Here is a 53,032-nt window from a genome sequence, read left to right as displayed (position 1 = left end):
CCGATCAGAATCTCGCTGAAAAAGACATCACAACCAAGCGGAGATCGCCATCCAACCAGGTTTGCAGGTTCAGTTGCCCTGAAGGCTGGTGAAGGAATCAGGGCCCTCGCCGCAGGAGCGCCGCTCAGGCCGCCAGGAAGCCGAAGTGACGCGAGAGGAAGCCGCGCAGGCCGCTCTGGGCCTCGAGGTCGAGTTCGGCGGACCATTCCGCCTCGGCGATGTCGGCCTCACCCAGGCCCAGACCGTCCACCAGGCGCCGGTAGGCCACCTTCTCCAGGGGGTTGATGCTCGACTCGTCGCCGGGCCGCCGGCCGACACGGATCATCATGTAGCCCAGCTTCAGGGCCAGCTGCCGGTCTTCCTCGGAGCGGAGCCGGGGAATCAGCGTGTCGAGGGCCTCAGGCTGCAGGGACTGCTCGGCCAGCACCTCAGCTACCTCGGCGGGCAGCGGCACTCCACCATCCGTCACGATGTAACGCTCCACCAGGTCTTCCAGCAGCTCCCGCTCCTCCGCGGAGAACTCGCCATCCGACCAGGCCACACAGCAGAGGATGCGCAGCAGGTCGAGGTTGCCGGCGGGCGGGGTGTCGGTGCTGGGCGCCATGAAGGGGATCCGGTAGGCATCGCAACAGCCATTGTGACGGCTTGGTCCGGCAGCCCACCAACCGAGGGCAAGCGCCCTGACAGATTCCATGCGCGTGGCTACAGCGGAAGCAGAGGGGTCAACCCCGCTACGACGGAATGGAGAGCAGGCATCACAGCGATCCCTATCAACAGCGCCACAAGCCGTCCCAGCCCAGCACCTGTCCGGATTGCCAGGCCACCTTTCACCAGGGGCGCTGGACCTGCCTGTGCACGGATCAGGGATGGGGTTCCCGCAGGCGAGCTGCGGCTCTCGGGCCGTTTCCTGGCCCAGCATGCACTGGGTGAGGCCCTGGTGAATGCCTTCGGCGGAACGCTGGAGGCACCCTTCGCGGACGCCGGATCGCAGGCGCCATAGTGCCCGCACGCCCTGGCAGGACAGTGAAGGCCGTGCCGAGCCTGAAGTCCCTGACCCGCCGCCAGCGGGTCGCTGAAGTGATGGATCAGCCGGGCCTCGACCCCGGCGAGCACACCCTGGCCCTGGCGGGGCTACGGCGCATCAATGCCGTGAGCCGCTGCTCCGCCAGCCTGTTCACCCCGATCCGTGAGCTGGCGGCACGCCATCAGGGCACTCCCCTGCGGGTGCTGGATCTGGCCTGCGGCGGCGGTGACACCGCCATCGACCTGGCCCTGATGGCCCGGCGCAGCGCCATCCCGTTGATCCTCGAGGGCTGCGACATCAGCCCCGGTGCTGTGGCGATCGCCCGCGCCAATGCCGAGCGCCGCGGCGCCAAGGCGCGCTTCTTCAGGGCCGATGCCCTCACCGATCCGCTGCCCTCGGGTCCGGACGGGGCCGCCCCCGGTGGCTACGACGTGGTGCTCACCTCCCTGTTCCTTCACCACCTCGACGACCACGACGCCGAGATGCTGCTGGCCCTGATGGGCCGGCGGGCCCGTCAACTGGTGCTCGTGAACGACCTGATCCGCAGTCCCCTGGGCTATGGGCTGGCCTGGGCCGGCACCCGGCTGCTCAGCCGCTCCTGGATCGTGCACACCGATGGACCGCGCTCGGTGCAGGGGGCCTTCCAGCTTGCTGAGGTGGCCGCCATGGCGGAGCGGGCCGGGCTGCAGGGCGCCACGCTGCAACGCTGCTGGCCGGAGCGTTACCTGCTGAGCTGGTCCCGTGGTTGAGACCCTGCCCGGCCAGTCCTGGGATGTGGTGGTGATCGGAGCCGGTCCGGCCGGTGCCCTGGCCAGCCTCGATCTGGCACGCCGGGGCCTGCGGGTGCTGCTGGTGGAGAAGCGCCGCTTCCCGCGCTGGAAGGTGTGCGGCGCCTGCTTCAACGGCCAGGCCCAGGTGGCGCTCGCCTCCGTGGACCAGGGCCATCTGCTCGAGAGCCTGGGAGGGCTGCCGTTGCGGCGGCTGCGGCTGGGCCTGGGCGGCCGGCAGACGTGCTGTGCCCTGCCCCCGGGGTGGGCCGTCTCCCGCAGCCGCTTCGATCAGGCCCTGGTGGAGGCCGCCGTCAGCGCCGGAGCTGTGTTCCGCCCCGAAACCACAGCTCAGCTGGGTCCGGCCAGCGCCCAAACCCGCAGCGTCAGCCTGCGCCAGGGGCGGCAACAGCAGCAGGTGCAGGCGGCCGTGGTGCTGGTGGCGGCGGGACTGGCCCACCGCTGCCTCGAGAACGAGCCTGGCGCCCACACCCGCATCCAGCCCCGCTCGCGGCTGGGGGCCGGTTGTGTGCTGGCGGGTGCGGACCACCACTGGGAGGAGGGCAGCATCCACATGGCCGTGGGCCGCCGGGGCTACGTGGGTCTGGTGCGGGTGGACGGCGGCAGCCTCAATGTGGCCGCCGCCTTCGATCGCACCTTCCTGCAGGAGACCGGTAGCGCCGCTGCTGCCGCCGGGCGGGTGCTGGCGGAGGCCGGCTTCCCGGCCCTGCCCCAGCTGGATGAGGCCGACTGGCAGAGCACTCCAGCTCTCAGCCGCCGCAGCACCCCCCTGGCCGGCCATCGCTTCCTGGTGCTCGGGGATGCCGCCGGCTACGTGGAGCCTTTCACCGGAGAAGGCATGGGTTGGGCCCTCGCCGCCGCCGCCGCCGTCACGCCGCTGGTGCTGGAGGGGGCCGGGTCGTGGGAGCCGGCGCTCGAGCGCCGCTGGATCCAAACCCACCGGCAACGGATCGGCCGCCGTCAGCTGGTCTGCCGCAGCCTGGCCCTGGCGCTGCGCCATCCGAGCAGCGCCCGTGGCCTGTTCTGGGCCGCGTCGCGCCTGCCCTCCCTGCCGCAACGGCTGATGCCATGCCCCTGACGATCCTGGGCATCGGCACCGCGGTTCCCCGCCACCAGATCAGCCAGGGCGAATCCGCGGCCATGGCCGGGCGCATCTCCGCCTCCACGCCAGAGCGGGCAGCCCTGCTGGCGCGCATCCAGCGGCGCTCCGGGGTGAACGTGCGCCACAGCGTCCTGCTGGAATCGCTCGAGCATGAGGATGGCATCGGAGGCCGCCTGCCGTTCTATGGCGACAGCAGCCCATCCACGGGCGAGCGGATCAGACGTTTCGAGGTCCATGCCGAACCCTTGGCGCTGGAAGTGGCCCGCCTCGCCCTGGCGGATGCCGGGCTCGGCCCGGAGCGGATCACCCACCTGGTCACGGTGAGCTGTACGGGCTTCCAGGCGCCGGGCTTCGATCTCGCCCTGATGGCTCAGCTGCCCCTCAATCCCGATGTGGAGCGCACCCATGTGGGCTTCATGGGCTGCCACGGCGCGCTCAACGGCCTGCGGGTGGCACGGGCATTCGTGGAGGCCGATCCGGCCGCCTGCGTGCTGCTCTGCGCCGTGGAGCTGTGCAGCCTGCACATGCACTACGGCTGGGATCCGGAGAAGGTGGTGGCCAACTCCCTCTTCGCCGACGGCGCCGGCGCCCTGGTGGCCACGGGCTCTGCCGAAGCCAGCTGCCCAGCCGCCGATGCCCCCCCGCTGCAGGTGCTGGGCTCCGGCTCCACGCTCATCCCCGGAACCGCCGATCTGATGTCGTGGACCATCGCCGACCACGGCTTCGAGATGACGCTCTCGTCCAAGGTGCCAGGCATCATCGCCGCCAACCTGCGTCCCTGGCTGGAGCGCTGGCTGAGCGCCCGGGGCGAAAGCATTCCCTCGATCGGATCCTGGGCCCTGCACCCCGGCGGTCCACGCATCCTCGCGGCCGTTGCGGCCGCGGCGGAGCTGCACCCCAGCCAGGTCGAGCCCTCGGCGACCGTGCTGCGCCGGTTCGGCAACATGTCATCGGCCACGATCCTGTTCATCCTCGAGAGCCTGCGCAGCACGGCAGCTCCACGCCCCTTGGTGGCCCTGGCCTTCGGCCCAGGCCTCACCGTGGAGGCGAGCCTGCTGGGCTGAGGCTCAGGGCCTGCGGAACCGCCGCAGCTCCCAGGCCGTGAGCCGCTGCCGGGTGTCGTACGTCAGGCTCACCTGCTGGAAGTGGTCGGCATCGAGGCGGCAGCCCACCTGCAACACAAAGGCCCCCTCCGGCAGCTGCTCCGGCAGGGAACAGAGCAGGCCGTCGGCGAAGCCGGCGGTGAGGTCGTTGCCGCTGAACTGGCTGCCGCGGAAGGGCTCGCACGGCTGCGGCTCCGGATCCGCGGCGGGCCAGTGGTGGGGTTCCAGGCGCTCCAGCTCACCGGGCCAGCCCTCCTGCTGCGCCAGCAGGGCCCGCCAGTCGCTGGCCGCAGGGCGGGGTGGGTCGAGCTCGGGGGCCAGGCTGCAGCGGAAGGGAACCACCCCCAGGCTCTGCAGCCGCCAGCCAGGGGACACGCCCAGAGCTGCTGCCAGCGGTGCGTAGAGCAGCACCAGCATCGAGCGGGAGCGGCCCCGGAAGAGGTTCAGCTCATGGCCGAATCGGGGCTGCTGCCCGTCCACCGCCAGGCTCGACTGGCCGGCGGCGCCGCGGAATTGCCAGCACTGTCCGCCGCCGTTGTAAGTGGAGCGCGAGAGGGGCAGCTGGCGGCGGCCGTCCGGAGCGAAGCGCAGGCCGCTGCCGTCCCACAGACCCGTGTCGGGGTCAGAAAAGCTGATGGCGTAGCAGGTGCCCTCGATCACCGTGCTGGGGCTGGTGAGATCCAGCACACCGGCGGCGCTGCGCTCATACCAGCGGCTCGTGCCACACCAACGGCCCGCGAAGTTGAGCCTGTTGAGCTCCCACTGGCGGTCGTGGCCGGTCATGGCAACAGGGGCGGTGGTGGTGCGGTCAGTGTGGTGGCTTCACTGTGATCGCGGCGCCCTAGCTTTTCGTCAGCCAGCACAGTCTCGATGCGGATCACGATCGTTGGCTGCGGCTATGTGGGCTCTGCCCTGGCGAGCCACTGGCATCAGCAGGCCAGGCACTGGCTGCGTGTCACCACCACGCGCGAGGAGCGCCTGGGGGAGCTGGCCCCTCTGGCCGATGCGGTGCAGCTGCTGGATGCCGCCGACCCCGATCAGCTCCACAAGGCCCTGGAGAACACCGAGGCGGCCGTGTTCTGCCTGGCACCCGGCGGCAGCCGCCAGGTGGATGCCGACGGCTATGAGGCCACCTACCTGCGCACGATGGAGGCCGTGGCGGCCGTGGTGCCCCAGCTCCCCGAGCTCCAGCAGCTCGTGTACACCAGCAGCTGCTCGGTCTATGGCGAGGCCAAGGGCCTGGTGGAGGAAGACACACCCCCCCAGCCCCGGGAGCCTCACGCTCAGATCCTGCGCGACGCCGAAGCTCTGCTGCTCGCCTGCCGCGGCTCCCACCGCCGCGTCGCGATTGCGCGGCTGGGGGCGATCTATGGCCCCGGGCGCGAGCTGGAACCCCGCTTCCGCTCCCTCGCGGGCAGCCGCCGCGAAGGGGATGGGTCGTCCCTGATCAGCTGGATCCACCGCGACGATGTGGTGACGGCCCTGGCCTGGGCGGTGGAGCAGGGCTTCGATGGACTCATCAACCTGGTGGACGACGAACCCATCAGCGTGCGCGAGCTGATCGACCGCAGCTGCCACGCCGCCGGCCTCGAGCCGGTGATCTGGGACGGCGACAACGGCACCTCGGCCAACCCAGCCGCCGAACGGCGAATCTCGAACCGCCGCCTGCGGGAGCTGGGCCTGGGCCTGCAGCACCCCTGCCTGCCGATCCTCGCGGCCACGCCCGGTCCCGGGGCTGAGCAGAAGCCTGCGGCTTAGTCTTGCCGCGCCCATCCGCCGCGCCAGCGATGCGTTCCGTGCCGCTCCACCTCGAGCCCGGCAGCGACCTGCGCCAGGCGCTCGAGCAGTTGGCCGTGGAGCAGAACGCCTCCGGTTTCGTGCTCGGTGTGGTGGGCAACCTGGCCCAGGCCGCCTTCCAGTGCCCCGGCAAGATCGCCCCCACCGTGCTGCGCGGTGAGCTGGAAATCATCACCCTGCAGGGCACCCTCTCCCCCGAGGGCGTGCACCTGCACCTGAGCCTCTCCGATGGCGACTGCCGGGTCTGGGGCGGACACCTCGAGCCGGGCTCGCGGGTGCTCAAGGGCGCCGACCTGCTGGTGGGCCTGCTGGACACTGCGGCGCTGACACGGGAGCAGGCCTCCAGGCCGGCGACTGGCGCAGGCCAGACCAGGGCCGCAGGCGCCGCGCCTGCCGTCAGTGAGCCCAACGAGCCGCGGGTGACGATCGCCGTGCGCTCCGGTTGCCCGTTCTCCAGGCGTGCTCTGCGCATGCTGCGCACCCTCGGCATTCCCCACCGCCTGATCGAACCCAGCGCCGAGGGTCCCGTGCCCCAGGTGTTCGTCGATGGGGAGCTGATCGGCGGCTACACCGAGCTGGCCGAGAGCCACGGCAGGGGCGAGCTCGAGGTCCTGCGCCAGGGATGAGCGTGCCGCCAGCCGCCACGCTTCAGCTCAGCACTCTGGCCGGCTGCGGTCTGGCCATCGCCGGCTACCCCCGCTTCCGCTACGACGCCCGCGGCGGTGGCGGCAGCGCCCAGCTGGGGCAACCGTCCGGGGACGGGAGGCGGCCGCTGAGGTTCCAGCCGGACGGACTGAGCATTCCGCCGCTCGACTGGCGCAGCACCCGCGTGCTGGGGTTGCCCCTGCCGCCGGGGCTGAGCATCAGCATCGAACCGGAGCAGCTGGAGGGCGTTCTCGATCCCGCCACCGGCTCCCTGGCCCTGACATTCAGGGCGCGCTTTCTCTTTCGTGTGGGCTCGCTCTACTGCGCACCTCCCCTGTTGGTGGCCACGGAGCTGGTCACAGGCGAGGTGACAAGCCGGCGGCATCACCTGAGCGGCGAGCGACCCGATGGGGATGGAGCCGCCCTGCTGGTGGGGGTGGCCTCGATTCAGCCCAGTGGCGAGCCCTGGCTCGACCGTTTCCTGGGGCTGCCCGATGAGGCCCTGGCGCTGCTGCGCTGCCGCTTCACTCCAGAGCCCGGGGCCGGGTTCCCGTGGGAACCACCTGCAGGCCGATCGGCGCCAGGGCAATCAGCGCCAGCTTGACGTGCTGAATCCCGAAGGGGATGCCGATGATCGTCACGAAGCAGGCCAGGGCCGAGCTGAGGTGGCCGATCGCCAGCCACCAGCCCGCCAGCAGGAACCAGATCACGTTGCCCACCAGCCCCAGGGGGCCGGTGCCGAAATCATTGCGGCCGGTGAGCTCGCGGCGGCTGATCGCCTCCTGCCCGAACGGCCAGAAAGAGAAGTTGCCGATCACGAAACAGGCCCGCGCCCAGGGCAGACCCACGATCGTGATGGCGGCCACCAGGCCGGCCAGCCACCAGCCCAGGCCCATCACGAAGCCCCCGAGCACGAACCAGAGGACGTTAAGAACGAAGCGAAGCATCTCTCCAGATTGGCGTAGATCCGAAACTTGGAGGGTCGGCCCTTTCCGGTCGGCCCGGGCTCACCTAGGCGACGGACACGAAGCTGAATTTATTACCAGCTTCGCAGCCCATCGCCTAGAGTCTGTAAACCTCCTTAACAAAAGGGACCAACCACATATGTTCACGCTCGAGAAAGCCACCCAGATCTTCCCCGACACGCTGTCGGCGGACGTCGTTCCTGCCATCACCGCGCGCTACAAGCTGCTCAGCGCCGAAGACCAGCTTGCACTGATCTGGTACGCCTACCTCGAGATGGGCAAGACCATCACCATCGCCGCCCCCGGCGCCGCCCGCATGCAGTTCGCTGAAGGCGTGCTCAGCCAGATCAAGGGCATGAGCTTTGCCCAGCAGAGCCAGGTCATGTGCGACCTGGCCAACAGCACCGACACCTCCATCGGCCGCACGTATTCCGGTTGGTCGGTGAACATCAAGCTCGGCTTCTGGTATCAGCTCGGCGAGTGGATGGCCGCCGGCATCGTGGCTCCGATTCCCCAGGGCTACCAGCTCTCCGCCAACGCCGCCTCCGTGCTCAGCTCCCTCAAGAGCGTCGAGCAGGGCCAGCAGATCACTCTGCTGCGCAACTTCGTCGTCGACATGGGCTACGACCCCGCCAAAGGCGAGGCCCAGCGCGTCAGCGAGCCTGTGGTGGCTCCCACCCCTGAGTCCCAGCGTCAGAAGGTTTCGATCGCCGGAATCGACAACGCCACGGTGAGCGCCTACATGGATCAGCTCAATGCCAACGATTTCGACAACCTGATTGAGCTGTTCCTTCCGGACGGGGCGCTGCAGCCTCCCTTCCAGAAGCCGATCGTGGGCAAGGACGCCATCTTGCGCTTCTTCCGCGAAGACTGCCAGAACCTGAAGCTTCTGCCCGAATCCGGCATTGCCGAACCCGCCGACGGCGAATTCACCCAGATCAAGGTCACCGGCAAGGTCCAGACACCTTGGTTCGGAGCCGGTGTGGGCATGAACGTGGCCTGGCGCTTCCTGCTCAATCCCGACGGCAAGATCTACTTCGTGGCGATCGATCTGCTGGCCTCCCCCGCCGAGCTGCTCAAGTTCGCCCGTTGAGCCTCGCCACGGCCACGCCCCCTGCCACCGGCAAGGGACTGCTGCTGGCCACCGGCATCCTGCTGGCCTGGATCTTCAGCCTGGTGCTTCTGCTCCCGGCCGATCCAGGCCATCTGCCCCTGCCGCTGCTGCTGCTTGCCGTTGGCCTCCGCTCGGTGCTGCACACCGGCCTGTTCATCGTCGGCCACGACGCCATGCACGGCCTGCTCCTGCCAGGCCAACCCCGGCTCAACCACCAGCTGGGGCAGCTAGCTCTCGGGCTCTACGCCGGCCTCCCCTACGGCGCCTGCCGCGCCAACCACCTGCGCCACCATCAGGCCCCGGGAACCACCCGCGATCCCGACCACCAGCCCCCCCAAGGCGGCGGGGTGCTGCGCTGGTACATCCACTTCATGGCCAGCTATCTCTCCGCCGGCCAGATGCTGCGCCTGCTCAGCGGCTGGGCCCTGCTCGCCCTGGTGGCCGCACCCTCCGGCGCCATGGCCCCGCTGTCGGTGCTGCTGATCTGCACCCTTCCCCTGCTGATCAGTTCTCTGCAGTTGTTCGTCTTCGGGACGTACCTGCCCCACCGCCAGACAGAAGGCGACAGCCCTCGCCACCAGGCCCGCAGCCTGGAGCTGCCGGTATGGCTCTCCCTGCTGGCCTGTTTCCACTTCGGCTATCACTGGGAACACCACGAGTTCCCCACCAGGACCTGGTTCCAGCTGCCGGGGATGCGCCGGTTCCGCCCGTCCCGGCAAGCGCAATCCGTGCGGCTCGCGCCTCTGGCCCAGCCGCGATAAAGTCTTGTATCAAGGAAGACATCATGGTTGAATCGGCACTGATCACCTGGAGTGACGACGAGCAGGCCATCGCTGAAGAGGCCTTCAGTTGCGCTTACGCCCGTGCCGTCCAGACAGTGATCAGCACCGTGCGCCGCGAGGCCGATTCAATTAACAATGCCCAGTCCCTCTGGCGCTTGCACGATTATCTCAGCACCCAGCGCCACGTGATGGAAGGGCGCTTCGATTTCCGCCTCGAGGGCATTCTCTTCGTGTTCGCCAGCCTGGTGAAGGAAAACCTGCTGGACCTGCAGGAACTCGACGGCCTCGACGCCGACAAGCTCGCCAAGATCAAGGCGATGTCGCGCTTCTAGGGCCAGGCGGCCCATCGGCCAGACTGACCCCATACCTCACGAGGCATCCGCCCCCATGGTCGTCAGCGGGTCTGCAGCCTCCCCAGCGGGTGCCAGAGCGGCGGCCACCAGCTCCTTCCCCCTGGCGGCCATCACCGGCCACGGCACCCTCAAGCTGGCCCTGCTGCTGGCGGCGGTGGATCCGGGTCTGGGCGGGGTGGTGATCGCCGGCGGGCGCGGCACCGGCAAGTCGGTGCTGGCCCGGGGTCTGCATGCCCTGCTGCCGCCGATCGACGTGCTGGCGCTCGGTGAGGCCTGCCGCCGCCTCAACGTCGACCCCCAGCGGCCTGACGACTGGGACGCCACGATCCACGGCCGCATCACCCAGCTGGGCGGTGATCCCAGCGGATCCGACCCCACGGCGCTGCTGCCCACCACGGTGATCCCGGCCCCGTTCATCCAGGTGCCCCTCGGCGTCACCGAAGACCGACTGGTGGGCTCGGTGGATGTGGCCGCCTCCCTGGCTGCGGGGGCCCCGGTGTTCCAGCCAGGTTTGCTGGCGGAAGCCCACCGGGGCGTGCTCTACGTCGATGAGCTCAACCTGCTCGATGACAACATCACCAACCTGCTGCTGGCGGCGGTGGGCAGCGGCGAGAACCGGATCGAGCGCGAGGGGCTCAGCCTCTCCCATCCCTGCCGCACCCTGCTGATCGCCACTTACAACCCCGAGGAGGGGGCGGTGCGCGACCACCTGCTCGATCGCTTCGCCATAGCCCTCTCGGCCAACCAGCTGCTGGCGATCGAGCAGCGGGTGGCGATCACCAGCTCCGCCCTTGATCACGGCAGCTCCAGCGAAGCCTTCCGCGCCCGCTGGCAGGAGGAGACCGATGCCCTGGCCACCCAGTTGCTGCTGGCCCGCCAGTGGCTGCCCGATGTGTCGATCGCCCGCGAGCAGATCGCCTACCTGGTCAACGAGGCCCTGCGCGGCGGCGTGGAGGGGCACCGCTCTGAGCTCTACGCCGTGCGGGTGGCACGGGCCCATGCGGCCTTGAGCGGCCGCGACCAGGTTGACGCCGACGACCTGCAGGTGGCCGTGCGGCTGGTGATCGCCCCGAGGGCCCTGCAACTGCCGCCGCCCGATCCCGAGCAACCGCTGGAACCACCCCCGCCGCCACCGCCTCCCCAGGGGGAGCAGCCGCCCGAGCCCGACACCCCCGACGATCCTGAGCCCCCGGAGCAGGACCCCCCCGAGCAGGAGGAGGCCGACGAGGAGCGTGAGGACGACAGCCCCGAGGACCAGGCGCCGCCCCAGGTGCCTGAGGAGTTTCTGCTCGATCCCGAGGCGATCGCCATTGATCCCGATCTGCTGCTCTTCGCCGCAGCCAAGTCGCGCAGCGGTGGCAGCGGCAAGCGCTCTGTGGTGCTCTCCGACTCCCGCGGCCGCTACGTGAAGCCGATGCTGCCCCGCGGCCCCGTGCGCCGCATCGCCGTGGACGCCACCCTGCGGGCCGCCGCCCCCTACCAGAAAGCGCGCCGCGCTCGGGAGCCCCACCGCACCGTGATCGTGGAGGAGGGCGACCTGCGGGCCAAGCAGCTGCAACGCAAGGCCGGCTCCCTGGTGATCTTCCTGGTGGACGCCAGCGGCTCGATGGCCCTCAACCGCATGCAGAGCGCCAAGGGGGCCGTGATCCGCCTGCTCACCGAGGCCTATGAGAACCGCGACGAAGTCGCCCTGATCCCCTTCCGCGGCGAGCAGGCCGAGGTGCTGCTGCCCCCCACCCGCTCGATCACCGCCGCCCGTCGCCGGCTGGAGCAGATGCCCTGCGGCGGGGGCTCACCCCTGGCCCACGGGCTCACCCAGGCCGCGCGGGTGGCCGCCAACGCTCTGGCCACCGGGGATCTTGGCCAGGTGGTGGTGGTGGCGATCACCGATGGCCGCGGCAACGTGCCCCTCTCCCGCTCCCTGGGCCAGCCGCAGCTGGAGGGCGAAGAGCCCGTCGACCTCAAGGAGGAGGTGATCCAGGTGGCCGGCCGCTACCGGGCCCTGGGGATCAAGCTGCTGGTGATCGACACCGAGCGCAAGTTCATCGGCAGTGGCATGGGCAAGGACCTGGCCCAGGCGGCCGGCGGCAAGTACGTCCAGCTGCCCAAGGCCAGTGATCAGGCGATCGCCGCCATCGCCCTCGACGCCCTCAACGGGGCGGCTTAGGAGCCGCCTTCTTCTGGGCTTCTTTCTCCGCCTTGTCCTTGGCCAGGCCCGTCTGGGCGGGATAGAGCTCATCGAAGAGCTGGCCCAGGCCGATCGCCACGCTGCGCACACCGTCCATGAACTCGGCGTCGCTGGTGAGCTTGTTCACATCGCCACCGACGGCATCGATGCGGGCGGTGAGGCGCTCGGCATTGCCCACGGTGGTCTTGAGCTGAGCCAGCGTCTTGGGGTTGTCCAGCGAAGCCGTGACGTTGCGCACATGGCGGCTGGCCGCCGCCGCTTCGGCCGTGGCGGTGCTGAGGTTGGCCAGGATCGGATCGGCTTTGCCCACCGAGCGCTTCAGCTCAGCCACCAGCACCTGTGCCCGCTTCAGGAACTGGGTGGCCTCCTTGGAGGTGGCATCGAAGCTGCGGGTGGTGCGGGCCATCTCCTCCACGATCTGCTTCTCGTCCACCTGGGACAGCAGGCGCTGCATCAGCTCGGTCACGCTGTTGAGGCTGGCGGCCGTGACGCCCTTGAGCTCACTGCCGGCACAGACCATCACTGTGTTGTCGCAGTCCTTGGACCGGGGCAGGGGGGCACTCTCGGGAAGGGGGTTGCCAGTGCTGATCAGGGCCACCTGGGCATCACCACCCAGCAGGGAGCCGGTCTGCACCTGGGCCATGGTGGGGCGCGCCAGCTGCAGGGTGGGATCGCTGATCTCCAGTTCGGCCAACACCGCTGCGGAGGTGGTCTGGACCTTGCGCACACTGCCCACCTGCACGCCGCGGAAGATCACCGCCGAGCGGTCCGCCAGGCCAGCGGCGTCCTGGAAGCTCACCTTCAGGATCCAGTTGTTCTGGCTGAGGGAAATCCCCCTGAGCCAGATCCAGAAACCGGATCCCCCCACCACGGCCGCAAGCAGCGAAAATCCAACGATGGCCTCTCGCACACTGCGACGCATGGGGCTCTAAATCTCCGCCGGTTGCATCGGCCCGCTCAGGCTACCGGTTCGAAACTGCACCACATAAGGATTGTCGGTACGGACAAAGTCCTGCACGGAACCGAGCCACTGGAGATGACCCTCATAAAGCATCGCCACCCGCTCGGCTGATCGCACGATCGTGCTCATCACGTGGCTGACCACCACCGAGCAGCCCGCCGCCACCTTGGTGGTGGTCACGATCAGGTCCTCGATGCGGGTGCAGGCCACCGGGTCGAGCCCGGCCGTGGGTTCATCGAACAGGAGGATGGGATGGTGCCCGGCCGGCCGGCCAGGGTCTTCGATCAGGGCACGGGCAAAGCTCACCCGTTTCTGCATCCCGCCACTGAGCTCCCCAGGCAGGCGTTCCTCGATGCCCGAGAGCCCCACAGCCTCCAGGGCCCGGCCGACCCGATCGCGGATCTCGGGCTCCCGCAGCTTGCTGTGGCGGTAAAGCAGGAAGCCCACGTTCTCGCGCACAGTGAGGGAGCCCAGCAGGGCCGGGTTCTGAAACACCAGGCGCACATCCGGCGGACGGAGCTGATCGAGCCGGAGATAGTGCTGGGGGGCGCCATGCAGACGCAGCTCCCCCGCCGTTGGCAAGAGCAGCCCGGCGAGGATGCGCAGCACCGTCGATTTGCCCGTGCCCGAGGGTCCCACCACCGCCAGCCGCTCACCCTGCCCCAGGCTGAGGCTCAGGTCATTGAGCACGATGTTGCTGCCCCAGCGCATGCCCACGCCGTCCAGCTCCAGCACCGGCCCGTCAGGGGCGATTGGGGGGGAATGGTTCATCCCGGCATTTCATCCGTACAGTTCGTGTTGCTCCGTGCTGCGGCGTAACGCCCCAACGGCTTGACCTCCCAGCGCCCCTCCAAGCCCCGCCTCCGCCGGCAGGTCCGCCGACCGGGCTGGATGGGCCGCGGCGACCTCCGCCAGCAGGACCTGGTGAGCCGCTCGAAGCGGGCGGTGCGCTGGCTGCAACCAGGGCTGGTGGTGAAGCGGTGGATGCTCACATCTGGCCTCGGGCTGGTGCTGGCGCTGGTGGGCGCCGCCATCCTGGCGGATCTCAAGCCCATCTACTGGATCCTGGAGTCGCTCACCTGGCTGATCACGAACGTGGCGCGGGTGCTGCCGCGGGGCTTCACCGGTCCGCTGGTGCTCATCGCCGGGGCGGCCCTGGTGATCTGGGGCCAGAGCCGCAGCTTCGGCTCGATCCAGCAGGCCCTGGCACCCGAGAAGGACACGGTGCTGGTGGATGCCCTGCTGGCCCAGCGGCGGCTCAACCGTGGCCCCAACATCGTGGCGATCGGCGGAGGCACCGGTCTCTCCACCCTGCTCAGCGGCCTCAAGCGCTACAGCAGCAACATCACAGCCATCGTCACCGTCGCCGATGACGGCGGCAGCAGCGGTGTGCTCCGCCGCGAGCTGGGGGTGCAGCCGCCTGGCGACATCCGCAACTGTCTGGCGGCCCTGGCCCGGGAGGAACCGCTGCTCACCCGCCTGTTCCAGTACCGCTTCAAGGCGGGCACTGGGCTGGAGGGCCACAGCTTCGGCAATCTGTTCCTCACGGCCCTCACGGCCATCACCGGCAGCCTGGAGTCGGCGATCACCGCCAGCAGCAGGGTGCTGGCGGTGCAGGGCCAGGTGGTCCCGGCCACCAACGCCGACGTGCGCCTCTGGGCGGAGCTGGAGAACGGCGAGCGCATCGAGGGCGAATCGAAGATCGGCCACTCCCCCAGCCCGATCGTGCGCCTGGGCTGCATCCCCGAGCGGCCGCCGGCCCTGCCCCGGGCGATCGAGGCCATCGCCAATGCCGAACTGATCATCCTCGGGCCCGGCAGCCTCTACACCTCCCTGCTGCCCAACCTGCTGGTGCCGGAGCTGGTGCAGGCGATCATCCGCTCCAAGGCGCCGAAGCTCTACATCTGCAACCTGATGACCCAGCCCGGTGAAACCGACCGGCTGGATGTGGGCGGGCACCTGCGGGCGATCGAAGCCCAGCTGGCCAGCCTCGGGGTGCACAGGCGGCTGTTCCCGGCGGTGCTCGCCCAGGAACCGCTCCAGGACCTCGCCCTGCTGGAGCACTACCGCGCCAGGGGAGCGGAACCGGTGCTTTGCGACCAACGTCAGCTGCGCAGTGCCGGCTACGACGTGATGCTCGCCCACCTGCAGGGCTCACGCCCGGGCGACACCCTGCGCCATGACTCCCGCAGCCTCGCCCATGCCGTGATGCGCTTCTACCGCAAATCCAAGGGTCAGAAATCGAGCGGCGATCTCGACTGGCTCAGTAGCCGGGCTCAGTAAGCCAGGCGCAAGCAAGCCCAGCTCAGTGGGCGTCCTGCATTTCGTAGAAATCCGGCTGGACGTAGTCCTTGCGCAGGGGATAACCCTTCCAGTCTTCGGGCATCAGCAGGCGCTTGGGATGGGGATGGCCTGCGTAGGTGATGCCGAACATGTCGAAGGTTTCCCGTTCCTGCCAGTCGGCGCCACGGAAGAGGCCATAGAGGGTGGGGATGGTCAGGTCGCCGCTGCGCTCCAGGAAGACCTTCAGGCGCACCTCTTCGGGGGGTTGAGCGGGGGATGAGCCCTGCTCCAGCGCCGCCGCCAGCTTCACCAGGTGATAGAAGCTGACCAGGCGGCCGCCGGGGCCTTCGTCGTAGCCGCCCTGGCACTGCAGGTAATCGAAGCCCCAGGCCTTGAGGGCGGCGGCCACCACAGGCAGGAACATCGGCTCCACCCCGATGATCTCCACGCCGAGGTGGTCGGCGGTCAGGGGCTGGTGGTCGAAGCCCTGGGTCGTCAGCCACTGGCTGACGGCGCCGATCGGGGCGGGGCTGAGCTCGGTGGTGGGATCAGGCATCGCTGGAGGAGCGGGTGGCTTCGAGAGCTTCGGGTTCGGGGGTGGCCAGGGGCAGGCCGGCACCGGCGGCGAAGGCGGCCTTCTGGGTTTCCGCCCGCAGGTAGGCCCCGGTCACGATCGGCTCGACCGCCTTCATGGCGTGCTCGATCGTGAGGTAGCGGTGGGTGGGCTGGAGGTTGCCCCGCTCGGCGAGGGCCTCGTTGCCCACCTTCTTGCGCAGCTTGATCACCGCATCGAAAATGGCCTCCGGCCGCGGCGGGCAGCCAGGGATGTAGAGGTCCACCGGGATCAGCTTGTCGACGCCACGCACGGCCGTGGTGGAGTCGGCGGAGAACATGCCGCCGGTGATCGTGCAGGCGCCCATGGCGATCACGTACTTCGGCTCAGGCATCTGCTCATAGAGCCGCACCAGAGCCGGTGCCATCTTCATCGTCACCGTGCCGGCCGTGATCAGCAGATCCGCCTGGCGCGGGCTGGAGCGGGGCACCAGGCCGAAACGGTCGAAGTCGAAGCGGGAGCCGATCAGGGCCGCGAACTCGATGAAGCAGCAGGCCGTGCCGTAGAGCAGGGGCCAGAGGCTGCTGAGCCGGGCCCAGTTGTGCAGGTCATCGAGGCTGGTGAGGATCACATTCTCGGAGAGATCCGAGGTGACCGTGGGGGCACCCACCGGGTTGCAGGTGGAGGCACGCAGATCGCGCAGGGCCTCGATCGAGGGGGCCTCGCTGGTTCCTGGGCTTGACGGAGTAATGGTCATCGTTCGGCTGGTCGGGGTTCCGGATGGCTGGGGATCAGCTCCACTCGAGGGCACCCTTGCGCCAGGCGTAGGCGAGGGCCACCACGAGGATCGAGATGAAGATCAGGGCTTCGATGAAGGCCAGCAGGCCCAGGCGATGGAACGCCACGGCCCAGGGATAAAGGAAGACGGTCTCGACATCGAAGATGACGAAGACCAGGGCGAACATGTAATAACGGATGTTGAACTGGATCCAGGCACCGCCGATCGGCTCCATCCCCGATTCGTAGGTGAGGCGGCGTTCGCCATCCCTCGACTTGGGGGCCACCATCTTGTTGGTGACCAGAGCCAGCACGGGAACGGCCGCCGCGATCAGCAGAAAGCCCAGAAAGGCGTCGTAGCCGGGAAGCACGAACATGAAACGGCCCAACCTGGGGCGCAGTCTGGCATCCGTCGGCAGGGATCGCCTGGATAGAGTCCGATCTGACGGCAGTGGGGCCAGCGCCATGGTCAACGGGCACGACGGCGACGAGGAACGAGCTTCGGACAAGGCCAGCAACGAAGCTCCAGGCGCGCCTGCGGCCGTCGTGGAGAGCGATCCCGACAGCCACCGCTACGAGTGCCGCAGCTGCGGCTTCGTCTATGACCCCGAGGAGGGCATCCGCAAGCTGTCCATCGCCCCGGGCACCCCCTTCACGGAGCTCGATCCGATCGGCTTTCGCTGCCCGGTCTGCCGCAGCCGCGTGGGTGCCTTCCGTGACATCGGTCCACGCAGCAAGCCCAGTGGCTTCGAGGAGAACCTCAACTTCGGCCTCGGCGTGAACAAGCTCACCCCCGGCCAGAAGAACGTGCTGATCTTCGGGGGCTTCGCGCTGGCGTTCGCCTTCTTCCTCTCTCTCTATTCCCTCCGCTGAGTCCCGTGAAACGCCTGTTCTCTTCCCTTCTCGGCCTGGTGCTGGCCGCGGGCCTGGCCTTCGGCCTCGGCGGCTGCGTCACCACCGGTCTGCCCCTGGCCGCCAGCAGCCCCTGGCAGCCCGTCGCCCTCGACACCCGCTCCAATCCCCTTGACCTGGCGTTCACCGACGACAGGCACGGCTTCCTGGTGGGCAGCAACCGCCTGATCCTCGAAACCGAGGATGGCGGCGCCAGCTGGCAGGCCCGCGCCCTCGCCCTGCCTGAAGACGAGAATTTCCGTCTGCTCAGCATCGACTTCAACGGCAAGGAGGGCTGGATCGCCGGCCAGCCCGGCCTGTTGCTGCACAGCACCGATGGCGGCCAGAACTGGGAGCGCCTGCTGCTCGACACCAAGCTGCCCGGCGACCCTTACCTGATCACGGCACTGGACACCGGCAAGGCCGAGCTGGCCACCACCGTGGGCGCCATCTACCGCACCAGTGATGGCGGCGGCAGCTGGCAGGCCGAGGTGAGCGATGCCGCTGGTGCCGTGCGCGACCTGCGCCGCGCCCCCGATGGCCGCTACGTGAGCGTCTCGAGCCTGGGCAACTTCTTCGCCACCTGGGGGCCAGGCCAGGCCACCTGGGAGCCCCACCAGCGCATCAGCAGCCAACGGCTGCAGAGCATGGGCTTCCAGCCCGACGGCAACCTCTGGATGGTCACCCGCGGCGCCCAGCTGCGCTTCAACCCCGATGCCGCCGATGTGGAGGCCTGGAGCAAGCCGGTGATCCCGATCACCAACGGCTACGGCTACCTCGACATGGCCTGGGATCCCAACGGCGCCATCTGGGCCGGCGGCGGCAGCGGCACCCTGCTGGTGAGCGAGGACGGCGGCTCCAGCTGGAAGCGGGATCCCCTGGCGGGCTCCCAGCCCACCAACTTCACCCGGATCGTCTTCAACGGCGATGGCAAGGGCTTCCTGCTGGGGGAGCGGGGCAACCTGCTGCGCTGGGTGGGCTGAGGCCCCGACGGTCCCACTTGCATCCCTGTGTAACCAACCCGCTGGAGCGCACGCTCCGCCCCACCCCCAAGCCCTAAGATCAACCAGCTGAATTGCCCGCTGCTATGGCTGCCGGCTCCACCGGGGAACGTCCGTTCTTCGAGATTATTACGAGCATCCGTTACTGGGTGATCCACGCCGTCACCTTGCCGGCGATCTTTTTGGCGGGCTTCTTGTTCGTCTCCACCGGTCTGGCTTATGACGCCTTCGGTACGCCTCGTCCCGATGCCTACTTCCAGGCCCAGGAAGCCAAGGCACCCGTGGTGAGCAAGCGCTACGAAGGCAAGAGCCAGCTCGACCTGCGCTTGCAGTAAGCCATGACCCAGTCACCGAGCACCACACCGCGCAACTATCCGATCTTCACGGTTCGGTGGTTGTCGCTGCATGCGCTGGGGATTCCCACGGTTTTTTTCCTGGGTGCCCTGGCGGCCATGCAGTTCGTCCGTCGCTGAACACCGCTATGCAGCGCAATCCCAACCCGAACAACCTGCCGGTCGAACTGAACCGCACCAGCCTTTATCTGGGCCTGCTGTTCGTGTTCGTCATCGGCGTCTTGTTCACCAGCTATTTCTTCAACTGATCGGGAGACACAGCCATGAGCGGCAAGAAATCCGGTTTACCTGACGGTCGTTTACCTGACCGCCTTCCCGATGGCCGCCCCGCCGTGGCCTGGAAGAGCCGCTGGACCGAAGGGGTTCTGCCCCTCTGGCTCGTGGCCACCGCCGGCGGCATTGCCGTCATCTTTGTGGTGGGCCTGTTCTTTTACGGCTCCTACGTGGGTGTCGGTTCGGCCTGAATCCTCAGCAGAAACGATCAAGGGCCCCGATGGGGCCCTTTTTTGATTGCGATGAACTCAGACCCCGTAATAGTCGCGATACCAGCGGGCGAAATGGCCGATCCCCACCTCCAGCGGGGTGTGGGGCGCGAAGCCCACCCAGGCCTCCAGGGCTGAAGTATCAGCGGCAGTGGCGGCCACATCGCCGGGTTGCATCGGCTCGAACTGAGGAATGGCTTTCACACCGAGAGCGTCTTCGAGCACTTCGATGAAACGCAGCAGGGGAGTGGGCTGGCTGTTGCCGATGTTGAACAACCGGTGCGGAGCCGCCGCTGTGGCGGGGTTGGGATCCAGCGGATCGAAGGAAGGATCCGGGGTAGCGGGCTTGTCGAGGCAGCGGATCACCCCTTCGACGATGTCATCGATGTAGGTGAAGTCACGCTCCATGCGGCCATGGTTGAACACCCGGATCGGTTCTCCCGCGAGGATCGCCTTGGCGAACAGCATCGGCGCCATATCCGGACGACCCCAGGGGCCATAGACGGTGAAGAAGCGCAGACCCGTGGCCGGCAGCCCGTAGAGGTGGCTGTATGTGTGGGCCATCAGTTCATTGGCCTTCTTGGTGGCGGCGTACAGACTCACCGGATGGTTCACCGGATGCTGCTCCGAGAAGGGCATGCGCCGGTTGCCGCCATACACCGAACTGCTGGAGGCATACACCAGGTGCTCCACTCCGTGGTGGCGGCAGCCCTCGAGGATGTTCCCGAAACCCACCAGGTTGCTATGGATGTAAGCCGAAGGGTTCTCGATCGAATAGCGCACCCCCGCCTGGGCGGCAAGGTGGATCACGGCGCGGGGGCGTTCGCTCTCGAATAACTCCGCCATGGCGGAGCCATCCTCAAGATCAAGCTGCCGGAAGCGGAAACCGCCCCCCTGATCCGGGGCCGGCATGCATTGCAAGCGGCTGAGCCGGGCTCGCTTCAGAGCCGGATCGTAGTAGGCGTTGAGGTTGTCGAGACCAACCACGCGCTCGCCACGTCGCAGAAGCGCCTCGGTGACCGCAGCTCCGACAAAACCGGCTGCACCGGTCACCAGCACTGTCCTCAGGTCCGTCACCGTCATGTCATGGCTACTCGAGTCCTAGTACGGAGCGGAAATGGGCAATCGTGGGGCCCAGACCCTGCTCAAGCGTCACCTGCGGTTCCCAGCCCAGCTCAGCGCGGGCCAGATCGATCACAGGTTGGCGCTGAAGGGGGTCATCCTGGGGCAGGGGCAGATAGGTCAGCGGCAACTCAGGGTTGATGCGCTGCAGCACCTGCTCCGCCAGTTGGAGGATCGTGAATTCACCAGGGTTGCCGATGTTGATGGGGCCGGTGTGGTTGCCGTTCATCAGGCGAATCAAGCCTTCCACCAGATCATCCACATAACAGAAACTGCGGGTCTGGCTGCCATCGCCGTAGAGGGTCAAGGGCTGGCCGCGCAATGCCTGCACGATGAAATTGCTGACCACTCGCCCATCATCGGGAGCCATGCGCGGGCCATAGGTGTTGAAGATTCTGGCCACACGAATCTCCGTGCCATGCATGCGCATGTAATCGAAGCAGAGAGCTTCAGCGATGCGCTTGCCCTCGTCGTAGCAGGAGCGAATTCCGATGGGATTCACACTGCCGCGATAACTTTCAGGCTGGGGATGTACCTCCGGATCGCCATACACTTCACTGGTGCTGGCCAGCAACAGCCGTGCCCCAACCCGGCTGGCCAATCCGAGCATGTTGTAAGTGCCCAGAAAGCTCGTCTTCGCGGTCTTGATCGGGTTCGACTGGTAGTGCCGCGGTGAGGCCGGACAGGCCAGATGCCAGATCCGATCAACCTCCAGACGAATCGGCTCGGTGACGTCGTGGCGAATTAGCTCAAAGTGGGGATGGCCGATCCAGCGGGCCACGTTGGCCTTGCATCCGGTGAAGTAATTGTCGAGGCAGATCACCTCCTCGCCGGCCTCCATCAGCCGATCGACAAGGGTGGAGCCCACAAAGCCGGCGCCGCCGGTGACGAGATGACGCAGGGAGGGTGGAGCCATCGATTCAACCTTCTCCCACCAGCCAGACCCTAAGACCAGCCATCCGGGCCGCCTCAGCATCGGTCACCGCGCGCACGTCAAATAGCCAGGCGGGCCGGCGCATGCGTGCGGCGATCGCCGGCCAGTCGAGTTGCGCGAACTGGCCCCATTCCGTGAGCACGATCACCGCATCGGCACCCTCCACGGCCTCCAGCACGCCGGCCGCAGGCTGCCAGCTGCCTTCATCAGCCAGGCCCAGTCCGGGGTCACTGGCCCCCTGGCCCAGATCGCTGGTGATCTGATCGACTCCCACTTTCGGGTCATGAATCGCCAGATGCGCCCCTTCTTCGAGCAGATCTCGGCAGATGCTGATGGCCGGTGATTCGCGGGTGTCGTTGGTGTCGGCCTTGAAGGCGAACCCCAGCACCGCCAGCCGCTTACCGCTGACGGTGCCGAACAGCCGACTCACCACCAACCGGGCAATGCGACGCTGTTGCCAGCTGTTGAGTTCCACCACCTGCTCCCAGTACTGGGCCGCCGGCTCCAGGCCGTAGTGACGGCAGAGATAGACCAGGTTGAGGATGTCCTTGCGGAAGCAACTGCCGCCGAAACCAGGACCGGCCGAGAGAAATTTCGATCCGAGGCGGGAATCAGAGCCGATGGCCCGGGCCACCTCCTTGACATCAGCGCCGGTGGCCTCACAGAGGGCCCCGATAGCATTGATCGAGGATATTCTCTGGGCCAGGAAGGCATTGGCAGTGAGCTTGGACAGTTCACTGCTCCAGAGGTTGGTGCGCAGAATCCGCTCAGGATTGACCCAGTGGGAGTAGATCTCAGCCAGAGCATCGATGGAGCCCGGATCATCGCCGCCGATCAGGACACGGTCAGGATTCTCCAGATCGGAGATGGCCGTTCCCTCCGCCAGAAACTCAGGGTTGGAGAGCACCGAAAATGATTTCGCTTCGCCCTCAGTGCCTTCCTGGGCGGCAGAGAGAATGGCCTGAATCGTTTCAGCGGTGCGCACCGGCAGAGTGCTCTTCTCCACTACAATCGTGTGCCCCCTGGCCTGGGCGGCCACCTGGCGGGCGGAGGCCTCGATCCAGCGCAGGTCGGAGGCCTGCCCGGCCCCGAGGCCCCTTCTCTTCGTAGGAGTATTCACCGAGAGAAAAACCATGTCGGCCGCTGCAATCGCCCCATCCACCTCGGTGGTGAAGTGGAGATTGCGACCACGGCAGCGGGCTACCACATCCGCCAGTCCCGGCTCATAAACAGGGAGCCGGCCCAGATCGGCATCATTCCAGGCGGCAATCCTCTCAGCATTGAGATCAACGAGAGTGACCTGGATCTGCGGACAGCGGTCGGCGATCACCGCCATGGTGGGTCCACCCACATAGCCCGCGCCGATGCAGCAAATGGTCCGGACTGTCATCACGGGGCAGAACGTGGGGTGGAACTCGGACCAGAGGAGCATCTCATGCAGGTGGACCAAGCAGTCGCCTAAGAAGTTCAACTGGCCGCAACCGTTCCTCTTCAGGCGAATCAGCGCTGCGGCGCAGGTTCTTGAGCAGCACAACCCCCTGCTCCGCTTCCCCCTCGCCGATCACCACCGCCCAGGGGGCCCCGCTGCGATCGGCCCGCTTGAGCTGCTTGCCGAAGGCGGACCCGGTGAGATCAAGCTCCACCATCTGGCCGGCCTGCCGCAGCTGGCGGGAGAGCACCAGCGCCTGGCGTTCGGCCGCTTCGCCGCGGCTGACCACGTACACATCCGGCACCGGCACCGTAGGGAGCGCTCCCTCTGCCGCGTCCCGTTGGGCGCACAGCAACACCAGCCGCTCCAGGCCGATGGCCCAGCCGATCGCCGCCGTGGGAGCCCCGCCCAGTTGCTCGATCAGGCCGTCGTAACGACCGCCGCCGCAGACGGTGGCCTGGGCCCCGAGCTGGCTGCTGGTGATCTCGAAGGCCGTGTGGGTGTAGTAGTCGAGGCCCCGCACCAGGCGGGGGTTGAGCTGGTAAGGAATCTCCAGCGCCTCGAGGCAGCGGCGCACCGCCTCGAAGCGCTCGCGGCTGGGGTCGCTCAGGCTGTCGATCAGCAGCGGTGCCTCAGCCAGCACGGCCTGGGTCTCGGCGTTCTTGCTGTCGAGGATGCGCAGGGGATTGGTTGTGATCCGCTCCCTGGACTCCGCATCGAGCAGCTCGCGGCGCTCCTCCAGCCAGGCGACCAAGGCCGTGCGGTAGGCGGCACGGTCGGCGGGATCACCGAGGGAATTGAGCTCCAGCGCCAGTCCGCCGACCCCAAGCTCGCTGAGCAGGTCCCAGGCGATCGCGATCGCCTCCGCATCGCTGCGGGGGTCGGCAAATCCCAGACACTCGATCCCCGCCTGGTGGAACTGGCGCTGCCGCCCGGCCTGGGGACGCTCGTAGCGGAACATCGGCCCCGTGTACCAGAGGCGCTGGGGCCCCTGACTGAGCAAGCCATGCTGCAGGGCGGCGCGCACCACCGAGGCGGTGCCCTCGGGCCGCAGGGTGCAGCTGCGCTCACCCCGATCGAGGAAGGTGTACATCTCCTTGCCCACCACATCGGTGGCTTCGCCGATGCCGCGGGCAAACAGCTCGGTGACCTCCAGCAACGGCGTGCGGATCTCCCTCAGACCAGCCCGCCGGAACTGCGAGCGGGCCAGGGCTTCCACGTGCTGCCACAGCGGCATCTGCTCCGGAAGCAGATCGACCATGCCCCGAAGGCTCTGCAGCTTCTCCACACCCGCGCTTCTCACTGGCTCACAGTTTGCGGGATCACTGAGGCCGGCCTTCAGCGAACGCCCAGCCATTTGTGGCTCTGCAGGCTGAGGCGCCAGGCTGGATTGCGCCGCACGTGCTGGACCGCCAGTTCCTGACCCGCCGCGCTCCCCCAGCCGGGCTGGAGCAGCAGCTGGGGCAGCGCTCCCTTCACCGGGCAGGCGGAGCGCACGGCGGCAGCCATCGTCTCAGCGAAGGCCAGATCAGCGATCTCGTGGATCACCACCTTGAGCTCATGGCAGGCGGCCAGCAGCTCAGCAGTGGGCGGCCGGTGGCGCTTGGGCGAGAGGGTGATCCATTCAAAGCGGCCGCTGAGCGGGTCGACGCCGCTGGTTTCCAGGTGCAGGGGGAGCGGCGAGGGGCCGGCGCCGGATCCTTGCCGCAGGGCCTCACAGAGCGGATCGAGGTTGTGATGCAGGGGTTCACCACCGGTGATCACCACGAAGGCAGCACCCTCGGCTGCCGCCAAGGCGGCGCTCGCCGCCAGATCCTGGAAGCGACAGAGGGGATGGGCGTCCGCCGGCCAGGAGTGCTTGGTGTCACACCAGCTGCAGCCCACCGAGCAGCCGGCCAGCCGGATGAAGAAGGCGCTGCGACCAGCGTGCACTCCCTCACCCTGCAGGGAGTGGAAGGTTTCCACCACCGGGAGTCCGGCTGGGGGCACGGCCACGGCACGACAACGCATCACTTTAGGAAGCGGAGAGCGGACGCTCAGCGGCACAACGCAAGGCTGTACCGCCGACAGCAGCCTTGATCTGATCGAGACAGCAGCTCCGCTCAACCCCCGCTGCGGACGTCGGCCTGCAGGAGCTCCAGCTCGAGCCCCGCCCCGAGGAACTGCCGGAAATCCTGATCCAGCGTGACCATCCGGGTGGAGCCGGTGATCGCGAAAGCCGCCAGGTAGGCGTCCATCCACCTTTTTGGTGCGGCCTCAGCGAGCCCCGCCAACCGCCACCAGAGCGATTCGATTCCGATCGGCTCGTCCATCAGGTCCACCTGAGGCAGGGCCTGAAAAGACTGAAGGGCAGCCAGAGCATCCAGGTTCGTGATCGCCGCGCTCTTGTAGGCCGTGAAGATCGCTGGGGTGGACGCCAGCCGCAGAAAACTCTGCTGGGTGGCACGGCAGAGCAGGACTGGTGTAGCGGGCGTGGCCTCAAGCAGCACCGCCTGGGCGGTGCGATGGGCTGGATGGGCTTCGAAGGCCGCCGCCAGCCACACATTCACATCAAGCAGGGAGGCCGGCACGGCGGCGGTCCTCCTGCTCCAGGCAATCCTGCTCAAGTTGCAATGACGCTGCCAGATCGATCCCCGCTTTGCTGCCGGAGGGCTCAGAGCGGAACACCGGAAGTCCCATTCCATCCACTGTCACCCCATCGCTGGTGGGGGGCACAGACCCTGATGCGCCGCCGTGGAGCCCCTGACTGATGTAGTCAGCCACTAGCTCCTTGAGCGTGAGGCCCTGCTGCAGGGCCCGCTGCTTGGCCTGGCGCACAAGATGGTCCGGCAGATCCAAGGTCGTTTTCATCCTTCCTCCTTGCTTGCTGGCTACCCAGCTTACTGGGCAGCCAGCAAGCGGGTTGACCCTCACCAATCAGGCGGTTCACGCAGCGGTTACGCCCGCACGGGTATCTCCTGGGACACGGCTTCCACCTCCTGTCGCTGCGCCGCCGCGATCAGTCCGCGGAAGAGGGGATGAGGCTTACCTGGTCGCGACAGGAATTCCGGGTGGTACTGGCAGGCCGCGAAGAAGGGGTGATCCTCCCGCTCGATCAGCTCCACCAGCCGGCCATCGGGCGAGGTGCCGCTGATGGTGTAGCCGCCCGCCTGGAAGAGGTTGCGGTAGGCATTGTTGAACTCATAGCGGTGGCGGTGCCGCTCGTAGACCACCTCCTCCCCATACAGGCTGGCGGCCATGGTGCCCGCCGTCAGCCGGCAGGGATAGACCCCCAGGCGCATGGTGCCGCCCAGGTCGATCACGTCCTGCTGCTCCGGCAGCAGGTTGATCACCGGGTGGGGGCTGTCGGGGTCCAGTTCAGCGCTGGTGGCGCCCGCCAGACCGGCCAGGTTGCGCGCCCACTCGATCACGGCGCACTGCATGCCCAGGCAGAGCCCGAGGAAGGGCACACGCTCCTCCCGGGCCCAGCGGATCGCCGCCACCTTCCCGTCCACGCCCCGGTGACCGAAGCCGCCCGGCACCACCACCGCGTCCATGCCACGCAGCAGAGACTCGGCGCCCTGGGTCTCGATCTGCTCGGCGGAGATCCAGTGCAGGTCGAGGCTGGCATCCCGGTCGATGCAGGCGTGGCGCAGGGCCTCCACCACCGAGAGGTAGGCGTCGTTGAGCTGCACGTACTTGCCCACCAGCGCCACCTTCACCGCCGCACCGGGGTTGCGCAGTTTCTGCACCAGGGCCTCCCAGCGCTCCATGTCACTGTCGCGATCCTCCAGGCCCAGCACATCCAGCACCTGACGGCAGAGCCCCTCCCGCTCCAGGGCAATCGGCACCGCGTAGATGCTGTCGGCATCGCGGGCCGCGATCACCGCTTCGCGCTGGACGCCGCAGAAGCCGCCGATCTTGGCCTTGAGCTCCTCGCTGATCGGCCGGTCGCAGCGGCAGACCAGCAGATCGGGCTGGATGCCGATCGAGCGCAGCTCCTTGACCGAGTGCTGGGTGGGCTTGGTCTTGATCTCCCCGGAGGTGCCGATGTAGGGCAGCAGGGTGACGTGGACGTAGGCCAAATCGTGGCGGCCCACATCCCCGCGGAACTCACGGATGGCCTCCAGGAACGGCAGCGATTCGATGTCACCCACGGTGCCGCCGATCTCGGTGATGACCACATCCACGCCGCTGTCGGCGGCCACCCGGTGGATGCGCTCGCGGATCTCACCGGTGATGTGGGGGATCACCTGCACCGTGCCGCCGTTGTAGTCGCCGCGGCGTTCCTTGTTGATCACCGCCTGGTAGATCGAGCCGGTGGTCACGCTGTTGAGGCGTGACATGGCGGTGTCGGTGAAGCGCTCGTAGTGGCCCAGGTCGAGGTCGGTCTCGGCGCCGTCCTGGGTGACGAACACCTCGCCGTGCTGATACGGGCTCATCGTGCCCGGATCCACATTCAGATAGGGATCGAGCTTGAGGATCGAAACGCTGTAGCCCCGGGATTTGAGCAGCCGCCCCAGGCTCGCCGCCACAATCCCTTTGCCGATGCTCGAGACCACACCGCCGGTGACGAAGACGAATTTCGCCATGGGCGGAGGGCGGGCATGGGCGGACACATCAATCTATCGAGCCTGCCCGCTCAGGCGTCGAGCAGGCTGCGCAGCATCCAGGCGGTCTTCTCGTGGATCTGCAGCCGCTGGGTGAGCAGGTCGGCGGTGGGCTCATCACCGGCTTCCGCCACCAGGGGGAAGAGGCTGCGTGCGGTGCGGGCCACGGCTTCATGGCCCATCACCAGCTCTCGCACCATCTCCAGAGCCGGTGGCTGACCCTGGGTTTCAGGAATCGAGGACAGGGCCGCGAAGCGGGCGCCGCCGAAGGGGGCCGGACAGCCCAGGGCCCGGATCCGCTCGGCGATCACATCGAGGGCCATCCAGAGCTCGGTGTACTGCTCCATGAACATCAGGTGGAGCGTGTTGAACATCGGCCCGGTCACGTTCCAGTGGAAGCCGTGGGTCTTGCCGTAGAGCACGTAGCTGTCGGCCAGCACCCGGCCAAGACCGGCCGCGATCTGCTGGCGCTGATCATCGGAGATGCCGATGTCGATCGGAGGGGCGGTGATGGCGGGGACGTTGCTCACAGAACCAAGGCGGAATGAATTCGGTTTAGCCCAACGCCGGGACTGGCGTCCAGGGGGGCTTCCCGAATGGCCTGCGCAGGGGTGGCCTCAGCCGTCGAGGCCGGCGAGGTAGTCGTGCACGCGGCAGCGCCGGGCCGGCTGGCGCAGCTTGTGCAGGGCACGGGTTTCGATCTGGCGCACCCGCTCCCGTGAGAGCTGCATCCCCTCGCCGATCTGGGCCAGGGTGCGGGGAGTGTCGTCAGCCAGGCCGAAGCGCAGGCGAATCACCTCGGCCTCCCGCTCGCTGAGTTCATCGAGCAGGGCGTCGAGGTCACTGTGCAGCTGCTGGCGGGTGAGGCTCTGCTCGGGGGTGTCGCTGGTGGCCTCCAGCAGGTCCCCCAGGGGGGTGTCCTGATCGCGACCCACCTTGGCCTCCAGGGAGATCGAGCGGGGCACCCGCAGCAGGGTGAGACGCACGGCCTCCTCGCTCCACTGCAGGGCCTCGGCCAGCTCGGCGAGGCTGGCGGTGCGGCCATGGTCGCTGGCGAACTGGCGCTGGGCCTTCTTGATGCGGTTGAGCTTCTCGGTGACGTGCACCGGCAGGCGGATCGTGCGGCTCTGGGTGGCGATCGCCCGGGTGACGCCCTGGCGAATCCACCAGTAGGCGTAGGTGCTGAAGCGGAAGCCGCGGGTGGGGTCGTACTTCTCCACCGCCCGCTCCAGGCCCAGGGTGCCCTCCTGAACCAGATCGAGCAGTTCCACGCCCCGCTTCTGATACTTCTTGGCCACCGCCACCACCAGGCGCAGGTTGGCCTGGATCATGCGGTCGCGGGCCCGGCGGCCGCGCAGCAGCCGTTGCTGGAGGTCGCTGAGGCTGAGATCCAGGCAAGCGGCCCAGGTTCTGTGGCCCTCCTGAAGGAGGCGGCGCAGCTCGGCCACGGGCAGGTCGCAGGCTTCCGCCCACTGGCCATGGGAGGGCTGGTGGGTGAGGCGGCTGGCCAGCCGCTGGCGCACCACTTCCAGATCGACCATGGCCTGCAGGATCGGCAGCTCAGTGGCCTGCTCCAGCCGCTGACTCAGCAGCGCCTCACGGGCCTGCACCTGACGGGCCAGGAGCAGCTCCTCCTCCTGGTTGAGCATGTCCACCCGGCCGATGTCCTGGAGGTAGAGCCGGACCAGATCGGCACTGACGCGGCTGGGCAGGGGGGAGCGGCCCCGGACGGCCCGGCCGGAGGACGCCGTGACGCTGTCGGGACCGGCATCGAGATCAACCTCTACCTCGGGTTCTGGGCTGCCTTGAAGCACTGGTGTTGACCCTGAGGACACGAACCTTGATCTGAAGTTCCTTCACCATCGGGTTGCCACATAAAAGCAGCGCGAAACAGAAGGTTTCTCTTCAGGATCAGCCGTGTCTCGTGTCGCTCATTCCGGCTCCACCCAGGTGCTGGCCACGTGCAGATCCTCCAGTTGCTGGGGGGCCACGCCGGCGGGGGCCTGGGTGAGCAGGCAGCGGGCCTGCTGGGTTTTCGGGAAGGCGATCGTGTCTCGGATCGACTCCTCGCCGGCCAGCAGCATCACCATGCGATCGACCCCGAAGGCCAGGCCGCCGTGGGGAGGGGCACCCAGGTCGAGGGCCTCCATCAGGAAGCCGAACTGGCGCTCGGCCTCCTCCAGGGGCAGGCCGATGGTCTGCAGCACCTGGCGCTGCAGGGCCGAGTCATGGATGCGCAGGGAGCCGCCACCCAGCTCCAGGCCGTTCAGCACCAGGTCGTAGGCCTGGGCGCGGGCTGTGGGCAGGGTCTCGGCCCACTGGGCGGGATCGTTGCCCAGATCGTCTGGGTTGGGGGCGCAGAAGGGATGGTGCAGCGCCTCGAGGCGGTTCTCGCCGGCGTTGAACTCGAACATCGGGAAGTCCACCACCCAGAGGAAGTTCCAGGTGTCGTTGTCGCGATCAGCCGGCACCAGGCCCAGCTCGCGGGCGAGGTACTGGCGCACCCGGTCGAGGGCCTTGTTCACAGTGGCGGTGTCGCCGGCGCCGAACAGCAGCAGGGTGCCGGGCACCGCGCCGGTGCGCGCCAGCAGCTCCGCCTTGGTGTCGGCGGAGAGGTTGTCCTTGATGGCGCCGATCGTGTCGATCTCACCGCCCTCGCGCACGCGGATGAAGGCCAGGCCGCCGGCGCCGGCCGCCTGGGCCTCGCTGAACACGTCACCACCGGGCTTGATGCGCACGTTGCTGAGCGCCTCGTTGCCCCCCGGTACGGCAATGCACTTCACAGAACCGCCGGCGGCCACGGCGCCGGAGAACACCTTGAAGCCCATGCCGGCCACCAGGTCGCTCACGTTGGTGAGCTCCATGCCGTAGCGGGTGTCGGGCCGGTCGGTGCCGTAGCGCTCCATCGCTTCGTGCCAGCTGAGGCGGGGGAAGGGCCTGGGCAGCTCCACGCCCTTCACGGCCTTCCAGATGGAGGCGATCAGCGCTTCGTTGAGCTCGAGGATCTCCTCCTGGCCCATGAAGCTCATCTCGATGTCGAGCTGGGTGAACTCCGGCTGGCGGTCGGCGCGCAGGTCTTCGTCGCGGAAGCAGCGGGCCACCTGGTAGTAGCGCTCCAGGCCGCCCACCATCAGCAGCTGCTTGAACAGCTGGGGCGACTGGGGCAGGGCGAACCATTCGCCGCCGCAGACCCGGCTCGGCACCAGATAGTCGCGGGCGCCCTCGGGCGTGGAGCGGGTGAGCACCGGCGTTTCCACCTCGATGAAGCCCTGGTCTTCGAGGAAGCGGCGGGCGGCCTGGATCGTGCGGGCCCGCAGGCGCAGGTTGCCGTTCATGCGCTCGCGGCGCAGATCCAGGTAGCGGTGGCGCAGCCGCAGCTCCTCACGGGTGTTCTCCTCGTCGTGCACCGACACGGGGAAGGGCAGGGGCTTGCGCACGGCATTGAGCACCGTGAGCTGGCTGGCGAGCACCTCCACCTCACCAGTGGCCAGGCGGGTGTTGAGCGACTCCTGGGGCCGCAGGCGCACCCGGCCCTGCACCTGTACCACCGTTTCATTGCGCAGGTGTTCCGCCACCGCGAAGGCCTCGGGCCCCAGGTCGGGATCGACGGTGATCTGGACGGTGCCGCTGCGGTCGCGCAGATCCACGAAGATCACGCCGCCGTGGTCGCGGCGGCGGTCGACCCAACCGCTCAGCTCAACGACCTGATCGACGCTGCTGCTGCGCAGATCGCCGCACCCGTGGCTGCGCATGGGGAAAGGAACTCAATCCGCGAGTGTCCCATGGCGCCCGCCGGGCCAGAGCCCTCAGGCGCGCCGGTAAAAGGGCCGCTTCACCACCACGGCTGGCTCCGCCTTTCCGCGGATCTCCACCGCCAGTTCGGTGCCCACCCGGGTGGCGTCGGCCGGCACGTAGGCCAGGGCGATCGCCTCCCCCAGGGTGGGCGACCAGGTGCCGCTGGTGACCTCCCCCACCACCTGGCCAGCGCGCAGCACCGGATAGCCATGGCGCGCAATCGCCCGGCCCTGCAGCTTCAGCCCCACCAGGCGCCGGCTCACCCCCTCGGCGCTCTGGCGCTCCAGCACCTCCCGGCCGATGAACGCCGCCGGCATCTCCAGGTGCACCAGCCAGCCCAGGGAGGCCTCCAGAGGAGTGGTGGTGCTGTTCATGTCGCTGCCATAGAGGTGCATGGCCGCCTCCAGGCGCAGGGTGTCGCGGGCACCGAGGCCGCAGGGGGTCACCCCCTCCGCCAGCAGCTGGGCCCAGAGGGCCACGCCGGCGGCGCGATCCAGCAGCAGCTCCACGCCGTCTTCGCCGGTGTAGCCGGTGCGGGCCACGAAGGCGGTGGCGCCGGCGGCTTCCGCCGCCGCGGTGCCGGCCAGCTGGATGCTGCGGTGCCCGAAGCGGGGCAGGCCGCCCAGATCGGTTGCGGCCAGAGCCTCCAGCCGGGCGATCGCCTCGGGGCCCTGCAGGGCCAGCAGCACCCCATCGGCCTTGCGGTCGGTGATCACCAGACCAGAGGGCTCCAGCTGGCTGCGCAGCCAGGCGGTGTCGGCCTCGGCGCAGCCGGCGTTGATGATCAGCAGCACTTCATCGGCTGGGCCTTCGTCGTCTTCAGGCCGGCCGAGGTCGTAGACGATCAGATCGTCGCGGATGCCGCCGGCCTCGTTGAGCAGCACGGTGTAGGTGGCCTCACCCGGGCCAATCCGGAACAGATCGCTGGGCACCAGAGCCTGCAGGGCGTCCTTGGCGCCATCACCCCGCAGGCGCAGCACACCCATGTGGGAGATGTCGAAGACGCCGCAGGCCTGACGCACGGCCTTGTGTTCCTGCACCAGGCCCTGGAACTGCACGGGCATCTCCCAGCCCTCGAAGGGCACCAGGCGGGCGCCGGCGTCGCGGCAGGCCCCATGCAGAGGCGTTCGCTTCAGGGAGTCCGCCATGGGATGGGCTGTCGCGTCTGCTGGCGGGGATCCTATGGACGCCAGGCAATACCGAAGACTTCCGGCAGGTTCGGTTTTTCCCCTGGCCTGATCAAGGGAAGGTCTTTACCTTGAGTGCCCTGAATGGGTCGTGCCCATGGGCCAGCGCCCGAACTGTCGTAGCTGCAACCACTGCCACGCTCCCGAGGAGTCCTTCGGCGCGGAGCAAAGCTGGTGCCAGATGCGACGGCTGGCGATCCACCCCGAACTGGCCGCGGATCTCTGGTGCCACCACTGGACCCCTCGTCCGCCCCGCTTGCCCAGCGTCGACCACTCCCAGGTGGCGATACCGATACCTGCCAACCGCCAGCTCGCTCTCACCGACCTGCTGGTGGCCGCCAGCTGAGCTTCAGCCGGGCATGGATTGATTTGGCTGCATTTTCGCCGCATCGTGTCATCCACATAGCCAACTGAACAGCGCAGCGCACGCCATGCTGAGCTCTCTGATCCCTTAATGGAGGTAGTTGATTGGTTGCACTCGCACCCGCAACGCCGGTTGAACTGATGGCGTCCCAGGTGGACGGAGAGACCCTCACCCTGCCCACGGGCTCCCATATCTTTCACCCAGGTGATCTCGCCCGCGCCATCTACGGAGTCCGCAAGGGCATCGTCGAACTGATCGACGCCTCCAGAAATCGCCTCTGCTACCGCCACGGCGAGCTGTTCAGCTACGAAGACATCGCCTGGCGCGGCGGCTACTTCCGCAACGAGGCCATCGCCCGCACCCCGGTGGAACTGGTGAAGCTGGAGCGATTGAACTTCCTCAACCTGCTGCACAACCACCCCACACTGGCGGTGGTGCTGATCGGGCAGCAGCACGAACGGCTGCGGGAGCAACGGTCCAGCGGCTCCTACTCCTACTGAGCCTGGCCCAGCAGCAGCAGCAGGCTGCGGGTCACCTTCGCCGCCAGCACCGCGCTCACGCCAGTGGGATCCAGGCCGGGGGCGAGTTCGACCACATCGGCGGCCACCAGCTGGTGGTGGCGCAGTTCCTCCAGCAGCCCCGCGAAGTGGCCCCAGTGGTAGCCCCCGGGCTCGGGGGTGCCGGTGCCGGGCAGCACGGCTGGATCGAACCAGTCGAGGTCGACGGTGAGGTAGATCGGCCGGCCCCGCAGGGGCGCGAGGGCTGCAGCGAGCTCCGCCTGCAGCCGCTCGGGCTGCAGCGACAGGCCCGGGCCCTGCCCCACCAGCCGGCCACTGCGGCGCAGCTCCTCGAACTCCTCGCGGGTGCCGCTGCGGATCGCCACCTGGAGCAGATCGCCGGAGGGGAGCACCTCCAGGCAGCGGCGCATCGCACAGGCGTGGCTGTGTCGTGCCCCCAGCCAGCTCTGGCGCAGATCGGCGTGGGCATCGAGCTGCACCAGGACCAGGTCGGGATGGCGGGCGGCCACGGCGGCTACCGCGCCACTGCTGATCGAGTGCTCACCGCCGAGCATCAGCGGCCGCAGCCCCAGCTCCAGCACCGCACTGGTGGCCTCTCCGACAGCGGCCACCACCGGCTCGGGCGCACCGAAGGGAATGGCCACCGCCCCCAGATCCGCGAAGGCGAGGTCGTCGAGATCGAGATCCAGCTGGGGGTCGTAGGTTTCCAGCCCGCTGCTCACCTCCCGGATCGCCGCCGGCCCGAAGCGGGTGCCCGGCCTGAAGGAGGTGGTGCCGTCGTAGGGCACCCCGAAGAGGGCCACCCGGCAACCCTCGGGGTCGCGCCGCGATCCCATGAAGATGGCGCCATCGCGATCGAACAGGTCGGACTCGAGACGATCCAGTGCAGCGGAAACAGCCATCGGCTCAGGCCTGGGGGTGGTCAAGGGCCCGCTCGATGCCGGCCGGAATGGCCTCGAAGGCACCGCGCTGCCAGCGGGGCGACCAGATCTCACAGCCGGCCGCCACCGCCTCGGCCCGCTCGGGCCTGGGCTCCAGATAGCGGGGGCCGTCGACGGCCGCGAAGGTCCAGCTCCACCAGCCGCTGGGGTACATCGGCACCCAGCCATAGAGCGGATCGGCGTGGCCGAACACCTCCCGCAGCAGCCGCACGGTGGCCAGGTGCACCTCGCGGAAGGCCTCGGGGGATTCGCTCTGGGTGGCGAACACCCCTCCGGGCCGCAGCAGGCGGCGGCACTGCTGGAAGAAGGCCCGATTGAACAGGCCCTCAGCGGGGCCTGCGGGGTCAGAGCCGTCGACGATCACCACGTCGTAGCTGGCGGCGGCAGCCGCCGACACCCAGGCGATGCCATCCCCCACCGTGAGCTGAAAGCGGGGGTCGTCCCAGCAGCCGCCACCGAGGGAGGGCAGGTAACGCTGGGCGCACTCCACCACCAGCCCGTCGATCTCCACCAGATCGAGGTGGCGCACGCCTGGGTGGCGCAGGCACTCCCGCGCCGTGCCACCGTCGCCACCGCCGATCACGAGCACCCGCTCGAGGCTGGCGGCGGCACAGAGGGCCGGATGCACCAGCGGCTCGTGATAGTGACGCTCCTGGCGCTCGGCCGTCATCCAGCAGCCATCGAGCAGCAGCCCCTTGCCATAGCGCCGGCTCTCGATGATCGTGACCCTCTGGTAAGGGCTGGACTGCTCCAGCAGCACCTCGGCTTCGAGGCCGTAGCGGACACCCTGGTGAATTTCATCAACCCAGCCAGCGGTTGGATCCATGGCTGCTGACTCCCGGAGCCGCCCTAGCTAAGCCTCCAGAGGAGCACCCTGTCACCCAGACGTCCCTGGGCCCGCACCATCGAGGAACCTGAGCCGATGACGCTTTCCAGACGGGAATGGCTGCAGCGCGCGGGCCTGGCAGCCGGAGCCCTGGCCCTGCCGGAGCTGAGTCCAGCCCGGGCGGAGGCCGGCCCGCTCACCCCTGAGCTTGAGCACAGCCTCACGGCATGCTCGCCCCACGACGATCCGCTCGGCAGCCTGCTGCGCCGCAATGGTCAGTTCAGCCGCGCCTGGCAGGCCGCCGCCAGGGCCGGCAGCCCCCAGGAGCGCACCGCGCTGATGAATACCCTCTGGCAGAGCAGTTGTCAGGTGGACCCCAGCGCCATGGCCAGCGGCCAGCGGCCCTGGGCGGCCCTGCTGAGCTGCGCTGATTCCCGGGTGTCTCCGGAGTGGATCTTCGTGTCGGGATCCGGGGAACTGTTCGATGTGCGCTGCGCGGGCAACACCGCCTTCGACGACGGCGTCGCCTCGCTGGAGTACGCGGTGGCGGAGCTGGCGGTGCCCCTGATCCTGGTGATGGGCCACAGCGGCTGCGGCGCCGTCACCGCCGCCCTGGCCGAGGCACCGCTCACCCCGCTGCTGGAGCACCTGGTCACGCCGATCCGGGCGGCGCTGGTGCCGGGCGACGACCTCAGCCTGGCGATCCGCCACAACGCCTGCCACTCCGCCCAGGAGCTGAGCCGGCGCAGCGCCCTCCTGCGGGAAGCGGTGAGCGCCGGGCGGCTGAAGATCCAGCCCGCCTGCTTCGACATCGCCAGCGGCGCGGTCTCGCTGCTGTGAGTCACCCAGGGGCGATCGATGCCTGACCTGCCTCTGAACGAGCAGCTGGTGATCCCGGCGGCCGAGCTGAGCTGGCGCTTCTCCCGCTCCTCGGGGCCGGGCGGCCAGGGGGTGAACACCACCGATTCACGGGTGGAGCTGGTGTTCGATCTGGCGGCCACCACGGCGCTGCCGCCCCTGCTCAAGGCTCGGGCCCTGCGGCGGCTGGAGGGGCGCCTGCTGGATGGCGCGCTGCTGCTCACGGCGTCGGAGCACCGCTCCCAGTGGCAGAACCGCCAGGCCGCCCTGCGGCGGCTGGCGGAGCTGCTGCGCTCCGCCATCGAACCTCCACCACCGCCCCGCCGGCGCACCAAGCCCACCCGGGGGTCGGTGGAACGGCGCCTGAGTGCCAAGAAGCAACGGGGGGCGATCAAGGGCCAGCGCCGCTCGCGGCCCCCGCTGCCCGACGACTGAACCGCTGGAGCGGGCGGCTCAGGCCAAGGCGTTCCGGCCTTCGGTCTCGACGCGGATCTGGGCCTTGGCCTGCTGCCAGAGGGCCTCCAGCTCAGCGAGGCTCTGGCCCTGAAGGGTCCCGCCAAGGGCCGCCTCCACGCGGGAGAAGCGATCCAGGAAGCGGCGGTTGGTGCCCGCCAGGCCGGCCTCCGGATCAAGGCCACACCAGCGGGCCACGTTCACCAGGGTGAAGAGCACATCCCCCAGCTCCTCCTGGGCGTGGACCTTGTCGCCGCTGGCCACAGCCTGCTTGAGCTCATCGAGCTCCTCGTGCACCTTCTCCCACACCCCTTCGATCGACTCCCACTCGAAACCGGCGGCGGCGGCCTTGCGCGAGATGGTCATGGCACCGGCCAGGGCGGGCTGGCCCCGCACCTTGCCGGCCAGGCGATCGCTGAGAGGGCTGCTGGACGGTTCGCCCTGGTCTGCGGAAGTGGTTCCGTCGGCGCTGGCTGTCTCCCTGGCGCTGGCTTCGCCGGCCTTGATGGCCTCCCAGCTGACCTTCACTGCGGCGCTGTCGCCGGCCAGCCCCCGGTTGGCGGTGGTGGCCGGCGCCGCAAACACATGGGGATGGCGGCGCACCAGCTTGTCGTGAAGGCCACGGCTGATCGCAGTGAGATCGAAGCGGCCCGCCTCGCTGGCGATCTGGGCATGCAGCAGCACCTGCAGCAGCAGATCACCCAGTTCCTCCGCCAGATGCGGGTCGTCGCCATGGCGAATGGCGTCGGCCACCTCATGGGCCTCCTCCAGCACATAGGGCACCAGGGAGGCATGGGTCTGCTCGAGGTCCCAGGGGCAGCCGGCTTGCGGATCGCGCAGCTGCGCCACCACGGCGATCAGCCCGGCGAGGGCCTCCAGGGTGGGTCCCGGGGCAGCGGAATCGAAGCGGGAATCGGGGCCGATCACGGGCCGCTGGGCCACAGGACCACCGTCCTAACGCCGTTTCCGCTTCCGCCGCAGCAACCGGGGCTGGCGCGGCAGCGGGTCACCGTCCTGGAGCAGATGCAGCCAGCTGCTGGCCTCCACCCCCACCAGCGCAGCCAGCAGCAGGGGCCGCTGCTGCTCCCAGAGCCCTCGCCCCGCCTGGAGCAACCGCCCGGGGCCCGGGACTCCCAGGGGCGACAGCAGCACACTCAGCGCCAGCACCAACACCGCCAGGTAAGCCAGCCGGAACGCAGAACCCAGCAGTGGACTATGGGAGAGCAAGGAGCGGTGGCGCAGCCCGCGGCGGTAGGGCCACCAGAGCAGAGCGAGCGGGCCCCAGCGCCGGCTGGGGTTGGAGCGGGTGTCGAGGTCGGGGGAGAGCCAGAGGCCACCCGCCAGGAAGCCGCCGGCTGCGCTGGCCACCCCCGCCAGCCCCAGCCACGGCCACCACAGCAGCCCGAAGGGCAGGCTCAGCAGCCAGGTGGCACGGTCATGGCTGCGGCCACTGGCCATGGCGGGGGCAGGCTGCTGGTGTGGGGGCAGAATGCCTGTAAGCGCGATTAGCTCAGCGGTAGAGCGCCTGCCTTACAAGCAGGATGTCGCTGGTTCGAACCCGGCATCGCGCATCCGCACCACATGGTGCAGTCCACCGTGGCTGAGCGTGGCCGCTGGAATGGATGCTTTCACCACCATCGCCATGGATGACACCAGCCTGCGGGCCCTGTTCACCAAGCCGTACGGCACTCCGCCCCCGGGAGAAGAACAGTGGCGCGCCGTCTATGCCGAAGACGTGCATTTTCAGGACCCCACCCAGGAGCGCCATGGGCTTGCGGCCTACATCGAGGCACAGGAGGGCCTGGTGAAACGCTGCGATGACGTGTCTCTGAAGCCGGGGGCGATCGCGATCGACGGCAGGACAGCCTTCATTGAGTGGGAGATGGGGCTGAAGATCAAGGGCATCGAGTTCATCTACCCCGGCACGACCCGATTGCTGATCAACGAAGCAGGCAAGATCGTCGACCACCGCGACTACTTCGACTTCGTGGGGCCGACCTTTTCACCGGTTCCTGTCGTGGGGGGGTTTGTGCGCTGGCTGTACAAGCGCTTCGTTGACTGAGGGAGAGCGAGCTGCAGGGACAATCCACCTGCCTGGGGGCGAATCTATGCAACAAACGCCATCCATCTCAGTCGGCCCAATCCTTGAATAACGACTTGCTACGTCTATTCCTTTCTGAAATGAAACTCTCGCAGGCAAAACATTCGACGCCCCAAGCATGACAAGGACTTGCTACGGATTTGGCATTCTGATTTCCCTGGCAACCTTGCAGCCAGCAGTTTGGTCCAAGCCATTCCAGCCTGATGCGGAATCTGATTTCTAGAAGCAGACGAGAGAGGGACTACTGACCACCGGAGAGTTGACGAAAACTCGATGGGTATTTGTGGAAGGGATGACCAGCTCAGAGCTTGACGCAGCCGAGTACCTGGCTGACTCGGTCCGCCAGGGTGAAACAGTTGGATTCCAGGCTGCAGTACTCGTTCACAGAGGAGGAGCGAAGAGTGGCTGGCGTGTGCGCGAGTTGCCGATGCGAGCGCTTTGCGCAGAGGGGCGGCTGGAACGGCAGGGCCTGGATGGCGGTTGGCAGCCATACCAGGGGCGCGGCCCCCAGGCCAGAACAATGGCGTGGATCTGTGGACTGCCCCCCAGGAAAGTTCAACCAAGGCCGTGCGGGCTGGCACGGCAGGAGCCGTTACGGCTCGATCACAGACGGATCAGCCGTGGGCTGGATCGAACGCCGCCAAACCAGGTAGGGAAGGATGGTGACCATCATCAGCACCCCGTAGACCGCCGAAGGAAGGCTATAGGCCGACAGCCCCCCTCCCGACCTGGAGGCCTGCACCAACAGGGCTCCCACCGCGATGCCCACCGTGCCGTTCTGGAAGCCGCTTTCGATGGCAACACAGCTCACCTGGCTGGCCGGAAGGCGAAAGATCTGGGCCACGGCTGTCCCGATGGCCAGCATCCCCACGTTGAGCACCAGCAACACTGGCCCAAGGGAAGTGAGGTTATCGATCAACGTCTGCCATTCACTGAGGATCGTGATCGCCAGAATGAGAAAGAACAGGGCCGTGGCCATCCGTTCGCAGGGACGCTCCCAGCGCTGGGCCAGCGCCTGCCTCCGCTGTCGCAGGTACACACCCACCAGCACAGGCAGAGTTGTCATCACGAACATCTTCAGGCCTAGTCCAGTGATGCTCACGGTTGGGAGGGCCGTCCCCATCAGGGCTCGCCCCCCCACAGTCAGGATCAGGGGCAGAGTGATGGTGGTGATCAGGCTTGCGAGGGCTGTGAAGGAGATTGAAAGTGCCACGTCACCTCGCGCCAGACGGGTCATCACGTTTGAAGTGATACCCCCTGGACAGCAGGCCAGCACAAGTACCCCCACGCCCAGTTCTCCTGGAAGGCTGAACAAACGGATCAGCAGAAAGGCAACCAGCGGCAGCAGCACGACCTGGCAAAGCACACCCGCCAGCAGAGGATGGGGCCGGCGCAGCGAAAAGCCGAAGTCGGCTGGAGTCAGGGAAATCCCCAGGGAAAGCATGATGAAGGCAAGCGCCAGGGGAAGGGCAACTGTGAACATGCCAGCGATCGACGTACTGGCATTCTGAGTTGACGGGGGAGTCCAATGAGTTGTCGGGTTGACGCCAGGCAGCCGCCCACCGGATCCGTGCAGCTGGCGGAATCCGCGCTGCGCCCCGTGACCTGCATCGTGGCTCCCGCTTCGCCGAGGCCCAAGGCGATCCCAAGGCCGATGCACCGGGTGGCCCCTGCCACCAGCTCATCGTCCCATCACCACGGTGACCTGGACATTGGACAGCGCCGTTGCCCGAGCCGAGCTCTGCCAGTACCGAGCTCTTCGACGTCACGGGCATTCCCACCTCTCCAGGACTCTCCCCAGCTCGGCTCAACACCCCCTCACCGCGTGATCAATGGGGTAGCCAACTCGGCTGTCTTCCCATTGAGCGCCACTGGCCACAGGATCCCTGGCCAGCTCTGCCCTGGGTTCGCCGCAACCTCAATGGATCGGGTTGCCCAGGCCGCGGGGGTGTCAAAGGCCACGATCAGCGGGCAGCAACGGTGGTTCGGCAGGCGACACCCTCCCGCCCGGCGCAGAGGGTGTCGAGATCGGGGCGACCGGTGATGCGCAGCCGTAGACGCGCCCAGAGTCGATAGACCACCTGGGCCAGGGAGCCGATCACGGGCCAGTCGATTGGGGCGTAGATCCAACCGAGCCCCACCTGGCGGTAGGCCTCCTGAAACACCGCCAGATCGCGCAGCACGCGGCCATCGGCGGTGATCCCATGAACGCGGCCCATCGCCTCGCGATAGCTGATCCCCTGGAAGGCGGCAGGGTCATAGAGGGGATCATCAATATCGACGAAGCGAATCGCTCCGCGGTCACCATCGCGGTGGCTGAGAATCTCCACCTCACGCCTGCAGAGTGGACAGGCTCCGTCGTAGAGAAGGGTGAGTTCTGGTGCGGTCATCCATTGACCTTAAGGCCGAAACTTGCCTGCGGCGGCTCGATTCTGGGCTCGTCCAACACCGGATTACCGCCCATCCCCCCAAGGCCGTTTTCACCGGATCTGGCCCATGACGACGCGAGACATTGACCTGACGCCGAAGGCCTGGGATGAGCGCCACCTGCAGGGTCGTGATGGATGAGACCTGGACCAGGCCGCTCCGCCTCTACAGCATTTTCTCCACGAGCATCCTCTGGCACCCCAGCCTCCGGGCCGGTTGCTGATGCCCGATTGCGGCCGCGGCCATGAAGCGCGGCTGTTGGCGGAGCGCGACTTCTCGATGACAGGGATCGACATCAGCACTGAAGCGCTGCGCGAGGCCCGCAAACTGGATCAGCCCGGCGCGGAGCCTATGCCAGGAGCATGGGGGAACTGGTGGCCCCGGGAGGCTGGTTTCTGGGACTGCTCTGGTGCCACTCCCGCAGCGGCGGTCCACCATTCGGCTCTCAACCTGAGCAGGTGAGCCAGCTGCTGGAGGGCGCCGGCTTTGAGGCCGAGGTGTGAGGGCCCGCTCAAGGCGGGCTGCCCAGCCGGGATAACGAATGGCTCGGTCTCTGGCGGCGGAGAGGCTGAGCGCACGGAGGAGAGGCCCTGCAGCCCTCGATTGAAGGCTGCAGTCCTCAGCGAACTGATGGCAGGGGCCAAACCCCTTCTGCGGCAAGGCGATGGCTCACCGCCGCGCTCAGCGGATCACTCGTCTTCGTCGTCGCCCCCGACAGGGACGAGGCGGATCTGCTTGCGGCCAAGCTTGATCTGGAACTCATCGCCGGGCTTGAGGTCGATCAGGGCGGTGTAGGCCTTGCCGATCAGCAGGTTGCCGTTGAACTGAACCTTGGTGACGTAGCTGAGCTTGCGGCCACTCTTGCCGGCACCGCCGCCACCGCCGACGCCGAGGCTGACACCCTTGGCCTCCAGGAGCGCTTCGTAGAAGGCGGTGAAGTTGAGCCGCTCACTGCCGTCTTTCTTGGAACTCACGTAGCCGCAGCTGCGCACCAGGTCGGATTTGGAGGCATCACCCATCTCCTTCACCTTGGCGAGCAGGTCAGGTCCGGTGAGCATGACGTTTGTTTCTTGGAACGATCGAATGATAGCAATCGAACAGATGCTCTGACCAGCAAACAGCCCCCAGTTCAGGCCAACAACCCCTGCAAACTGATGACCGAATGCAAGCCGCAAGCCGCTTGACGGAAGGCCACATCATCCCCATGGTTTTCCCGGGGCGGGCTCACCACCGCCATGGATCTTCAAGTCGGAGCGACTCACCAGCCCCTCAGCCATCTGCCTGGAGGCCATCACCAGCCCCAGACCTGAGCACAACGAATCGGTCAGGATGTCGGTGATCGGGCATCCCAGGGGTCGCCGCGTTGGTCGCCAGTCCTGTTTTCACGATCCGGCCGATGGCCGAATCACACCTGCCCCTGGTGACGGAATGGGCCCGGCAGGAGGGCTTCTGCCCCGGACTGGGCGATGCCGGTGTGTACCGCCAGACCGATGCCGCCGGTCTCTGGGTGGGGGTCCTGGGCGAGGAGCCGGTGGGATGTGTGGCGGGAATTCGTTACGACGAGCACTATGGATTCATCGGCCTGTTCCTTGTGCGACCGGCCTTCCGCGGACGGGGCTACGGGGTGGCGCTCTGGCGCCAGGCCCTCGCGCATCTCGATGGGGTGGCCTGCATCGGTCTGGAGGCGGCGCCCGAGCGACTGACCGACTACAGCCACTGGGGCTTCAAGGCGGCCTACGACACCCTGCGTTGGCGTCTTCCATCCGCCAGCCGCACCCGCTGCAGCGGAGGTCAGCTGCCACCGGGCTATGCCGTGTTGGCTGCGGCGCAGCTGGGCGCGGATGCCGGCAACAACGAGCTGGTGCTGACCTACGACGCCCGCCATGAAGCCACGCCGCGCCCCCACTTCCTGGGGGAATGGCTGCGGCAGGGCAGCGGCACCGTGGAGCTGGTGCGCGATGACCTGGGTTGCTGCCGCGGCTTCGGGCGGATCAGGCCCTGCCTGCTCCCCGATGACACCGGCGCCGTGGGCTGGCGGCTGGGCCCCCTGCTCGCGGATGCTCCGCTGCTCGCCGGCGCCTTGCTCGATCAGCTTTGTTCAGAGCGGAGCGGACCGGTGCTGATCGATGCCCCCGAAGCCAATCCCAGGGCCCATCGCCTGCTGGAGCAGCGCGGATTCCAGGTCGCCGGGCGCACCGTGCGCATGTACCGGGGAACCCCTCCTGAGCTGCCACTGCAGGACATCTACGGACTGGCCTGCCTGGAGCTGGGCTGAGACAACCCTGGTTAACCTGGACTCCACATGCTGGAGATGGTGGAGCGGATCCGACGCGAACTGCTCGCCTCCGTCCCCCTGACCCTGGTGCTGGCCGCCGCACTGGGCGTGGGTCTGATTCACCTGCTGGTCGACCTCCTCGACCAGCGCGCCGCCCTCAGCCTGGAAGCCTTGATGGTGGCGCTGGTCCATCTCGTGGCACCCCTCGCCGTCACCCTGCTGTGGATCTGCTGCTGCGCCCCCCTGCGGGTGGGCGAAGCATCCCGCCCCCACCCCCGTGGAGCCCACTGGGAGCTGGCCTCCGGCATGGCCACCGCTGCGGTCTGCACCACCCTGCTGATCCCCTATTTCCTGGGCGCCGCGATGCTGGCCGGTGCCCTGGCCACCTCGGTGCCCGACCCCCTGAGGCAACTGCCGCCCCTGCTGGCGCTGCTCACCCCCCAGGCGATGGTGAAGGCGACCCTGCACGGGGCCGGCCTGGCTGCGGTGAGCGCGTGGCTTTGCGCCCGGCAGGGCCGCCGCTGCCGCCAGCGGCCCGAAGAGTTGCCGCACCGCATTGCCGCCGCCACGGTGGAGGCCATCCTGGCGATCCTCGCTCTGGAGGCTCTGCTCGCGATCCTGATGCCCCCCAACCTTCCCCCGATCGGATGACTGAACACCCGACCGATCCCCCGGCCCTGGCGGCAGACAGCCGCTGGCGGCTAGGGCTCAGCGAAGGGCTCAGCTGGCTGGTGGTCCTCGGTGCCCTGGTCTTCGGCACCTGGATCGTGGCGGGGGCTCTGCGTCAGCAGGCCTGGCTTGGGTCGAGCTTCGCGCTGCGCTTCCGCACCGACAACGCCACCGGCATCTGGCCTGGCGTGCATGTGACGATCTCCGGCTACCGGGTTGGACGGGTGGAGTCGGTGCAGCTCGGTCCCGATGGCGGCGTGCTGGTCGACCTGCGAATCGCCGAGCGCTACCAGCCGCTGGTCGGCCCCGCCACCAGAGCCACCGTCTACCAGGAAGGATTGATCGGCAGCAGCCTGATCGCCCTGAGCGCCGATCCCGCCAGGGACGGTCAGACCCGACCCCGGACCGACAGGCTGATCCCCTTTGATGCGTCGCCCGACCTGGCCAAGCTGCTGGTGCAGCTGGGGGAGACCCGCCTGGTGCTGAACCGTGCGCTCCAGGGCACCGCCGCCATGGCGGAGCGGGACCTTCCCGGTGCCGTCGCCACCTTCAACGGCACGCTCCGGGATGTGAGCCAGCTCAGCCGGCAGATCGGGCGGGAATCGGGCGCCACCGCGGCCACCGCCAGGGAGACGCTTCAGGAGTTCACGCGCACCGGCCAGCGTCTGGAAACCACCAGCGTGGAAGCCCAGGCAGCCACTGAAGCCGCCCTCCGTCTGATTCGCGACACCCAGCCGGAGATACTCGGCACCCTCAAGGAGATCAGGACTCTGGCCGAGCGGGCCAATCACCTGCTGGGGGTGCCGTCTGCAACTAAGCGCTCTCCTGCCTCCCCGCCTCCAAAGCCATGAATCCCTTCCGTTCCCAGCGGACCCGATCGAGCCGCCTGCGCCCCGTGCGCCTGCTCAAGCTCGATGGCGTCTACCGCGCCGACAACATCGACAGCCTGATCAGCCAGTGGCGGGAGCCCTACCGGCTGATGCTCAAGGTGCCCTGGCCGGGCTTCCTGCTGCTGATCGCCCTGGCCTACCTGGGCACCAACATCGTCTTCGCCCTGCTCTATCTGCTGGATGCCCCCGGCATCGGCGGACTGCCCCAGGGCCAGGTGGCGGGCTTCAGCGACGCCTTCTTCTTCAGCGTTCAGACCCTGGGCTCGATCGGTTACGGCGTCCTCCACCCCGTTTCGCCGCTGGTGAACGGACTGGTCACCCTGCAGGCCTTCGTGAGCCTGGTGTTCACGGCCATGACCACCGGCCTGGTGTTCGCCCGCTTCTCCCGCAGCCGGGCGGAGATCCGCTTCAGCGAAGTGGCCACGGTCCAGCCCTGGGATGGGAGGCCCTGCCTCACCTTCCGCATCGCCAACGTGCACCACAACAATCTGGTCAGCGCGCAGGTGCAGGCCTATCTGGCTATCGATGAACGCAGCGCCGAAGGCGAAACGATGCGCCGCCTGCACCGGCTGGATCTGGTGCGCGGCCAGGCCTTCCTGTTCCAGCTGATGTGGACGGTGATGCACCCGATCGGTCCCGACAGCCCCCTGCATGGCCTGGGCCAGGCCCAGTTGCGTGCCGCCCACGGGGAAGTGCTGGTGGCGTTCGAGGGTGTCGATGAAACGGTGCGCAGCCCGGTGTACAAACGCGCCTCGTACAACAGCAGCCAGATCCGCTTCGACGAAACCTTCGTGGATATCGTCAGAGATGACCAGAGCGAGTTTCGCTGTCTTGATTTCAGCCGCTTCAACGACACCCGCCAGCGCTGAACCCGGCACCATCCAGCTGGTATTCGACGGCGGCTGTCCCTTCTGCAGCGCCTTTGCCGCCATGGGCGAACTGCGCGGGGGTCTGCCTCAGCTGCGGATCATCGATGGCCGCGCCGATCACGCCCTGCGACGGCAGCTCAAAGCACGGGGTTTCGATCTGGCCAGGGGAGCGGTGCTGATCGAGGGAGAGAACTGCTGGCATGGGGCCGAGGCTGTGCAGCGGCTCTGCGCCCAGTTGCGGCCGAGTTCCACCCTGCTGAGCCTGCTCACGGCAGTGTTTGGCGAAGAGGAGCGCAGCCGCAGGCTCTACCCCCTGCTGCTGGCCGCCCGCCGTGGCGCCCTGGCCCTGCGGGGGCTGCCGCTCGATCCGGATGACACCGCCCGGCTTAGCCTCTGACGTCAGCGATCGCGGCGCCATGAGCTATCTGCGCGAGATCATGATCCGGCTGCGGGAGCGCTCCGGAGCCAGCGAATCCGGCCACGAGCCGCTCGCCGTTCCCTACAGCCCCCTGAGCGAGCGGGTGCTCGAGGAGCATCTGCAGACCTACCGCGAGCGCCTGCAGGCCTGCAGCGACGCCATGCTCCCCTACGAATGGGCCTGGCTCGAGGACCATCTCGCCACCCTCCAGCTCTCCAGCGGCCAGGGGGCGATGCAGAAGGTGCTGGGGGGGCCTCAGCGGGTGGCGGATCTGCTGCGCGAGACCCGCTGCTTCCAGGCTGAAGTGCGCGGGGAACTGAGCCGGCGAGGGCTCGAGCACGGCAACCGCACCGCGCCACTGGCCGCTCAGGAGCACGCCTGGGAGCTGAGCAATCCGGCCATCCGCCTGGAGTGGGGCATCGAGCTGGCCGACCCCCTCCCCGGGTGAAGCGAGGCAGCAGCCCAGCGCGCGATGTCCGAGCAGGTGTTTGTCTACGGGAGCCTGAAGCGGGGGGAGCCCAACCACCCCTGGCTCGACGGCAGCCGCTTCCTCGGACGGCGGCGCCTCGTGGGAGCCCGGCTGCACGACCTCGGGCCCTACCCGATGGCGGTGGCCGCCGCCGCCGCTGAGCCGGAACCGGATGAGCCCCGGGCACCACCGGAACCCGCGCTGATCCATGGCGAGCTGTATGCCCTGGAGGCGAGCGGCCTGTCCCGGCTCGATCAGCTTGAAGACGTTCCCCGCGAGTACCGACGCCAGCGCTGGCGGCTGAGCGACGGCAGCCGGGCCTGGCTGTACCTGGGCCGCCACGAGCAGGTGATCGGCCTGCCGCTGGTGCCCTACGGCGACTGGGGGAGCACCCCGGTGTTCAGCTACGGCTCGAACCTCTGCCCCGCCCAGCTGGCGCGGCGCTGCCCCCGCTGGGATGGCAGCGGCCTGGTGGCGCGGCTGGAGGGCTGGCGCTGGGGGATCAACAAGCGGCGGCTGGGCCGCGCCCCGGGGGAAGGCGCCGCTGGGCTCGTGCGCCACAGCGGCGCCCACTGCTGGGGCGTGGTGCACCACCACAGCCCGGATGATCGGGCCGCCCTCGACCACTGCGAAGGTGTGGCGGCCGGTCACTACCGCCATCAGCGGGTCCAGGTGATCACCGGCGCTGGTGAGCGCCTCGACGCCCTCACCTACGTGCCCACTTCCGCCTGGCGCGCCCCGGGGCTGAGCGCCGGCGGCGACTACGCCGCGGCCATCCTGCGGGGAGCCCGCCACTGGGACCTGCCGGAGACCTGGCTGGGCCTGCTGGAGGCGGAGCTGCGCTAGGCCAGCCGCCGGCCGCTGCCGGCCTCAAAGCACAGTTCCCGCGCCACCGGCCAGCCCAACCCCATGGTTTCGCTCACCTCCACCCGGCCATCACAGACCATGCGCCAGCGGCCGTGGGGCGTGTCGAGCTGGAGCAGCTGGCTGGCCCCCTGCCACTCACGCAGCAGAACCCGGGCCGGCAGCCCCCCCTCCGCCACAGGCTCCAGGTGTTCCGGACGGACCGCCCGGATGCGGCCGGCTTCGGCGGGCAGCACATTGATGCGCGGGCGGCCGATGAAGCCGGCCACGAACAGGTTGGCGGGCTCGTCGTAGAGCTCGCGGGGGGTGCCGATCTGCTGCAGCCGTCCCTGGTGCAGCACGGCGATGCGGTCGGCCAGGCCCATGGCCTCCTGCTGATCGTGGGTCACATAAACCACCGGCTGGGGGCCGCCGCAGAGCAGCAGGCGCAGCTCTGCGCGCAGGTCTTCGCGCAACTGGGCATCGAGGTTGCTCATCGGCTCATCGAGCAGAAACAGCCGCGGCTTGCGCACCAGGGCCCGGGCCAGGGCCACCCGCTGGCGCTGGCCGCCTGAGAGCTCCGCCGGCCGGCGCCGGCGCTGGGGCTCCAGTTGCAACAGCTCCAGCACCGAGCTGATCTGCTCCGCGATCCGCCCTCGGGGGAGGCCGCGGAGCTCCATCCCCAGGGAGAGGTTCCGCTCCACCGTGAGGTGGGGGTAGAGGGCATAGCTCTGGAACACCATCCCCACCTCCCTGCGGCTGGGCGGCTGCCGGGTGATGTCGTCGCCATCGAGGCGGATGCGGCCGGCGCTGGGCTGATCGAGCCCGGCGATCAGGCGCAGGGTGGTGGTCTTGCCGCAGCCGCTGGGGCCCAGCAGCGCCAGGCATTCCCCAGGCGCCACGCTGAGGTTGAGGCCGTCGAGCACAAGGTTGCTGCCGACGCGACGCTCCAGCGCCTCAAGCACCAGGCCCTGAGGCCGCTGAACGCTGCTCATTTGACGGCCCCCTGGGTCAGACCCGCCACGATCGGTTTCTGGAAGACCACCACCAGGGCCAGCAGCGGCAGGCTGCCCAGCACGGTGGCCGCCGCGAAGGCGCCATAGGGAACGGTGTACACGGAGGAACCGGCGATGCGGGCGATGGCGATGGGCAGGGTGAGCAGCTCCTGGCGGCTGATCCAGGTGAGAGCGATCGGATATTCGTTCCAGCTGAACAGGAACACCAGCAGCCCGGTGCTGGCGCTGGCGGGGGCGATCAGCGGCAACAGCACCCAGCGCAGCCGCTGCCAGAGGTTGAGGCCCTCCAGCACGGCAGACTCCTCCAGCTCCGGCGGCAGATCCCGGAACGCCGCCCCCAGGAGCAGCACCGCCAGGGGAAGCGAGAGGCCGGCATAGGGCAGGCTCAACGCCAGCAGTTGGTTGGCCAGCCCAAAACGCCGGGCCAGCTCGAGCAGCGCCAGGAAGAGCAGCACATAGGGGAAGACCGCCGCAGCGAGCAGTACACCGCTCAGCACCGCCCGCGTCCTGGCCGGCTGCCGCTGCAATCCATAGGCGCAGGGGATGGCCAGCAGCAGGGTCAGGGCGGTGCTGGCCAGTCCCACCACCGTGCTGTTGAGCAGGAAGCGCCAGAAGGGTGGATCACCCGAGAGGATCTGGCTGTAGTTCTCCAGGGTCCAGCCCGCCAGGCCCGGCTGGGGAGTGATCAGGGCCGAACCCGTGCGCAGGGAGGTGTACAGCTGCCAGAGCAGGGGCAGCAGGCTCCAGAGCAGCACGAGCAGCACGGCCAGGCGACGGAACCGCATCAGGACCTCCCCCCCGCCAGCCAGCGCCGGCCCAGCAGCAGAGCGGCGGTGAGCCCCAGCAACAGCACGAACATCCCCAGCATCACGGTGGCGCTGTAGCCGAAATCGAGAAAACGCATGGCCGAGAGGTAGGAATAGAGAGCCAGGGTTTCGGTGCTCCCTGCCGGCCCTCCGCCGGTGAGGATCTGCACCAGATCGAACACCCCCAGGGCCTGGGCGAGGCGGAACAGCACGGCAAGGAAGGCATAGGGCAACAGCAGCGGCAGGGTGATCTGACGCAGGGCCTGAGCCGACGTGCCGCCCTCGAGGGCGAAGGCCTCGTAGAGGTCGGTGGGGATCGACTGCAGCCCGGCCAGCAACAACAGGGCCACGAAGGGCGTGGTCTTCCAGACATCCGCGAGCACCACCACGAGCCAGGTGCTGGCAGGGCTGCTCAGGAAGGGCAGCGCCGGCAGTCCCAGCGCCTGCACCAGGGCGTTGATCGGTCCGTAGGGATCGTTGAAGATCCAGCGCCAGCCCAAGGCCATCACTGCGGTGGGAAGGGCCCAGGGCAGCAGAGTGATCGTGCGCACCGCCGTGCGGCCACGCCAGCTCTGGTGCAGCAGCAAGGCCAGGGCCAGCCCCAGCAGCAGCTCCAGCGCCACCGACAGCCCAGCGAAACGCAGGGTCTGAACGGTGTCCTGCCAGAAGCGCTCGTCCTCGATCAGGCGCAGCCAGTTGGCGCCGCCGTTGGGCACCGGCTGCAGGCCGGTGATCACTGAGTCGGCGTGGAAGCTGAGCCAGCCGTAACGCAGCAGCGGCACGGCAAAGACCAGCGCCAGCAGCAGCAGGGCGGGCAGGGTGAGCAGCAGGGTCATGACCTCGCCTCCACGCCACTGGCCCCCACGCCGCTGGCCCGCAGCAGCTGGTTGCTGAGGCGCTGGGCCCGCTCCATGCCCTCGGCGGGCTCCCGCTCGCCGGTGATCACCTCGCTGAGCTGCCGCTGCAGGATGTCGCTGAGCTGGGCATAGAGCGGGCTGAGCGGACGCAGCACCGTGGCCTCCAGCGCCCGTCGCAGTTCCGGCAGCACCGGGTTCGCCGCCACCAGCTCCGGGTCCTCGAACAGGGCCGAGAGGGTGGGGGTGTAACCCAGCCGCCTTGCCAGGTCCTTCTGAACCCCCGGTGCCGTGAGGGCGGCGATCACCAGCGCAGCCTCGCGGGGATGGGGGCTCTGGCTCACCAAGGAGAAGCCCCAGCTGCCCTGGGTGGCGGCTGGGCTGCCCCCGGGAGCGGCCACCATCGTGGTCACGCCCACCTTCCCCCTGACCTGGCTGCCGGGTTTCTGCAGCTCGGCCCAGGCGTAGGGCCAGTTGCGCATCAGGGCGGCATCGCCGGCCTCGAAGCTCTGCAGAGCCTCCGGTTCGGCGAAATTGGCCACCGCCCGGGGGGTGATGCCCAGATCAATCAGCTGCCGCAGCCAGGAGGCCGCGGCCACCCCCGCCGGGCTGCCCAGCTCCACTCGATCAGCCGAGGCGGAAAGCCACTGCCCGCCGAAGCCACGCAGCACCTCCAGAAACACGCAGCTCAGTCCCTCGTACTGGCGGCCCTGCCAGACGTAGCCCCAGCGCACCCGGCCAGCCCGCTGCAGTGCGCCGGCGGTGGCCATCAGCTCGTCGGGGGTGCGCGGGGGCGCCGCCATCAGATCGGTGCGCCAGTAGAGCAGACCCATGTCGGCCACCAGTGGGATCCGCCAGAGGTGGCCATCGAAGCGGTTGCCCTCCCTGGCGCCCGGCACCACCCCGGCGAGGGCGTCCTCCCCCAGCAGCGGCTCCAGGGGCGCAAGCCAGCCCGCCGCGGCGTACTTCGGCGTCCAGGTGACATCCATCAGCAGCAGGTCATAGGGGCTGTCCCCCAGCAGCAGGCTGCTGATCGCCAGATCGGAGATGGCCTCGGTCTCGAAGGGCCCCCGGTTCACCCGCAACTCGATGCCCGGGTGGCGGCGGTTGAAGCGCTCCACGATCGGTGCTGTGGCCTCCGCAAACGGCGCCGGCATCAGCGCCGTGACGATCACGGGCTCCTGCCGTTGCGCCCGCAGCCCCCCGGAGACGATCAGACCCACCAGCAGGAGAGCCAGGGCGGCGTATCGCAGGGTGCTGCGCAGCCCCATGCCCATCCTCCGCTGACATCTGGTCGCCGGCAGCCTGATGGCGGTTCGGCGCGTCGGTACTGCCCTCTCAGGCAGGCCTGCGATCACCTTAACGACCAGGTCCCATGGGCCCCAGGCGCAGGCTCACCGGGCAGGCGACGATGGCGTGACACAGGGAAGGTCGGATCGATGTCCGGCTCGGATCTTCGGATCCTGGCTCGGATCCAGGGCCCTCACACTGGGAACAGGCCACCGGCCTTCGAACCTCTGGGAAACCTCCGATGTCTGCACCGACGGTTGCCGCCACGACGCCCATCAGCGTGAACCTGGAGGAGGGAAAGGACTACTTCTATTGCGCCTGCGGCCGCTCATCGGATCAACCGTTCTGCGATGGATCCCACGAGGGCAGCGGCTTCACTCCCCTCGCCTTCGTGGCCGAGAGAGGCGGCAAGGCGCTCCTGTGCCGCTGCAAGCAGACCGCCACGCCCCCCTACTGCGATGGCACCCATACCCGCGTCCCCGCCGATCGGGTGGGCACCACCTTCTCCGTCGACGCTGACGGCGAAGGTGACGGCACTGAAGAAGGTGACGGCAACGATGCGGACCCCGAGGAACCCGACCACCACGGGATGCCTGAGCCCCGGGCCACGGCGGAAGAGCCCAACCTGGAGCTGATCCACCAGCTCGCCGAGCATGGTCTCGATCGCATGGGGGCCGAGGGGCCGGTGGCGGCCATGGGGGTGCCGCGCTCCCTCCTCCCCCTCTGGGACGACATCCAGATCCTCACGGCCCAGCTGGCCCGTCGGCCCCTAGCTGGCGACGCGGCAGTCGGCACGGAGCTGGTGATCGGTCCCCGGGCGCGGCGTCCCCTGCGGCTGGAGATCCCCCTGCTGGTGTCGGACATGAGCTTCGGTGCCCTCTCCGAGGAGGCCAAGCAGGCCCTGGCGACGGGCGCGGAGCGGGCCGGCACGGGCATCTGCTCCGGCGAAGGGGGCATGCTGCCCGAGGAGCAGGCCGCCAATCACCGCTATCTCTACGAGCTCGCGCCGGCGATGTTCGGCTACCGCGAGGAGGTGCTCTCGCAGGTGCAGGCCTTCCATTTCAAGGCCGGCCAGGCCGCCAAGACCGGCACCGGCAGCCATCTGCCCGGCGCCAAGGTCACCGCCCGCATCGCCGAGATCCGCGGCATCCCGGAGGGACAGCCGTCCTGTTCCCCAGCTGTGTTCAGCGATCTCCACAGCCCGGCCGATTTCCGCGCCTTCGGCGATCGGGTGCGGGAGCTCAGCGGCGGCATCCCGGTGGGCATGAAGCTGAGTGCCCAGCACATCGAGCATGATCTCGATTTCGCCCTCGAGGCCGGGGTCGATTACCTGATCCTCGACGGTCGTGGCGGCGGCACCGGCGGGGCTCCGCTGCTCTTCCGCGATCACATCGCCGTGCCCACCATTCCTGCCCTGGCCCGGGCCCGGGCCCATCTCGACCGAAGCGGCGTCGGCGGGCAGGTCACGCTGATCGTCACCGGCGGTCTGCGCACCCCGGCGGACTGCATCAAGGCCCTGGCCCTGGGGGCCGATGGGGTCGCCCTGGCCAATGCCGCGATCCAGGCGATCGGCTGCGTCGGCTCCCGCATCTGCCACACCAACCGCTGCCCGGCCGGGGTGGCCACCCAGGACCCTCAGCTGCGTCGCCGGCTGGAGGTGGAGCATGCCGCCCTGCGGCTGGAGCGCTTCCTGCGAGCGACGGTGGCGCTGATGCAGGTGATGGCGCGGGCTTGCGGGCACGATCACCTGGGCCGACTGCGTCGGGAGGACCTGGCCAGCTGGCATCGGGACCTGGCGGAGCTGGCGGGCATCGCCTGGTCCGGCAGGTCCCGATGCCAGCTGGCCAGGTCCTCCCGACGCAGTCGGCCCAGGTGATCGTGCCGGCAAGCCCGCGCCATCACCTGCATCAGCGCCACCGTCGCTCGC

At 68.3% G+C, this 53,032-nt stretch carries 62 protein-coding genes, 1 tRNA gene and 1 pseudogene; 33 read left to right on the top strand and 31 right to left on the bottom strand.

Translation table 11 applies throughout. The features are described from left to right. Positions 1-124: 124 nt before the first annotated feature. Positions 125-604 (bottom strand): TerB family tellurite resistance protein, encoded by a 480-nt coding sequence (locus tag WH5701_RS13470; RefSeq protein ID WP_006173031.1) that lies wholly within the window; start codon positions 602-604, stop codon positions 125-127. 428 nt (positions 605-1,032) lie between these two features. Between WH5701_RS13470 and WH5701_RS13465 the strand changes: the two genes are divergently transcribed. From WH5701_RS13465 to WH5701_RS13455, 3 genes are read left to right on the top strand one after another with little or no spacing between them, the layout of a single operon-like run. Next, positions 1,033-1,773 (top strand): methyltransferase domain-containing protein, encoded by a 741-nt coding sequence (locus WH5701_RS13465; protein WP_037981531.1) that lies wholly within the window; start codon positions 1,033-1,035, stop codon positions 1,771-1,773. Then, positions 1,766-2,890, top strand: a complete 1,125-nt coding sequence (locus tag WH5701_RS13460) for an NAD(P)/FAD-dependent oxidoreductase (RefSeq protein ID WP_006173029.1) — start codon at positions 1,766-1,768, stop codon at positions 2,888-2,890. Before WH5701_RS13465 ends, WH5701_RS13460 begins: the two co-directional genes overlap by 8 nt. Further along, on the top strand, positions 2,881-3,978 hold the full coding sequence (locus WH5701_RS13455) for a type III polyketide synthase (protein ID WP_006173028.1): 1,098 nt from the start codon (positions 2,881-2,883) through the stop codon (positions 3,976-3,978). The genes WH5701_RS13460 and WH5701_RS13455 overlap by 10 nt, the downstream gene beginning before the upstream one ends. 3 nt (positions 3,979-3,981) lie before the next feature. On the opposite strand, the gene WH5701_RS13450 is transcribed toward WH5701_RS13455, so the two are convergent. Continuing rightward, positions 3,982-4,800 (bottom strand): hypothetical protein, encoded by an 819-nt coding sequence (locus tag WH5701_RS13450; protein ID WP_006173027.1) that lies wholly within the window; start codon positions 4,798-4,800, stop codon positions 3,982-3,984. 87 nt (positions 4,801-4,887) lie between these two features. Between WH5701_RS13450 and WH5701_RS13445 the strand changes: the two genes are divergently transcribed. From WH5701_RS13445 to WH5701_RS13435, 3 genes are read left to right on the top strand one after another with little or no spacing between them, the layout of a single operon-like run. After that, positions 4,888-5,775 (top strand): NAD-dependent epimerase/dehydratase family protein, encoded by an 888-nt coding sequence (locus WH5701_RS13445; RefSeq protein WP_006173026.1) that lies wholly within the window; start codon positions 4,888-4,890, stop codon positions 5,773-5,775. Between the two features lie 29 nt (positions 5,776-5,804). Beyond that, positions 5,805-6,440 carry a PCC domain-containing protein gene (locus WH5701_RS13440; protein WP_006173025.1) on the top strand — a complete coding sequence of 212 codons (636 nt, stop codon included), beginning with the start codon at positions 5,805-5,807 and terminating at the stop codon, positions 6,438-6,440. Next, positions 6,437-7,063: a hypothetical protein gene (locus WH5701_RS13435; RefSeq protein WP_006173024.1), complete on the top strand. Its 627-nt coding sequence runs from the start codon at positions 6,437-6,439 to the stop codon at positions 7,061-7,063. Before WH5701_RS13440 ends, WH5701_RS13435 begins: the two co-directional genes overlap by 4 nt. Here WH5701_RS13435 and WH5701_RS13430 read toward each other — a convergent pair. After that, complete coding sequence (locus WH5701_RS13430; protein ID WP_006173023.1) at positions 6,984-7,406, bottom strand: YccF domain-containing protein; 423 nt, start codon at positions 7,404-7,406, stop codon at positions 6,984-6,986. The two genes, WH5701_RS13435 and WH5701_RS13430, sit on opposite strands and share 80 nt — an antisense overlap. Positions 7,407-7,563: 157 nt before the next feature. Between WH5701_RS13430 and WH5701_RS13425 the strand changes: the two genes are divergently transcribed. The 4 genes from WH5701_RS13425 to bchD are packed head-to-tail and all read left to right on the top strand — an operon-like array spanning position 7,564 to position 11,840. Beyond that, positions 7,564-8,517, top strand: a complete 954-nt coding sequence (locus tag WH5701_RS13425; RefSeq protein WP_006173022.1) for an orange carotenoid-binding protein — start codon at positions 7,564-7,566, stop codon at positions 8,515-8,517. Then, complete coding sequence (locus WH5701_RS13420) at positions 8,514-9,299, top strand: fatty acid desaturase (RefSeq protein WP_006173021.1); 786 nt, start codon at positions 8,514-8,516, stop codon at positions 9,297-9,299. The genes WH5701_RS13425 and WH5701_RS13420 overlap by 4 nt, the downstream gene beginning before the upstream one ends. Positions 9,300-9,322: 23 nt before the next feature. After that, positions 9,323-9,652: a hypothetical protein gene (locus WH5701_RS13415; RefSeq protein ID WP_006173020.1), complete on the top strand. Its 330-nt coding sequence runs from the start codon at positions 9,323-9,325 to the stop codon at positions 9,650-9,652. Between the two features lie 55 nt (positions 9,653-9,707). Beyond that, a complete protein-coding gene (gene bchD / locus WH5701_RS13410) occupies positions 9,708-11,840 on the top strand; it encodes a magnesium chelatase ATPase subunit D (protein ID WP_006173019.1) in 2,133 nt (710 codons plus the stop codon). Here bchD and WH5701_RS13405 read toward each other — a convergent pair. Continuing rightward, positions 11,824-12,783 (bottom strand): MlaD family protein, encoded by a 960-nt coding sequence (locus WH5701_RS13405; RefSeq protein ID WP_006173018.1) that lies wholly within the window; start codon positions 12,781-12,783, stop codon positions 11,824-11,826. The two genes, bchD and WH5701_RS13405, sit on opposite strands and share 17 nt — an antisense overlap. Positions 12,784-12,789: 6 nt before the next feature. After that, positions 12,790-13,593, bottom strand: coding sequence for an ABC transporter ATP-binding protein (locus WH5701_RS13400; RefSeq protein WP_006173017.1), 804 nt, complete (start codon positions 13,591-13,593; stop codon positions 12,790-12,792). A 120-nt stretch (positions 13,594-13,713) separates the two neighbouring features. Here WH5701_RS13400 and yvcK point away from each other — a divergent pair, with 120 nt between their 5' ends. Then, the gene (gene yvcK, locus WH5701_RS13395) at positions 13,714-15,105 is read left to right on the top strand and encodes a gluconeogenesis factor YvcK family protein (protein ID WP_050751595.1); all 1,392 of its coding nucleotides are present in this window, start codon (positions 13,714-13,716) and stop codon (positions 15,103-15,105) included. A gap of 22 nt (positions 15,106-15,127) precedes the next feature. On the opposite strand, the gene WH5701_RS13390 is transcribed toward yvcK, so the two are convergent. The 3 genes from WH5701_RS13390 to WH5701_RS13380 are packed head-to-tail and all read right to left on the bottom strand — an operon-like array spanning position 15,128 to position 16,812. Continuing rightward, entirely contained in the window at positions 15,128-15,661 is a 534-nt protein-coding gene (locus WH5701_RS13390; RefSeq protein ID WP_006173015.1) for an NAD(P)H-quinone oxidoreductase subunit J, read from the bottom strand. Next, complete coding sequence (locus WH5701_RS13385) at positions 15,654-16,415, bottom strand: NADH dehydrogenase subunit K (RefSeq protein ID WP_006173014.1); 762 nt, start codon at positions 16,413-16,415, stop codon at positions 15,654-15,656. The genes WH5701_RS13390 and WH5701_RS13385 overlap by 8 nt, the downstream gene beginning before the upstream one ends. Before the next feature lie 34 nt (positions 16,416-16,449). Then, positions 16,450-16,812 (bottom strand): NAD(P)H-quinone oxidoreductase subunit 3, encoded by a 363-nt coding sequence (locus tag WH5701_RS13380; protein WP_006173013.1) that lies wholly within the window; start codon positions 16,810-16,812, stop codon positions 16,450-16,452. Positions 16,813-16,900: 88 nt separating this feature from the next. Here WH5701_RS13380 and WH5701_RS13375 point away from each other — a divergent pair, with 88 nt between their 5' ends. The 6 genes from WH5701_RS13375 (at position 16,901) to WH5701_RS13350 (ending at position 19,144) form a co-directional block, all read left to right on the top strand. Next, positions 16,901-17,308: a rubredoxin gene (locus WH5701_RS13375; protein WP_037981113.1), complete on the top strand. Its 408-nt coding sequence runs from the start codon at positions 16,901-16,903 to the stop codon at positions 17,306-17,308. A gap of 5 nt (positions 17,309-17,313) precedes the next feature. Next, complete coding sequence (locus WH5701_RS13370; RefSeq protein ID WP_006173011.1) at positions 17,314-18,309, top strand: photosynthesis system II assembly factor Ycf48; 996 nt, start codon at positions 17,314-17,316, stop codon at positions 18,307-18,309. 104 nt (positions 18,310-18,413) lie between these two features. Beyond that, positions 18,414-18,662, top strand: a complete 249-nt coding sequence (gene psbE / locus WH5701_RS13365; protein WP_006173010.1) for a cytochrome b559 subunit alpha — start codon at positions 18,414-18,416, stop codon at positions 18,660-18,662. Positions 18,663-18,665: 3 nt separating this feature from the next. Beyond that, positions 18,666-18,800, top strand: a complete 135-nt coding sequence (gene psbF, locus WH5701_RS13360) for a cytochrome b559 subunit beta (protein WP_006173009.1) — start codon at positions 18,666-18,668, stop codon at positions 18,798-18,800. Between the two features lie 8 nt (positions 18,801-18,808). Continuing rightward, complete coding sequence (locus tag WH5701_RS13355) at positions 18,809-18,928, top strand: photosystem II reaction center protein L (RefSeq protein ID WP_006173008.1); 120 nt, start codon at positions 18,809-18,811, stop codon at positions 18,926-18,928. Positions 18,929-18,943: 15 nt separating this feature from the next. Continuing rightward, a complete protein-coding gene (locus tag WH5701_RS13350) occupies positions 18,944-19,144 on the top strand; it encodes a photosystem II reaction center protein J (RefSeq protein WP_006173007.1) in 201 nt (66 codons plus the stop codon). 57 nt (positions 19,145-19,201) lie between these two features. Here WH5701_RS13350 and WH5701_RS13345 read toward each other — a convergent pair whose 3' ends face one another. From WH5701_RS13345 to gcvT, 12 genes are all read right to left on the bottom strand, one after another. Continuing rightward, on the bottom strand, positions 19,202-20,245 hold the full coding sequence (locus WH5701_RS13345) for an NAD-dependent epimerase (RefSeq protein WP_037981111.1): 1,044 nt from the start codon (positions 20,243-20,245) through the stop codon (positions 19,202-19,204). A 7-nt stretch (positions 20,246-20,252) separates the two neighbouring features. Beyond that, complete coding sequence (locus WH5701_RS13340; RefSeq protein ID WP_006173005.1) at positions 20,253-21,200, bottom strand: UDP-glucuronic acid decarboxylase family protein; 948 nt, start codon at positions 21,198-21,200, stop codon at positions 20,253-20,255. A gap of 4 nt (positions 21,201-21,204) precedes the next feature. Next, entirely contained in the window at positions 21,205-22,608 is a 1,404-nt protein-coding gene (locus WH5701_RS13335; RefSeq protein WP_037981520.1) for a nucleotide sugar dehydrogenase, read from the bottom strand. Positions 22,609-22,651: 43 nt separating this feature from the next. Next, positions 22,652-23,935, bottom strand: a complete 1,284-nt coding sequence (hisS, locus tag WH5701_RS13330; protein ID WP_037981518.1) for a histidine--tRNA ligase — start codon at positions 23,933-23,935, stop codon at positions 22,652-22,654. A gap of 50 nt (positions 23,936-23,985) precedes the next feature. Further along, positions 23,986-24,657, bottom strand: a complete 672-nt coding sequence (locus tag WH5701_RS13325) for a 7-carboxy-7-deazaguanine synthase QueE (RefSeq protein ID WP_037981110.1) — start codon at positions 24,655-24,657, stop codon at positions 23,986-23,988. A 92-nt stretch (positions 24,658-24,749) separates the two neighbouring features. Continuing rightward, positions 24,750-25,217, bottom strand: coding sequence for a TA system VapC family ribonuclease toxin (locus WH5701_RS13320; RefSeq protein ID WP_006173001.1), 468 nt, complete (start codon positions 25,215-25,217; stop codon positions 24,750-24,752). Beyond that, entirely contained in the window at positions 25,198-25,497 is a 300-nt protein-coding gene (locus tag WH5701_RS13315) for a hypothetical protein (RefSeq protein ID WP_050751556.1), read from the bottom strand. Before WH5701_RS13315 ends, WH5701_RS13320 begins: the two co-directional genes overlap by 20 nt. 86 nt (positions 25,498-25,583) lie before the next feature. Beyond that, positions 25,584-27,218, bottom strand: coding sequence for a CTP synthase (locus tag WH5701_RS13310; RefSeq protein ID WP_006172999.1), 1,635 nt, complete (start codon positions 27,216-27,218; stop codon positions 25,584-25,586). Positions 27,219-27,268: 50 nt separating this feature from the next. Next, entirely contained in the window at positions 27,269-27,766 is a 498-nt protein-coding gene (locus WH5701_RS13305; protein ID WP_006172998.1) for a Dps family protein, read from the bottom strand. Positions 27,767-27,853: 87 nt separating this feature from the next. Next, positions 27,854-28,948, bottom strand: a complete 1,095-nt coding sequence (locus tag WH5701_RS13300) for an RNA polymerase sigma factor, RpoD/SigA family (RefSeq protein WP_050751594.1) — start codon at positions 28,946-28,948, stop codon at positions 27,854-27,856. Positions 28,949-29,167: 219 nt separating this feature from the next. Then, positions 29,168-30,988, bottom strand: coding sequence for an aspartate--tRNA ligase (gene aspS / locus WH5701_RS13295; RefSeq protein WP_006172996.1), 1,821 nt, complete (start codon positions 30,986-30,988; stop codon positions 29,168-29,170). A gap of 54 nt (positions 30,989-31,042) precedes the next feature. Continuing rightward, positions 31,043-32,179, bottom strand: a complete 1,137-nt coding sequence (gene gcvT, locus WH5701_RS13290; protein ID WP_006172995.1) for a glycine cleavage system aminomethyltransferase GcvT — start codon at positions 32,177-32,179, stop codon at positions 31,043-31,045. Positions 32,180-32,315: 136 nt separating this feature from the next. Here gcvT and WH5701_RS13285 point away from each other — a divergent pair, with 136 nt between their 5' ends. Both WH5701_RS13285 and WH5701_RS13280 read left to right on the top strand, forming a co-directional pair. Continuing rightward, on the top strand, positions 32,316-32,564 hold the full coding sequence (locus tag WH5701_RS13285) for a hypothetical protein (protein WP_006172994.1): 249 nt from the start codon (positions 32,316-32,318) through the stop codon (positions 32,562-32,564). A 158-nt stretch (positions 32,565-32,722) separates the two neighbouring features. Further along, positions 32,723-33,082, top strand: coding sequence for a cyclic nucleotide-binding domain-containing protein (locus tag WH5701_RS13280; RefSeq protein ID WP_006172993.1), 360 nt, complete (start codon positions 32,723-32,725; stop codon positions 33,080-33,082). Here the strand turns inward: WH5701_RS13280 and speB are convergent. Together speB and speE are read right to left on the bottom strand one after the other, a co-directional pair. Beyond that, a complete protein-coding gene (speB, locus tag WH5701_RS13275; protein ID WP_006172992.1) occupies positions 33,076-34,002 on the bottom strand; it encodes an agmatinase in 927 nt (308 codons plus the stop codon). The two genes, WH5701_RS13280 and speB, sit on opposite strands and share 7 nt — an antisense overlap. Positions 34,003-34,006: 4 nt before the next feature. Further along, on the bottom strand, positions 34,007-34,867 hold the full coding sequence (speE, locus tag WH5701_RS13270) for a polyamine aminopropyltransferase (RefSeq protein WP_006172991.1): 861 nt from the start codon (positions 34,865-34,867) through the stop codon (positions 34,007-34,009). A gap of 96 nt (positions 34,868-34,963) precedes the next feature. Here speE and WH5701_RS13265 point away from each other — a divergent pair, with 96 nt between their 5' ends. Beyond that, the gene (locus WH5701_RS13265; protein ID WP_006172990.1) at positions 34,964-35,707 is read left to right on the top strand and encodes a carbonic anhydrase; all 744 of its coding nucleotides are present in this window, start codon (positions 34,964-34,966) and stop codon (positions 35,705-35,707) included. 18 nt (positions 35,708-35,725) lie between these two features. Beyond that, positions 35,726-36,160: an alternative ribosome rescue aminoacyl-tRNA hydrolase ArfB gene (arfB, locus tag WH5701_RS13260; protein ID WP_006172989.1), complete on the top strand. Its 435-nt coding sequence runs from the start codon at positions 35,726-35,728 to the stop codon at positions 36,158-36,160. An 18-nt stretch (positions 36,161-36,178) separates the two neighbouring features. Here the strand turns inward: arfB and mazG are convergent, their stop codons facing one another. After that, positions 36,179-37,120 carry a nucleoside triphosphate pyrophosphohydrolase gene (mazG, locus tag WH5701_RS13255; protein ID WP_006172988.1) on the bottom strand — a complete coding sequence of 314 codons (942 nt, stop codon included), beginning with the start codon at positions 37,118-37,120 and terminating at the stop codon, positions 36,179-36,181. A gap of 12 nt (positions 37,121-37,132) precedes the next feature. After that, on the bottom strand, positions 37,133-37,636 hold the full coding sequence (locus WH5701_RS13250) for a metal-binding protein (RefSeq protein ID WP_006172987.1): 504 nt from the start codon (positions 37,634-37,636) through the stop codon (positions 37,133-37,135). Between the two features lie 41 nt (positions 37,637-37,677). On the opposite strand from WH5701_RS13250, the gene WH5701_RS13245 reads away from it, so the two are divergent. Both WH5701_RS13245 and WH5701_RS13240 read left to right on the top strand, forming a co-directional pair. After that, positions 37,678-37,749: transfer RNA gene (locus WH5701_RS13245), tRNA-Val, on the top strand. Positions 37,750-37,820: 71 nt separating this feature from the next. Beyond that, the gene (locus WH5701_RS13240) at positions 37,821-38,240 is read left to right on the top strand and encodes a nuclear transport factor 2 family protein (protein ID WP_037981509.1); all 420 of its coding nucleotides are present in this window, start codon (positions 37,821-37,823) and stop codon (positions 38,238-38,240) included. A 631-nt stretch (positions 38,241-38,871) separates the two neighbouring features. Here WH5701_RS13240 and WH5701_RS13235 read toward each other — a convergent pair. Together WH5701_RS13235 and WH5701_RS13230 are read right to left on the bottom strand one after the other, a co-directional pair. Further along, positions 38,872-39,762: a bile acid:sodium symporter family protein gene (locus tag WH5701_RS13235; RefSeq protein WP_006172985.1), complete on the bottom strand. Its 891-nt coding sequence runs from the start codon at positions 39,760-39,762 to the stop codon at positions 38,872-38,874. Between the two features lie 481 nt (positions 39,763-40,243). Then, entirely contained in the window at positions 40,244-40,669 is a 426-nt protein-coding gene (locus WH5701_RS13230) for a thiol-disulfide oxidoreductase DCC family protein (protein ID WP_006172984.1), read from the bottom strand. A gap of 181 nt (positions 40,670-40,850) precedes the next feature. Here WH5701_RS13230 and WH5701_RS18825 point away from each other — a divergent pair. After that, positions 40,851-40,967: pseudogene (locus WH5701_RS18825) on the top strand (thiol methyltransferase); the annotation flags it as partial. A gap of 101 nt (positions 40,968-41,068) precedes the next feature. Further along, entirely contained in the window at positions 41,069-41,209 is a 141-nt protein-coding gene (locus WH5701_RS18475) for a hypothetical protein (RefSeq protein WP_006172982.1), read from the top strand. A gap of 186 nt (positions 41,210-41,395) precedes the next feature. Here WH5701_RS18475 and WH5701_RS13225 read toward each other — a convergent pair whose 3' ends face one another. Continuing rightward, positions 41,396-41,764: an AbrB family transcriptional regulator gene (locus WH5701_RS13225; RefSeq protein WP_006172981.1), complete on the bottom strand. Its 369-nt coding sequence runs from the start codon at positions 41,762-41,764 to the stop codon at positions 41,396-41,398. Between the two features lie 338 nt (positions 41,765-42,102). Between WH5701_RS13225 and WH5701_RS13220 the strand changes: the two genes are divergently transcribed. The 7 genes from WH5701_RS13220 to WH5701_RS15855 are packed head-to-tail and all read left to right on the top strand — an operon-like array spanning position 42,103 to position 47,142. Further along, entirely contained in the window at positions 42,103-42,981 is an 879-nt protein-coding gene (locus WH5701_RS13220; protein ID WP_006172980.1) for a GNAT family N-acetyltransferase, read from the top strand. 27 nt (positions 42,982-43,008) lie between these two features. After that, a complete protein-coding gene (locus WH5701_RS13215) occupies positions 43,009-43,632 on the top strand; it encodes an ABC transporter permease (RefSeq protein WP_006172979.1) in 624 nt (207 codons plus the stop codon). Then, positions 43,629-44,501 carry an MlaD family protein gene (locus WH5701_RS13210; protein WP_006172978.1) on the top strand — a complete coding sequence of 291 codons (873 nt, stop codon included), beginning with the start codon at positions 43,629-43,631 and terminating at the stop codon, positions 44,499-44,501. The genes WH5701_RS13215 and WH5701_RS13210 overlap by 4 nt, the downstream gene beginning before the upstream one ends. Then, complete coding sequence (locus WH5701_RS13205; protein WP_006172977.1) at positions 44,498-45,409, top strand: ion channel; 912 nt, start codon at positions 44,498-44,500, stop codon at positions 45,407-45,409. The genes WH5701_RS13210 and WH5701_RS13205 overlap by 4 nt, the downstream gene beginning before the upstream one ends. Continuing rightward, positions 45,372-45,806 carry a DCC1-like thiol-disulfide oxidoreductase family protein gene (locus tag WH5701_RS13200; protein WP_006172976.1) on the top strand — a complete coding sequence of 145 codons (435 nt, stop codon included), beginning with the start codon at positions 45,372-45,374 and terminating at the stop codon, positions 45,804-45,806. The genes WH5701_RS13205 and WH5701_RS13200 overlap by 38 nt, the downstream gene beginning before the upstream one ends. A gap of 19 nt (positions 45,807-45,825) precedes the next feature. Next, positions 45,826-46,275, top strand: a complete 450-nt coding sequence (locus tag WH5701_RS13195; protein WP_006172975.1) for a hypothetical protein — start codon at positions 45,826-45,828, stop codon at positions 46,273-46,275. A 24-nt stretch (positions 46,276-46,299) separates the two neighbouring features. Then, positions 46,300-47,142 carry a gamma-glutamylcyclotransferase gene (locus WH5701_RS15855; protein ID WP_006172974.1) on the top strand — a complete coding sequence of 281 codons (843 nt, stop codon included), beginning with the start codon at positions 46,300-46,302 and terminating at the stop codon, positions 47,140-47,142. Here the strand turns inward: WH5701_RS15855 and WH5701_RS13185 are convergent. Genes WH5701_RS13185 through WH5701_RS13170 form a run of 4 tightly spaced genes read right to left on the bottom strand, consistent with a single transcriptional unit; the run spans position 47,139 to position 51,086 of the window. Then, positions 47,139-48,134, bottom strand: coding sequence for an ABC transporter ATP-binding protein (locus WH5701_RS13185; protein WP_006172973.1), 996 nt, complete (start codon positions 48,132-48,134; stop codon positions 47,139-47,141). The genes WH5701_RS15855 and WH5701_RS13185 overlap by 4 nt on opposite strands. Next, positions 48,131-48,940, bottom strand: a complete 810-nt coding sequence (locus tag WH5701_RS13180) for a carbohydrate ABC transporter permease (protein ID WP_006172972.1) — start codon at positions 48,938-48,940, stop codon at positions 48,131-48,133. The genes WH5701_RS13185 and WH5701_RS13180 overlap by 4 nt, the downstream gene beginning before the upstream one ends. Further along, complete coding sequence (locus WH5701_RS13175) at positions 48,940-49,797, bottom strand: carbohydrate ABC transporter permease (RefSeq protein ID WP_006172971.1); 858 nt, start codon at positions 49,795-49,797, stop codon at positions 48,940-48,942. Before WH5701_RS13175 ends, WH5701_RS13180 begins: the two co-directional genes overlap by 1 nt. Continuing rightward, positions 49,794-51,086, bottom strand: coding sequence for an ABC transporter substrate-binding protein (locus tag WH5701_RS13170; protein WP_006172970.1), 1,293 nt, complete (start codon positions 51,084-51,086; stop codon positions 49,794-49,796). Before WH5701_RS13170 ends, WH5701_RS13175 begins: the two co-directional genes overlap by 4 nt. Positions 51,087-51,346: 260 nt before the next feature. Between WH5701_RS13170 and WH5701_RS13165 the strand changes: the two genes are divergently transcribed. Further along, complete coding sequence (locus WH5701_RS13165; RefSeq protein WP_050751555.1) at positions 51,347-52,981, top strand: glutamate synthase-related protein; 1,635 nt, start codon at positions 51,347-51,349, stop codon at positions 52,979-52,981. The last annotated feature ends 51 nt before the right edge of the window (positions 52,982-53,032 follow it).

This window comes from Synechococcus sp. WH 5701 (assembly GCF_000153045.1).
Taxonomy (GTDB): domain Bacteria; phylum Cyanobacteriota; class Cyanobacteriia; order PCC-6307; family Cyanobiaceae; genus Regnicoccus_A; species Regnicoccus_A antarcticus.
The sequence above is the reverse complement of the archived record's forward strand: the minus strand, read 5'-3'. Positions and strand labels throughout refer to the sequence as shown.

Bases quoted from the DNA above. Each gene is read 5' to 3' on its own strand.
- WH5701_RS13180 (WP_006172972.1), bottom strand. From the start codon at position 48,940: ATGCGGTTCCGTCGCCTGGCCGTGCTGCTCGTGCTGCTCTGGAGCCTG.
- WH5701_RS13210 (WP_006172978.1), top strand. From the start codon at position 43,629: ATGACTGAACACCCGACCGATCCCCCGGCCCTGGCGGCAGACAGCCGC.
- bchD (WP_006173019.1), top strand. From the start codon at position 9,708: ATGGTCGTCAGCGGGTCTGCAGCCTCCCCAGCGGGTGCCAGAGCGGCG.
- psbE (WP_006173010.1), top strand. From the start codon at position 18,414: ATGGCTGCCGGCTCCACCGGGGAACGTCCGTTCTTCGAGATTATTACG.
- WH5701_RS13375 (WP_037981113.1), top strand. From the start codon at position 16,901: ATGGTCAACGGGCACGACGGCGACGAGGAACGAGCTTCGGACAAGGCC.
- WH5701_RS13345 (WP_037981111.1), bottom strand. From the start codon at position 20,245: ATGACGGTGACGGACCTGAGGACAGTGCTGGTGACCGGTGCAGCCGGT.
- WH5701_RS13425 (WP_006173022.1), top strand. From the start codon at position 7,564: ATGTTCACGCTCGAGAAAGCCACCCAGATCTTCCCCGACACGCTGTCG.
- WH5701_RS13415 (WP_006173020.1), top strand. From the start codon at position 9,323: ATGGTTGAATCGGCACTGATCACCTGGAGTGACGACGAGCAGGCCATC.
- WH5701_RS13185 (WP_006172973.1), bottom strand. From the start codon at position 48,134: ATGAGCAGCGTTCAGCGGCCTCAGGGCCTGGTGCTTGAGGCGCTGGAG.
- WH5701_RS13445 (WP_006173026.1), top strand. From the start codon at position 4,888: ATGCGGATCACGATCGTTGGCTGCGGCTATGTGGGCTCTGCCCTGGCG.
- arfB (WP_006172989.1), top strand. From the start codon at position 35,726: ATGCCTGACCTGCCTCTGAACGAGCAGCTGGTGATCCCGGCGGCCGAG.
- WH5701_RS13165 (WP_050751555.1), top strand. From the start codon at position 51,347: ATGTCTGCACCGACGGTTGCCGCCACGACGCCCATCAGCGTGAACCTG.
- WH5701_RS13175 (WP_006172971.1), bottom strand. From the start codon at position 49,797: ATGACCCTGCTGCTCACCCTGCCCGCCCTGCTGCTGCTGGCGCTGGTC.
- WH5701_RS13285 (WP_006172994.1), top strand. From the start codon at position 32,316: ATGGGCCAGCGCCCGAACTGTCGTAGCTGCAACCACTGCCACGCTCCC.
- WH5701_RS13455 (WP_006173028.1), top strand. From the start codon at position 2,881: ATGCCCCTGACGATCCTGGGCATCGGCACCGCGGTTCCCCGCCACCAG.
- WH5701_RS13385 (WP_006173014.1), bottom strand. From the start codon at position 16,415: ATGACCATTACTCCGTCAAGCCCAGGAACCAGCGAGGCCCCCTCGATC.
- WH5701_RS13310 (WP_006172999.1), bottom strand. From the start codon at position 27,218: ATGGCGAAATTCGTCTTCGTCACCGGCGGTGTGGTCTCGAGCATCGGC.
- WH5701_RS13350 (WP_006173007.1), top strand. From the start codon at position 18,944: ATGAGCGGCAAGAAATCCGGTTTACCTGACGGTCGTTTACCTGACCGC.
- WH5701_RS13440 (WP_006173025.1), top strand. From the start codon at position 5,805: ATGCGTTCCGTGCCGCTCCACCTCGAGCCCGGCAGCGACCTGCGCCAG.
- WH5701_RS13280 (WP_006172993.1), top strand. From the start codon at position 32,723: ATGGCGTCCCAGGTGGACGGAGAGACCCTCACCCTGCCCACGGGCTCC.
- gcvT (WP_006172995.1), bottom strand. From the start codon at position 32,179: ATGGCGGACTCCCTGAAGCGAACGCCTCTGCATGGGGCCTGCCGCGAC.
- WH5701_RS13225 (WP_006172981.1), bottom strand. From the start codon at position 41,764: ATGCTCACCGGACCTGACCTGCTCGCCAAGGTGAAGGAGATGGGTGAT.
- WH5701_RS13235 (WP_006172985.1), bottom strand. From the start codon at position 39,762: ATGTTCACAGTTGCCCTTCCCCTGGCGCTTGCCTTCATCATGCTTTCC.
- WH5701_RS13265 (WP_006172990.1), top strand. From the start codon at position 34,964: ATGACGCTTTCCAGACGGGAATGGCTGCAGCGCGCGGGCCTGGCAGCC.
- WH5701_RS13470 (WP_006173031.1), bottom strand. From the start codon at position 604: ATGGCGCCCAGCACCGACACCCCGCCCGCCGGCAACCTCGACCTGCTG.
- WH5701_RS13355 (WP_006173008.1), top strand. From the start codon at position 18,809: ATGCAGCGCAATCCCAACCCGAACAACCTGCCGGTCGAACTGAACCGC.
- WH5701_RS13215 (WP_006172979.1), top strand. From the start codon at position 43,009: ATGCTGGAGATGGTGGAGCGGATCCGACGCGAACTGCTCGCCTCCGTC.
- speE (WP_006172991.1), bottom strand. From the start codon at position 34,867: ATGGATCCAACCGCTGGCTGGGTTGATGAAATTCACCAGGGTGTCCGC.
- speB (WP_006172992.1), bottom strand. From the start codon at position 34,002: ATGGCTGTTTCCGCTGCACTGGATCGTCTCGAGTCCGACCTGTTCGAT.
- WH5701_RS13430 (WP_006173023.1), bottom strand. From the start codon at position 7,406: ATGCTTCGCTTCGTTCTTAACGTCCTCTGGTTCGTGCTCGGGGGCTTC.
- WH5701_RS13250 (WP_006172987.1), bottom strand. From the start codon at position 37,636: ATGGCCAGTGGCCGCAGCCATGACCGTGCCACCTGGCTGCTGAGCCTG.
- WH5701_RS15855 (WP_006172974.1), top strand. From the start codon at position 46,300: ATGTCCGAGCAGGTGTTTGTCTACGGGAGCCTGAAGCGGGGGGAGCCC.
- WH5701_RS13240 (WP_037981509.1), top strand. From the start codon at position 37,821: ATGGATGACACCAGCCTGCGGGCCCTGTTCACCAAGCCGTACGGCACT.
- WH5701_RS13230 (WP_006172984.1), bottom strand. From the start codon at position 40,669: ATGACCGCACCAGAACTCACCCTTCTCTACGACGGAGCCTGTCCACTC.
- WH5701_RS13335 (WP_037981520.1), bottom strand. From the start codon at position 22,608: ATGACAGTCCGGACCATTTGCTGCATCGGCGCGGGCTATGTGGGTGGA.
- psbF (WP_006173009.1), top strand. From the start codon at position 18,666: ATGACCCAGTCACCGAGCACCACACCGCGCAACTATCCGATCTTCACG.
- WH5701_RS13390 (WP_006173015.1), bottom strand. From the start codon at position 15,661: ATGCCTGATCCCACCACCGAGCTCAGCCCCGCCCCGATCGGCGCCGTC.
- WH5701_RS13315 (WP_050751556.1), bottom strand. From the start codon at position 25,497: ATGAAAACGACCTTGGATCTGCCGGACCATCTTGTGCGCCAGGCCAAG.
- aspS (WP_006172996.1), bottom strand. From the start codon at position 30,988: ATGCGCAGCCACGGGTGCGGCGATCTGCGCAGCAGCAGCGTCGATCAG.
- WH5701_RS13205 (WP_006172977.1), top strand. From the start codon at position 44,498: ATGAATCCCTTCCGTTCCCAGCGGACCCGATCGAGCCGCCTGCGCCCC.
- WH5701_RS13170 (WP_006172970.1), bottom strand. From the start codon at position 51,086: ATGGGGCTGCGCAGCACCCTGCGATACGCCGCCCTGGCTCTCCTGCTG.
- WH5701_RS13325 (WP_037981110.1), bottom strand. From the start codon at position 24,657: ATGCGTTGTCGTGCCGTGGCCGTGCCCCCAGCCGGACTCCCGGTGGTG.
- WH5701_RS13195 (WP_006172975.1), top strand. From the start codon at position 45,826: ATGAGCTATCTGCGCGAGATCATGATCCGGCTGCGGGAGCGCTCCGGA.
- WH5701_RS18475 (WP_006172982.1), top strand. From the start codon at position 41,069: ATGGGGGAACTGGTGGCCCCGGGAGGCTGGTTTCTGGGACTGCTCTGG.
- WH5701_RS13435 (WP_006173024.1), top strand. From the start codon at position 6,437: ATGAGCGTGCCGCCAGCCGCCACGCTTCAGCTCAGCACTCTGGCCGGC.
- WH5701_RS13340 (WP_006173005.1), bottom strand. From the start codon at position 21,200: ATGGCTCCACCCTCCCTGCGTCATCTCGTCACCGGCGGCGCCGGCTTT.
- WH5701_RS13450 (WP_006173027.1), bottom strand. From the start codon at position 4,800: ATGACCGGCCACGACCGCCAGTGGGAGCTCAACAGGCTCAACTTCGCG.
- yvcK (WP_050751595.1), top strand. From the start codon at position 13,714: ATGGGCCGCGGCGACCTCCGCCAGCAGGACCTGGTGAGCCGCTCGAAG.
- WH5701_RS13220 (WP_006172980.1), top strand. From the start codon at position 42,103: ATGGCCGAATCACACCTGCCCCTGGTGACGGAATGGGCCCGGCAGGAG.
- WH5701_RS13405 (WP_006173018.1), bottom strand. From the start codon at position 12,783: ATGCGTCGCAGTGTGCGAGAGGCCATCGTTGGATTTTCGCTGCTTGCG.
- WH5701_RS13400 (WP_006173017.1), bottom strand. From the start codon at position 13,593: ATGAACCATTCCCCCCCAATCGCCCCTGACGGGCCGGTGCTGGAGCTG.
- WH5701_RS13380 (WP_006173013.1), bottom strand. From the start codon at position 16,812: ATGTTCGTGCTTCCCGGCTACGACGCCTTTCTGGGCTTTCTGCTGATC.